The following is a 57,671-nucleotide window of genomic DNA, read 5'->3' as shown; positions in this document are numbered from 1 at the left end:
GCAACGGCCTTGGCGGCATCCAGGGTCTTACCGCCGCCGACACCCACTATTACGTTGGAATGAGCCTGCTCAGCCAGGGCGGCAAGCCGCTGGATCTCGGCTTCACTGCATTCGTAGTTGAATTTTTCCAGTTGGTTGCTGATGCCATTTTGCTCAAGACCCGTCAGGGCTTCATCCTCAAGCCTGCCGAGAATAAACTCATCGGCAATAATAAAAGCATTGTCGCCGAAGTCATGCACATATTCGTGCATTTGCGACAATAAACCTTTGCCAATAATGAACTTTTTGGGAGATGTGACGGTACGTGGAACTGCTGTGCTCATATGGCCTCCATTACATTCAGACTCGGATCCTTGTTCAAAGAGACTCTATCACAGCCAAGATTTAAAGCTATGGCGCAACTGTCTGGTTTTTGTTGTGTTGGTGGCAATAAAAACTGGCTTTTGGTTTGAATGGCTAATTGAATAACTGGGATTTTTCTTTTATCTGGTGAGTCTGTGGCGCCAGTGGTCAAGTCCTTGGCGGGCAAGGGGAGAGCGGCGGCAAGTTGTTTGCAGCCACCGTCTTTTGCAGGAATGACGTTCGGCCGCTATCCATTTCCTTTAGGAGGGGATTGACGGCATTGGTTCAGCAGGGTTTGCAAGTGGCCACCGAGCTGCTGATCCTTGATATCAGTGCCGTTTTTCAGTAGCTGTTCGACATCTGCCAAAGCCTTGTCTATTCCCTGGGATTCGATAAGTGTGCTGACATAGGCGGCGAGATCCGCTCCCTTATTCAGCAGTGCGGCTGCGTTTTCAAAACTAAAGCCCTGCTCAAGTAATTGCTGAATTTGGCCGAGCAGCTCGCTGACCCTGGCGGGCTCGGCCAATACGCCATCGACCTGGATCAGCTCACCAAGCGGATCGCGGCTGAGCTTTTCAGCGACGCAGGCGGTTACCGAGCTGACCTCGGCGCTGCGATTGATGGCCTCCAGACCTTGAGAGCGGATCTGCTCAATGGCTTGTTGCAACTCTTGATCTTTGGCGAGCCACTGCTGCTCCAGTTGCGCCTTTTCATCTGCGGCAAACCAGCCGCAGCCGGAGAGTGTGCCAAGGGCCAGGGCCGAAAACATCCAGAGAGCGGTTTTGGGGTTAGGGAAATACTTGCCTAAGGTGTTGGCTAGCTTCATTCACAGGACTCCTGCAAAGATTCTCAGAGTTCACAGTATCCGCCATCAGCCTTAAGCCGGGCTGAACAGCTTTGAGTCCTTGATACGGTTTGCGCGAACGCAGGCTCGGCAGTGAGGTCAAAAAGATAGACAGGGAGCCTTGGCTCCCTGCCTTAAAGATTAAAGCCCGGCGAACGTAAAGGGCTTGGCCGTGACAAAGTCCGACAGCGCGTTACCTGAGTAAATGCTGTTGTTGTTGATGGTCAGCTTTTTCACATCTTGCTGTTTATTGAAGTCGATGCCCTTCATATCGACCCAGAAGGTGTTGGGGGTTAAGGCGGTTTCAAAGTAATACACCCGATTTTTATGATCCGAGACCGAGCGCCAACGGGTCGAAGAGATATTCGGTTCAGTCTCGGAAGCTATACCGAAAGGCACAGAGGCGTTACGAATGACGCTGAAGGCGCCGGCAACCGCCACCCGGGTATTGGCTGTCTTGGGAATGGCATCCATATAGAAAGAGGCCCTGACAAACCGGTCGGCGGCGCGGTTGGTTCCCGGCAACATGGTAAAGCCGCCAATCTGTTGCCAATACTGGTTCAGTGCCAGTTGCTGCTCGAAGATGGGGGAGTTGGTCATGACCCGGTACTTTTGGTCGTGATGGATCACCAGCTTGCCGTCTATGTACTCGAATATGGCACTGTCACCGGCGGCATCGGAAATCGACAGATGCAGGGTGGCAAAACGTTGGGTACCGGGAATATTGGCGGAAACCACTACAAAAGGCTCGGCTCTCAGTGCATCGACGGCTTCGGCGACAGTGGCAAAGTTATCCAGCACATATTGCACCCAGGCAGCGACCGACAAGCCTTTTCGTTTACCCTGGTACTCGGGATAACTCGACTCTGCCAGCCATAACAGATTGGCCACCAGGCCCTTCTCGTTCATGCCGTCGGTGCTGGAGATATCAAAGGCGCTGGTGACCAGGCTGCCGTAGCGTGAAGTCCAGGTGACTGAGTTGTCGCCGACTGCCCCATGGCGCTGCATGCCGCGGGGAAACAGCCACAGGCTCGCCGGGATTTCGTCGCGCCAGTCCATGGAGCGGGCGGTGATCACCAACTGCTCTTCGCCGTGATAGACGGCGCGGGTGCAGGCCTGCGCCGTAGTGCCGATAACCAGCATGAAGGCGCTGCTGATTAAGGTGATGAGTTTCCGATTCATAGTGACTTCCCTGTTTGATTGCTAAAGAGAGTTAAAGGTGTTGAACGCGTAATGGCAAGCCGGGTTGTTAATCCTGGCAATTATCTCAAGTGAAACAGCGCCTCCAAACCTGGGTTTTCTGTGTCTTCCCCCGGATGATACAGGTAGCAGCTGATGCGGGCATAGTTATCCAGATCGCCGCGCCACAGGCAGCTGGCTTCAATATCCCGCTCTTGTTGCTGAAAACGGATCCTAAGCACCTTGGCATCGCCGTTCAGCACCGGCTCTATGGCTGCTGTTCCTTGAATGCTTAAGCCTTCTATCTCCCGGCGCACCTTAAGTTCGCCGTCCTGCTCATAAATGCTCATCTTGCCCGTGTAGCTGGCATCTGAGTCAATGGCTTTGCCAACCAGCTGATAATGGCCCTGCAGATACTGCATAAAAAGCTCATCTACTTCGGCAAATGCCGCAGGCGCCAGGCAGAGGGAAAACAAGGGGAAAAACAATAGTGCCAAACGGCGAATAAACGGGTTATTCATTGACCTTCCTTAGATTTGTATATCTATAGCTATAGCTTGGTGCATCTTTGCTGCCGCTCTAGCAGCCCACTTACCGCTTTGATTGTTTCAGGGCCTTGTTGTGGTTGAAGTCGGCAGCGGCGCTTATCAGTGCCTTGAAAGCCGTTTCATCCAAGGATTGGCCCTCGGTAATATCTATGGCTCTACGCTGTTTGCCCTCAAGACCTGCATTAAACAGCTTGTGGGGATCCGGCAGCGAAGCGCCATTGGCAAATGTCAGTTTCAATTTGGCTTTGTATGACTCGCCGGTACAGAGTATGCCTTGGCTTGACCATACAGGTACGCCGGACGGGTTCGTTGGCTTTACCCATTTGCACTCTTCAACTACCTCGGGAATAGCTGCCTTGATAAGTTCGCGGATATGGCCAAGCATCTCGGCGCGCCAGCCGCCCAGGGCGGCAATCTTGTGGTCGATAGAAACACTACCGTCGGTTTGCTGCAATTTTTTGTCCATTTGTGTTCTCCCTGGCTCGCTTGCGAGTGCGAGCCTGACTCTGTGTTATCTGGCAGCAGGATAGACCAAGATGGACAAAGCTGCTCCAGCGAACGTCGATTCAATGGTCGCCAAGCAGTCTTGCAATCGCCTGCTGCGCCGCCGGTGCACACTTGATGATACCCACCATGTCTATCCAGTCCAGGCTTTCTATCTCGGCGGCGGTAATGATGTCGCCACTAAAGCCCGCGCTGAAACAATGCATGGTCAGCTCAGTGTTCTCGAAGCCGAAGGCCTTATCCGTAATGCTGAACCTGTGGCAAATGGTGTCTTGCTGCAGATTTATGCTGAGCTCTTCCTTCAACTCCCGAGTCAGGGCTTGTTCAAGGGTTTCACCCGGTTCAGGTTTGCCGCCGGGAATAAAGTACTTATCTTTGCCCTTGGATTTGACACACAAGACTTTACCGTCTTTTTCATGTAGCCAGGCTACACTTTGCAATTGTTTCATGGGGTTCCTTGTTTACAACTAAAACCAAATCAATAACTGCCAGACTTTCCTCAGCAGACTCGGGAATAGTCGCGGCAGCAACAGCGCCGTCAGGGCAAATACTGCCAGTGTCAGCCACCAACCCTGGCTGCCGATAAAGGCTTGGCCGTTGCTCCACAGAGCCAGATGTTTATTGGTTGCCAACCAAAGCAGCACCGCGGTCGGCACGGCAAACACCAGAGCGGCCAGTTGCCCCATGAGCAGGCCAACAAGCCAACCGGAGTGGGTCTTGCTGCGCGCAGTTGATGACCCTCTGCCGCAGTTTCTATTTCGTGAGCTATGTTTCATGGGCGATGCTTTATTGATCGTGTGTTTTGGACAGTTCATGCTCTCTATCTTTGTTCTTTATCTTTGCTCTTTATATGAGAACAAGTGCTGTGGTGATTGCCCCTTTGATGTCTTTGGGGCGGCAAAATACTGCTGCGGTTGGATTAGTTTAACCCCCAACATATTGGCCAAATACTGCTCCAGAAACACCTTGTGACTGGCACCGACTATCACCAGCACCCGGCCTCCAGGGTTAGCTGCCACCACGCGCATGATGTGGGAGCTCATGTTGAGATTGCGTATCTCCCAAAGGGCAACCCGGGAGAGCGCTGCATCCTGGGTTAAATCTTTATCGATAAACAGGTTCCACTCCTGGTCAATGACGGCCCTCTGGTACTCCTGGCTGTTTAACCAGGAAAAGAGCGGCAACCAGTTGCCTGTCTCAAGCGCCTCTGTCTTTAGCCTTTGTGGCTTGTTGATATAGTCGCTTTTGGCCAGAGCGGCGGCATGAGGCGACTGATTGTAAGACTCCAGCAGCCGTGCTTCGATGGGGCGGTAGAGATCTTTATCCAGATGATCATCTATCGGATAAATGCGCTTGAGCTTCAGTGCCATGGCCAGGTTGTTGCCAAGGGTGTTTTTCTCGTTATTGCTCGCGGCAAGTTGCTCCAGATAGTGCTGCAACTCGGTGGAAATCGTTGGGCTCGCCGCGGTTTTGTCCAAATAATGCCAGTGCAGCAGGGCTATCTCTTTGTGATAGGCGGCAGCGGCCAACTTGATGAGCCTTGCTCGCTGCACAGGTTCAAGGCTGGTCTCGTCCAATAAGGGCTCCAGACTCTCAAGCGCCTTTTGCGCCGAGAGCCGCAACTCCTGCTGCTCCTTTATCGCCAGCGCAAGAAATCTTTGTCCCACAAAATGATCCAACACAGTTTGATACTCGCCTGAGCCGTTGATCATGGTGGCGATATCCTGTGGCCGCAGTGACTCTACCGCTATGGCCGTAGGCTGGTAACGGGAGAGTGGCTCAAGGATCGAGGACAGAGAGCAGCTGTCCAATTGCTGTTTGATATTGCTCAGGTGCAGGCTGCCAAGCACCATCACCTGGGTTTGCAGCTTACTCTTGGCACTGAGTTGTTGCAGTGCACTCTTTGTACTCTCTGTGCCTAAAGCGGCAGCTTCTGTGGCGGTTGCATGAACTTGGGCAATACTCGATGCCGCCAGGCAGGCAAGAAGAAGCAGTACTTTGGTGGCCAAATTGAGTCTCCAAATTATGATTGTTTTTTTACCCTATATCCGTGTTGGATACGAGCGGCGCCGGACTAAGGGGGCTTTGCAACATCGGCTGGGCAGTATTTTGGGGTTTCACTAAGAGGGGAGAGAGCCCGACTTTCCCTGTCGCATGCAGCTGCCTGATGTAACAGGCAGAGAATTGAGCCTTAGTCGTAGCATCCAAGCTCTAAAGTATAAAAGCGTTAGCCGCTCTTGACTGGCGTCAGATTCGCGTCAAGCCATCCATTGCCAATGCCGTTTCAGGTTAATGGATAGCCACTGTGTATACAAGAGGGGATACAAGAGGGGGAATACAAGAGGATATAAAAACTGTGGATGCTGGTGGGACAGAACAGTGAAGCTATAAGACTCAGTTAGTGCATTTATTTTCTAAGCGCAGGTGGAACTTTGCCCCTCCGAGGCATGGAGAGTAACGCATCGCGTTGGCTACGAGCTAGAGGCATGGACGCCGAACTGGCTCATACTCAGGGAAGTGTATGGCCGAGACATAGCCTCGAGGGATAATGAGCCAGCTCACCCTCCTTGGTTCGTGCTCGAAAGCACCTTGCTCTAGCTACGCAACTAGCTATGTAACTAGCTATGCAACTCGCGCCATGTCACAGATGTGCCTGTGCGAAAATTTGCGGCAGGTAATAGGAAAATCCACCGCCGTAAGCCCTGCAAGTGTTGGTGGGGGGAATTGTCCCTGTTGACTGAATACAAAAACACCCGCAACGGCGGGTGTTTGGGATATCACTTCTCTGTGAGGGCAAAGGGTCTGATTTACAGTGCCATCTCTGGCACATGTTCGGGGACGATAAGCTTGCCGGCGGTTTTGGCAACTATCTCCTCGACACTCACACCAGGTGCCCGCTCCAGCAGGTGGAAGGCGCCGTCCTTGATTTCGATAAAGGCCAGGTCTGTCAGTACCCGCTTGATGCAGCCGTAACCCGTGAGCGGTAACTCACATTTGCTCAGCAGTTTGGAGTTGCCGTGTTTGTCGGCGTGCATCATGGTGACTATGATATTGTCGGCGCCGGTCACCAAGTCCATGGCGCCGCCCATGCCTTTAACCAGCTTGCCGGGGATCATCCATGAGGCGATAGAGCCTTCGACATCCACCTCGAACGCGCCCAGTACCGTGAGATCCACATGCCCGCCACGGATCATGGCGAAGCTCTCGGCGCTGGAGAAGAAAGACGCGCCCTTGACGGCGGTAACGGTTTGCTTGCCGGCGTTGATCAGATCCGGATCGATAGTGTCTTCGGTGGGGAATTCACCCATCCCCAAGAGGCCGTTTTCCGATTGCAGCATCACCTGCATGCCCTCGGGGATATAGTTGGCCACCAGAGTCGGGATACCTATCCCCAGGTTGACGTAGTAACCGTCTTTGAGTTCCTTGGCGACGCGTTGGGCCAGTTGTTCTCTTGAAAGTGCCATTTTGCTCTCCTGCCCTTATGCCTGTTTGACTGTGCGCTGTTCGATACGCTTCTCGAACACACCCTTGATGACGCGATCCACATAGATGCCCGGGGTGTGGATATGATCCGGGTCCAGCTCACCCGGCTCGACTATCTCTTCCACTTCCACCACTGTTATCTTGCCGGCGGTGGCCATCATGGGGTTGAAGTTGGCGGCTGTCTTGCGAAATACCAGGTTACCCATGGTATCGGCCTTCCAGGCGCGGATCAGCGCGAAGTCGGCGGTCAGTGCCTCTTCCAGCACATAGTGGCGGCCATTGATTTCGCGGGTCTCTTTGCCATCGGCCACCGGGGTGCCGTAGCCAGTGGCGGTAAAGAAGGCGGGGATCCCGGCGCCGCCGGCACGGATCTTCTCCGCCAGAGTGCCTTGCGGAGTGAGGATCACATTGAGCTCGCCGCTAAGCATCTGCCGCTCAAAGGTGGCGTTTTCACCCACATAGGAGGCGATCATTGTGCTTATCTGCTTATGTTGCAGCAGCAGCCCCAGCCCGAAGTCGTCTACCCCAGCGTTGTTGGAGATGGCGGTCAGGCCGCTGACACCCAGCTTGACCATTTGATTGATAAGGCCTTCGGGAATGCCGCAAAGGCCAAAACCACCCACCATGACTGTCATATCATTGGTGAGACCTGTGAGCGCTTCGTCGTAGCTGCCGACGACTTTATTGAGTCCTGCCATAGTGATGTCCTTGCTGTTTATTATCTGTCGTTTTACTGCTTATCTGTTGTGCCACCTGGAGGCCTTAAGCTCCCAGGGCTCTGGCCACTTTTGAACTGGTTTTCCGGCCAAGCTGCTGGCTTATCTGCCGTCCGGCCTGGGCCAGTTTGTTGAGATCTATGCCAGTGTCTATACCCATACCATGCAGCATGTAGACAAGATCTTCACTGGCCAGATTACCGGATGCGCCTTTGGCATAGGGGCAGCCACCGAGTCCGGCGACCGAGGTATCTATTACACTGACGCCGGTTTCCAGGCAGGCGAGAATGTTGGCCAGCGCCTGACCGTAGGTGTCATGGAAATGTAGCGCCAAGCGCTCTACCGGTACGCGCTCGGCCACGGTTTCCACCATTTTTCGGGCCTTGAGCGGTGTACCTACACCTATGGTGTCGCCGAGGGATATTTCATAGCAGCCCAATTGATGCAGAATGTCGGCGACCCGAGCCACTTCTGCCGGGGCGATTTCACCATCATAGGGGCAACCCAGTACGCAGGAAACATAGCCGCGAACCCGAATGCCTTGCTCCTTGGCCCGGCTCAGCAGGGGCTCGAAGCGGGCGATGGACTCTTCGATGGAGCAGTTGATGTTCTTCTGGCTGAAGCCTTCGGAGGCGGCGGCAAATACCGCCACTTCATCGGCGCCGGCATCCAGCGCCAACTCCAGGCCCTTGAGATTGGGAGTCAGGGCGCTGTAGCAGACGCCGGCGCGGCGTGAAATGCCGCGCAGCACCTCGCCCGAGTCTGCCATTTGCGGCACCCACTTGGGCGACACAAAGCTGGCGGCTTCGATGCGCTTCACCCCGGCATCGGCCAAGGCTTCAATCAAGGTTATCTTGGCCTGAGTGCTGACCGAGGTTTCATTTTGCAGACCGTCTCTTGGGCCCACTTCAAACAGGCTTACCTTGGGAGGCAGCATTTTTAAGCCTCCTTAAGTTGTTCGCTGAGCTCCAGCAACTGGGCGCCATCGCTGACCAGTTCGCCGGGCTGGAAGAAAAACTCACTCACAGTGCCATCGAAAGGCGCGGCTATGGTGTATTCCATCTTCATCGCTTCCATCACCATCAGCCCTTGGCCGGCCTTAACGCTGTCGCCCACAGCCACCAGATGGGTGACTATGGTGCCGTTCATCGGCGCCTTGAGCAGATCGGCGTGGTTGGCCTGCTCCTCTTCCAGCTCATTCTGAATGGCGCGGAAATGACAGGCACTAAGCTCGCCGGAGCGGCCAAGCAGGGTAAAGTCCATGCCCTGGCGGCTGATTCGCTGGCTGCTGATATGCCCATCGACCACACAGCGAAGCGTGTCACCACCGGCCTCATCTGTGCTCAGCTCGCCTTCGATAACCAGGGTTTGGCCATCCAGTGTCAGTTGCCAGCTATCGGCCTTGGCCAGCTCAGTCAACTGCAGGTGATGAATATGGTGTTCATCGTCCATCAGGGCGATATCGTGGCGCTTGGCGCTGTTGAGTCTAAAGCCACTGGCGCTGCCCCAGGGCGAGGAAGGGTCCTGACTGTTTGCCTGTTTGGCCCGGGAGTCGCGTTTGCGCCACAGCATTTCATACAGTGCGGCTTTGGCCAGCAGCTGCAAGGGCAGAGTGCTGTCTTTCGCTTGAGGCAGCAGCTGTGCTTGATAGCGCTCAATAAAATCTGTGCTGAAGTCGGCGCCGGCAAAGGCCGGGTGAGCGGCGATTTTTCCCAGGAAACCGATATTGTGTTTCAGGCCGGTGAGCTGGAAGTCATCCAAAGCCCTTTGCAGGCGCTGCAGCGCTCTTGGGCGTGATTCATCCCAGACAATCAGCTTGGCTATCATGGGGTCGTAGAAGTTGGAGATTTCATCACCTTCACGAACCCCCGAGTCGATACGCACATGGCGCGATGGCTTGGGCTCGCGCAGGAAGTTGAGCTGGCCGCTGGCGGGCAGGAAGTCGTTATCCGGATCTTCGGCATAAATTCGCACTTCAAAGGCATGGCCATTAATGGCAACTTGCTCCTGAGTGAGGGGCAGAGGCTCTCCGGCGGCGACCAGCAGCTGCCAGTGCACCAGATCTGTCTCTGTCACCAGCTCGGTAACCGGGTGCTCTACCTGCAAACGGGTATTCATCTCCATAAAGAAGAAGCTGCCGTCTTCCTCTGTGGCATGGGTGTCCAGCAGAAATTCGACCGTGCCTGCACCCACATAGTCGATGGCGCGGGCGGCCGCCACGGCGGCTTCACCCATGCGGCGGCGCAGGGCGTCGCTGAGGCCGGGGGCCGGCGCTTCTTCCACCACTTTCTGGTGGCGGCGCTGAATCGAGCAGTCCCTGTCTGACAGATAAATGGCATTGCCCTGGGTGTCGGCAAATACCTGCACTTCCACATGGCGCGGCTGCTCCAGGTAACGCTCCATCAACAGCTTGTCATTGCCAAAACTGGAGGCGGCTTCACGGCGGGCCGAGTCGATGGCCGACTTGACTTCCGTCAGGCTGCGGACAATCCGCATTCCCTTGCCGCCGCCACCGAAGGCGGCCTTGATCAGCAGCGGGAAACCGATTTTTTCGGCTTCACTGAGCAGCACTTCATCGCTCTGGTCATCACCGTGATAGCCGGGCACCAGCGGCACTCCGGCGCGGCCCATGATGAGTTTGGCGGCGCTCTTGCTGCCCATGGCTTCTATGGAATCGGCCTTGGGACCGATAAAGGCGATATTGGCCCGTTCACAGGCGGCGGCAAAAGCGGCGTTTTCCGACAGAAAACCATAACCCGGGTGGATCGCCTCGGCGCCACAGGCCTTGGCGATATCGATAATGGCATCGCCCTTGAGGTAGGAGTCGGCCGGCGCCGAGCCCCCCAGATAAAAGGCTTCATCGGCCATGGCCACGTGGGCGGCATGGCGATCGGCATCCGAGAACAGTGCAACAGTGCGTACACCCAATGACCTGGCGGTACGTATGATGCGACAGGCAATTTCGCCGCGGTTGGCAATCAGAATCTTGTTGAACATCTTACATCCTTCCTTAGTCACGGCGCTCTGGCGGGTTCGAGCTATTGCCTGGATTGCAACTGGAGTTGCTGCCCGGATTGTTACTTGTGCCTTGCCAGTTCGGCGGGCGTTTTTCGAAAAAGGCGTTCAGCCCTTCCTGGCCTTCAGCAGACACCCGGATCCGGGCGATGGCCTCGCCGGTGAGCGCCAGCGTCTGTTCATCTATCAGTCCGTGGCGGATATCGCTTATCAGCTGTTTGCACCAGTTGAGCGCCTGCGGGCTGTTGCCCAGCAGTGACTCGATAAGGGGCGCTGCGGCGGCCTCGAGATCGTCTGCCAGCTGATGCACCAGTTGCAAAGTCTTGGCGGCTTCGGCATCGAAACGCTCTGCGGTCAACATATAGCGTCTCGCCTGACGCTCGCCCATGGCGCGGCGCACATAGGGGCTGATGACCGCCGGGATCAGGCCAAGCTTCACCTCGGACAGGCAAAAGCTGGCCTTGGGCGTCGCTATGGCGATATCGCAGCAACACACCAGCCCAAGCGCCCCGCCAAAGGCCGCACCCTGTACCAGTGCCAACGACGGCTTGGGGAATTGATCCAGAGTGGCCATCAACCGGGCCAACTCGGCGGCGTCTTTGAGGTTGTCGTCAAAGTCCATCGCCGCTTGTTTGCGCATCCAGTTCAGGTCGGCACCGGCGCTGAAATGTTTGCCGTTGGCTTTCAGCAGCAGCACCCGGCAGGCGGGATCCCGGGCCAGGGACTCCAGCGCATGAATGAGCTCGGCAATCATCACTTCATCGAAGGCGTTGGCCAACTGCGGGCGATTCATCACCAGGGATGAAACGCCGCGGGAGTCGGTGGTTAAGGTCAGATATTGATAATCCATACCGGCCTCCATTACATGCGGAACACGCCGAAACGTGTGTCCTCTATGGGCGCATTCAGCGCCGCCGACAATGCCAGGCCGACTACATCCCGGGTCTGGGCCGGGTCGATAATGCCGTCGTCCCACAAACGGGCGCTGGCATGGTAGGGGTGACCCTCTTTATCGTACTGGGCTATCACCGGAGCCTTGAAGGCGGCTTCTTCCTCGGCGCTCATGGTCTGGCCCTTGCGGGCCAGGCCGTCTTTACGCACTGTGGCCAGCACTCCGGCGGCCTGTTCGCCCCCCATGACTGAGATGCGGGCGTTGGGCCACATCCACATCATGGTGGGTTCAAAGGCGCGACCGCACATACCGTAGTTACCGGCGCCGTAGGAGCCGCCGATGATCACGGTAAACTTGGGCACAGTGGCGCAGGATACTGCGGTCACCATTTTGGCGCCGTGTTTGGCTATGCCTTCATGCTCATATTTCTTGCCGACCATAAAGCCGGTAATGTTTTGTAAAAACAGCAGCGGGATCTTGCGCTGGCAGCAAAGCTCGATGAAGTGAGCGCCTTTTTGCGCCGACTCGGAAAACAGAATGCCGTTGTTGGCCACTATGCCTACCGGGTAGCCATGAATACGGGCAAAACCGCACACCAGAGTGGCACCGTAACCGGCCTTGAACTCGTCGAAGTCCGAGTCATCGACGATGCGGGCAATCACTTCTTTGACATCGAAGGGCTTTTTCAAGTCGGTGCCGACTATGCCGTAGAGCTCATGAATATCGTACTTGGGCGGCTTTACCTGGCTCAGAGTCTGGGCAATCTGTTTTTGGTGATTGAGGCGGGAGACGGCATTGCGGGCCAACTCCAGCGCGTGGTCGTCGTTTTGCGCCAGATGATCGGCCACACCGCTTATCTTGGTGTGTACCTCGGCGCCGCCGAGTTCTTCGGCACTGACCTCTTCTCCCGTGGCGGCTTTCACCAGCGGCGGGCCGGCCAAAAAGATGGTGCCCTGTTCACGGACAATAATCGATTCATCCGCCATCGCCGGCACATAGGCGCCACCTGCGGTACACAGGCCCATGACCACGGCGATTTGCGGGATCCCTTTGGAAGACATGCGGGCCTGATTGAAGAAGATACGGCCGAAGTGATCCCTGTCCGGGAACACTTCATCCTGGCGCGGCAGGTTGGCACCGCCCGAGTCCACCAGATAGATGCAGGGCAGGTGACAGCGCTCGGCTATCTCCTGAGCCCGCAGGTGTTTTTTCACCGTTAGCGGATAATAAGTGCCGCCTTTGACTGTGGCGTCGTTGGCGATAATCATGCACTCGACTCCGCTGACCCGGCCGATTCCGGCTATGATGCCGGCGGCGGGCACTTCTTCGTCATAGACTTCGAAGGCAGCGAACTGGCTCAGTTCCAGAAATGGCGAGCCGGGATCCAGAAGTTTCTCTACCCGGGTGCGCGGCGCCAGTTTACCGCGAGACAGATGGCGCTCCATGGCCACAGGGCCACCGCCTTCGACTATCTTGTTGAGCTTTTGTTGGACATCGGCCACCAGGTGGGACATGGCGGCTTGTTTTTCCCTGAATTCATCGCTGCGGGCGTTGATTCTACTGCTGATTTGAGGCACGGCTTGTCATCCTTTTCGACTGAATGGGGGAGCGTGAAGGGCCGCTTGAACGGCCCCGGCATTCGCCATTACTTGGTTTCGTTGAACAGCTCGCGGCCGATGAGCATGCGGCGGATTTCCGAAGTACCGGCGCCGATTTCATAGAGCTTGGCATCGCGCAGCAGACGACCTGTAGCGTATTCGTTGATATAGCCGTTGCCGCCCAGCAACTGAATGGCGTCCAGTGCCATCTTGGTGGCGAGCTCGGCGCTGTAGAGAATGGCACCGGCGGCATCTTTACGTGTGGTTTCGCCGCGATCGCAGGACTTGGCGACGTTATAGATATAGGACTTGGCGGCATTCATGCCTGTGTACATGTCGGCCAGTTTGCCCTGCACCAGTTGGAATTCGCCGATGGATTTGCCGAACTGCACCCGCTCGTGCATATAGGGCATCACTATGTCCATGCAGGCGGTCATTATCCCAAGAGGGCCGCCGCTGAGCACCACCCGCTCGTAGTCGAGGCCGCTCATCAGTACCTTCACCCCCTGGTTGAGGCCGCCGAGAATATTTTCTTCCGGGACTTCGCAGTCTTCGAATACCAGTTCACAGGTGTTGGAGCCGCGCATTCCCAGCTTGTCGAGCTTCTGTGCCTGGGAGAAGCCTTTGAAGCCGCGCTCGACGATAAAGGCAGTAATCCCGTGCGGGCCCTTGTCCAAGTCGGTTTTGGCGTAAATCACATAGGTGTGGGCATCCGGGCCATTGGTGATCCACATCTTGTTGCCGTTGAGAATGTAACGGTCGCCTTCCTTGCGGGCATGCAGCTTCATGGAAACCACGTCCGAACCTGCGTTGGGTTCACTCATCGCCAGTGCGCCTATATGCTCGCCGCTGACCAGTTTGGGCAGGTATTTTTCCTTCTGGGCCTGATTGCCGTTGCGGTTGATCTGGTTGACGCACAGGTTTGAGTGGGCGCCGTAGGACAAACCTATGGACGCCGAAGCACGGGAGATCTCTTCCATGGCGACGACGTGCGCCAGATACCCCATGTTGGCACCGCCGAACTCTTCTGGGACTGTTATCCCAAGCAGCCCCATGTCGCCGAACTGAGGCCAAAGCTCGTTGGGGAAGGCGTTGTCCTGATCCACCTTGGCGGCAATGGGGGCGATTTCATTGGCGGCGAAACCGTTGACTGCATCCCGCAGCATATCGATTTCTTCACCGAGTCCAAAGTTGAGGCTTGAGTAGAGAGAGTTCATTGGCTTGATGTCCTGTAAGTTAATATTTTTATTTTATTATTATGGTGTTTGGTCAATGGCTCAGGCTTTTTCCTGCTCCATGTCATCCAGCGCCTGACGGCACTGAAGTTCGGCAGAATTGAGTTCCATCAACACCACCTTGATATCGTCCATCTGCTGTTGCAGTGAGGTTTTTTTCTCTTCGATCAGGGCCAACATGGTATTGAGCTGTGCATGGCTGCTCTTGTCGGCATCGTAGAGTTCAAACAGTCGGCGGGTTTCCGCCAGGGAAAAGCCCAGACGCTTGCCGCGCAGAATAAGTTTCAGTCTGACTCTGTCCTTGAGACTGTAGATACGGGTCTGACCACGACGCCTGGGTTTGAGCAGCCCTTGATCTTCATAGAAGCGGATGCTGCGGGTGGTGATATCAAATTCCTTTGACAGATCACTGATGGAGTAAGTGGTTTGTGGATTGTGGTTTGCGCTCATCGATAACACCATAAAATGGAACTTGTTTGGCAAGATATATGAAGTTTACGTAAAGGTAAAGTTTGTTGTGGCATTTTGCGAACTGTGAGGTGTCAATCCCTGCTGCCATCGGCCTTTGCCCGTATTGAAACACTCGTTTCAGTTGGCTGTTCATTTATCTCACAGCAGCAGATAGCAATGCATGTCGCCCTTCGCTATGCCTATGTTTGCATTCCAATCATTTTGAAGGCAGGAGCGGGTGAACAGCAAAATGCCCTGAAGCCAAAAGGCGCAAGTCGAGCAGGGTTTTAGGCTAACGTCTAATTGGGGACAGGGCCAAAAAAGACTATTAATTGTCCCAGGAAGGAAGGGAACGCAGTGCCGTCGCAGAACGGCGTCCTTTGGGAGGACAGATAATGATAGATCCGGGTTTAGCCCTGCATAAGGCGTCACTCGAGGACAAGACACAGTTTTGGGGCGAGTGTGCTCGTGCCATAGATTGGCAACAGCCCTGGGAGCAGGTGCTGGATGAGAGTGAGGCGCCATTTTACCGCTGGTTTAGCGGTGGCATGCTCAACACCTGCTATAACGCGGTGGACCGGCATGTGGCCGCAGGGCGCGGCGAACAGACCGCCATTCAATATGTCAGCCCGGTAACAGATACCGAGTACGGCATCAGCTATAACGAATTACAGCAGCAGGTGAGCCGCCTGGCGGGCTGGATGCAATCTGTCGGTATCAACAAGGGCGATAGAGTCGTTATCTATATGCCCATGGTGCCGGAAACCGTGTTTGCCATGCTGGCCTGTGCCCGCATAGGCGCCATACATTCAGTGGTGTTCGGCGGTTTTGCAGCCAATGAGTTGGCAACCCGGATCAACGATGCCAAACCCAGACTGGTGTTGTCTGCCTCCTGCGGTATAGAACCCTCAGGCGTTGTGCCTTATAAGCCATTGCTGGACAAGGCGCTGGAACTGTCCGAGCACAAGGTGGAAAATTGCCTTATTCTCGGCCGCAGCCAATATCAGGCCGAGTTACAGCCCGGGCGGGATCATGACTGGCAGAATGCCATCTGTCAGGCGACTCCTGTCGATTGTGTGGCGGTCGAAGCCACTCATCCCCTGTACATTCTCTACACCTCCGGCACCACAGGGCAGCCAAAAGGTGTGGTGCGCGACAATGGCGGCCACGCCGTGGCACTGGCCTGGTCGATGAAGGCTATTTACGACATAGACGCAGGCGATGTCTTCTGGGCAGCCTCGGATGTGGGGTGGGTAGTGGGTCACTCCTATATTGTCTACGCACCGCTGCTGGTAGGCGCCACCACCTTGCTGTTTGAAGGCAAACCTGTGGGCACCCCGGATCCCGGCACTTTCTGGCGCACCATAGCCAAGTACAAGGTCAAGAGTTTCTTCACCGCACCGACTGCGATTCGTGCCATCAAACGTGAGGATCCTGAGGCAAGCTATGTGGCTCAAAGCGATCTCTCTTGCCTGAAAAACGTGTTTCTGGCCGGCGAGCGTTGTGACCCGGATACTCTCAACTGGGCGGCCGAGAAGCTGGCCAAGCCAGTAATAGATCACTGGTGGCAAACCGAAACAGGATGGGCGATTGCCGCCAACCTGATGGGGGTTGCCCCTATTCAGGTCAAAGCCGGGTCACCGGCCAGAGCCGTGCCCGGTTATCAGGTGGAAGTATTGGACGAAATGGGTGAGCAGGTGGCTCCCGGGCAGTCGGGCAATGTGGTGATCAAATTGCCTCTGCCGCCCGGAACCCTGACCACGCTGTGGCAAAACGATAAGCGCTACCATGACAGCTATCTGGCCATGTATCCCGGCTATTATCTCACCGGAGATGCCGGCTATATGGATGAAGAGGGCTATCTTTACATCATGAGTCGCATCGATGACATCATTAATGTGGCCGGTCACAGATTATCGACCGGACGTTTTGAAGAGGTGCTTTGTCAGCATCCGGCAGTGGCTGAAGCTGCGGTTATCGGTGTGGAAGATAAGCTCAAGGGCCAGGTGCCGCTGGGGTTGGTGGTGCTCAAGATGGGTAATACCCTGAGCGAAGAGCAGCTACACAAGGAGCTGGTGGCTCTGGTGCGCCAGGAAATAGGCCCGGTGGCGGCATTCCGTTTGGTGAGCGCCGTGCCCAAGTTGCCCAAGACCCGCTCCGGCAAGATACTGCGTGGCACCATGCGTAAAATTGCCGACAACCAGGAGTTCAAGGCGCCGGCAACCATAGAGGATCCCGCTACTCTGGATCTGGTACGCACCGCGCTGACCCGCATGGGCTATGCCGATTCTCTGGTGAAAGAGCACGCCTGAGGTTGACTTTCTCCTTTTGCGCCTGCCGTCGGCAGGCGTTTTTTTAGCTGTTTTTCATGTTGCAAAGGCGCACCTCTTGCACTTTGCCCTTTTAGTTGGCCTTTGCTAAGATGCCGTTGCTCCGTTCGGGGCAACAACAAGTAGTTACATACAAAGTAGTTGCATCCAAGTATTGCATTCAGGCTTGTAACTTAAGCTACATATGTAGCCTTATCATTCAGGCCGCAGGGACGACCCTGCAAGCGCCTTATCTATTACCGGGGACGACCCCTTTTAAAAAGGGACGAGTCCATGAACTGGATACTCTTAATCCTCGCAGGTTTGTTCGAAATCGGTTGGGCCATAGGCCTTAAATATACTCAGGGCTTTACCAAGTTAACTCCGAGTCTGTTGACCTTGGGCGCCATGGCCATCAGTGTCGGTTTGCTTGGGCTGGCGACCAAGTCATTGCCCATAGGCACGGCTTACGGTGTTTGGGTTGGCATAGGTGCCATGGGCACGGCATTGGTGGGTATCTGGCTGTTCGGCGAGAGCGCCAGCTTGATGAAAATCGGCAGTTTACTGTTGATTTTTATTGGTGTCTTGGGGCTGAAACTGGCCAGCTGAACCCGGAGGTTTGCCTGTTAATCGTGTTTTTCAAACAAGGTTATCGCCAAGGGCGACTGGTAATTAACTTTCGTTAATCAGTATAATTAATCCACTCAAGGCCGGCTGTTTGCTCACAAAATGGCCGGCTCCTCTGCTACCCGTGGAATTAATAACAATGCAAACCCACAAGCATCTTTCTGACATCGGGGTCATAGGCCTGGGTGTTATGGGCAAGAATCTCGCTCTCAATATCATAGATAACGGCTATCGGGTCGCGGGGTTCGATCTGGACAGTCGCAAAGTGACAGCTGCCGAAAACCAGGCCAAGGTGGAAGTGACCGAGAGGGAACAATTGCTGTTTGGCTGTAATAATCTTACTGATTTGATGGCAAATTTAGCAACACCGCGCATCCTGCTGTTGTCCATTCCGGCCGGTACGGCGGTTGACACCGTATGCCAATCCCTGCTCGATGCCGGGATTGAGCACGAGGATATAGTCATAGACACGGGCAATAGCCTGTGGACAGACACCATAGCGCGGGAGCAGCGCTATCGCGATCAGTTTATCTTCTTCAGCTCAGCCGTATCCGGCGGTGAGGTGGGGGCCAGATTCGGGCCCTCGCTGATGCCAAGTGGTGACATCAAGGCCTGGGAGCGGGTTGCTCCCATTTGGCGGGCGATAGCTGCCAAGGTAGATGGTGACACCGGATTGCCGCTGGAGCGATTCGAGCCAGGCAACCCGGTTACCCAAGGGGATCCCTGCACGGCTTACATAGGCCCGGCCGGTAGCGGTCACTATGTGAAGATGGTGCACAACGGCATTGAATATGCCGACATGCAGTTGATTTGCGAGGCTTATCATTTGCTAAGCCAAGTGCTGGGCCTTGATGCCTACGCCATTGCCCGGGTGTTCGAGCGCTGGAATACAGGTGTGCTCTCCAGTTATCTGATGGAAATCAGCGCCGAGGTCTTGCGGCAACAGGACCCATTGAGCGACAAGCCTCTGGTAGAGATGATCCTCGATAAGGCGGGGCAGAAGGGCACTGGCCTGTGGACGGCTGTCAGCAGCCTGCAGATAGGTTGCCCAGCGCCCACTATCGCGGAAGCGGTTTATGCCCGCGCCATCAGCACTCAAAAGGTTCTGCGCCAGAGTTTGGCCAACAAGTTGGCCGGTCCCGAAGCGCGAGACACTCAATCGGCGGCCTCGGACGAGCAACAAAGCTTTATCGATGGCCTGGAGAGTGCACTCTATTGCGCCAAGGTGAGCTGTTATGCCCAGGGGTTCCAGTTGATGGCGATGCAGGCTCAGGAGCAGGGATGGCAACTGGATTTTGCCGCCATCGCCAGGATCTGGCGCGCCGGCTGTATTATTCGCGCCAGATTCCTGCAATCCATAGCCGCAGCCTACGACAGCGAGCCGGAATTGGCCAATTTGCTGTTGGCCGATGGCTTTGCTTCAACGCTTTCGGCGCGCCAGCAGGCATGGCGGCAAACGGTTGCCAAGGCGGTACTTGCTGGTGTGCCTGTGCCCTGCATCTCATCGGCGCTTTCTTACTACGACAGTTATCGCAGTGAGACGCTGCCGGCCAATCTGTTGCAGGGACAACGGGACTTTTTCGGAGCGCATAGTTTTGAGCGCATAGACCAAGCTGCCAACGAGCATTATCACCTGGATTGGAGTGACCCCAAGCGGCCGCTGATTAAGCTGGATTGAGGGAAAACCGGGTCGGGCAGAACATAATCGCCGGGCAACAAAAAGGCTTCCAACTGCATGGCAGTGGAAGCCTTTGTTATTGCTTCCCTGGGTTAAATGGTAAACACCAAGCCTAAGCTGAACAGGGCACTGAACATCATGGTCAGTTTGGCTGTACGTCCCAGCAGGGGATTCAGCGCCGCGCCCGATACTTGCGTGAAATCGCTGGACAGCCTGCGGGCCATCAGCAGCGCGAGGCCTGTCAGCAGCACAGGCAGCCCAGGCAGCAAGCCCAGCAGGAAGCCTGCGATAATCAGGCCGAAGGGTAAGTAAACCAACGCCTGGTACAGCACCTTGGACTGGGCCTCACCTATGCGTACCGCCAAAGTGCGCTTGCCGGCTTTCTCGTCGGTATAGATATCGCGGGTGTTGTTAACCAGACAGATGGCGGCATTGAGCAGGCCCACAGCGCTACCCAAAATCCAGGCTGCGGTGCTGGTATCACCGGCCTGCAGGTAGTAACTGCCGACAACGGCTACCAAGCCAAAGAAGATAAAAGCCGCCACTTCGCCAAGACCGTGTGAGGCCAGCGGGTATGGGCCGCCGCTGTAACCCAGGGCGCCCATAATGGAAGCCGCCGCCAGAATGGCGATCGGCCAGCCTCCGTGCCAAATGAGGAAAGACCCCACTACCAATGCCAGCAAGAGGCAAAAAATCATCGCGTTGCGTACTTTCTGCGGATCGAGCAAGCCACTCTGGGTGACCCTTATCGGCCCCAGTCGCTCCTCGGTATCTATACCGTTTTTAAAATCAAAATAGTCATTGGCCAGATTAACTGCAATCTGCAGCAACAGGGCACAGACCATGGACGCCACTGCAATGGCCCAACTGAAGCTCTCCAGTTGCAGAGCCAGTATGTTACCTATCAGCAAGGGTCCTATCGCCGCAGGCAAGGTGCGCGGCCGTGAGGCTAAAATCCAGGGGTTCATCTTGTCCTTTCTTAAGAGTTAAAGACGGAAAAACAAGCTAAGGATACCAATTTTCCACTTGAAAGTTAGCACAATCGGATAAATGCATTTAACAGAGTTTGAGTCAGCGCACATTTGTACCCGTGCGGATTAAAAAAATGCAGCCATAATCAAATTACCCTTGGGTTTTATGTGTTCTTATTGTTAAAGAATACCCGGTATTTCATGGGCTTAATGCTAATGCAGAGGTTAATATGATGGGGTTTGGGGGCAGGACAGCCCTTATCAGCGGTGCCGCCTCGGGCTTGGGGCGGGCTTTTGCCATAGGATTGGCACAAAGGGGCGCCAGCCTGGCGCTGCTGGATATCGACAGCTGTAAAGATACCTTGAATGCGCTTTCTGCTTTGGGGGCCGATGCCAAAGCCTGGCAATGTGATGTTGCCGACGAACAGCGGGTCGCCAAGGTGTTGCAGGAAGCCTGCGACCACTTTGGTACCATAGAGCTGCTGGTGGCCTGCGCCGGGATCCACCATCCCTTCTCATTTGAAAAGTTGACTGCCAAACAGTGGCGACGGCAGTTGCAGGTGGATCTCGATGGCAGTTTCTTCCTTTGTCACGGCCTCTGGTCACGAATGAAGGCACAGGAGTATGGCCGGATCCTGCTGCTCGGCGGTGTCAGCGGTGTTTTCGGCGATCTGTTCGAAAGTGCCTGGGCCAGTGCCAAGATGGCTTTGCTTGGATTAACCAATAGTCTCAGTCGTGAAGGCAGTATTCACAATATCCGCGTGAACAGCCTCTGCCCCATGGTCACCACTCCCATGACGGAAAAACATCTGGCACTGCCGGTGCAACCCCTGTTTGGGGTGAATGCACCTTTGGCAGCCGGGTTGTTTCTGCTCAGTGAACAGGCACCTAATGGCCAGCATCTTTTGGCGGCGGCCGGCAGTATCAGCCGAGTGAGAATGGCTGAAACCGAGCCGGGTTATTTTCATGCCGGCGCCTGTACGCCTGAGCTTTTGGCCAGAGCATGGCCGGAGCTGAGTGTGGCCACTCCATTGGGATTCAGCGACAGCGGAGAGGCACAAATCGTCAAATGGGCCAGGCAGGCCGCTGCCGAGCATGATATAGAGATAGAATAAAGGCTTCTGGTCACGAAGGGCGGTTCTGGGTTAATCTTTGCGGTATATGTCAGCCAGTTAACAGAATTTTATGAGCCAGGTTTTAGATGATCTCTTGTCACTGCTCGCGCTTGAACAGATAGAAATTGGACTTTATCGGGGCCAGAGCCAGGATCTGGGTTTTGGTCATGTGTTTGGCGGTCAGGTCATGGGCCAGGCCCTCAGCGCTGCCCGTCGCACTGTGCCGCAAGAGCGCCAGGTGCATTCACTGCATTCCTATTTTTTACGGGCAGGCGATGAAAAGTTGCCGATAGTCTACGAAGTCGAAAACATGCGTGACGGCGGCAGTTTCAGCGCCCGTCAGGTGAAGGCGATTCAGAAAGGGCGGCCGATTTTCTACATGACCTGTTCCTTCCAGGAGCCGGAGGAGGGTTTCAGCCACCAGGCAGAAATGCCGGAGGTTCCCGGCCCTGAAGGGATACTCAATCAGCAGGAATTGGCGATGACCATGAGGGACAAGGTGCCCGCCAGAATGCTGGAGAAATTCATGGCCGATGCCCCCATAGAGATGCGCCTGGTCAATCCGCTCAACCCTGTGGCACCTGCGGCGACTGAACCTGTACGCCATGTTTGGTTGCGGGCCAATGGCGCCTTGCCGCCTGAGCATGAAATGCACGATTACCTGCTGGCGTACGCTTCGGATTTTAACTTTTTGGTGACGGCAGCTCAGCCTCATGGGGTGTCATTTCTGACCCCAGGGATGCGGATGGCCACCATAGATCATTCACTCTGGTTCCATCGTCCGGTCAATATGGGCGAGTGGTTGCTGTATGCCATAGAGAGCCCCAATGCCAGTGGTGGCCGGGGTTATGTGAGAGGGCAGTTCTTCAACCAACAGGGAGAACTGGTGGCTTCGGCCACTCAGGAAGGCCTGATACGTATGACTGCCAAATAAGGGAATGAAAGATGATTAAATATGTAAAAGGGCTGGTCGTTGCCGCCGGGATAGTCTTTCTCGGTGCCTGTGTTACGGTTGACCCCAAGGCACCGGTTATCGTCAACGGGGCGGCGGGCTACCTGGAAAGAGTGGCCTTGCCTCAAGGCTCAAGTATCACAATTGCCATCATAGATTTGGATACCCCAGGGGTAATCGTGGCGCAAAAGAGCTTTGATATTGCCAGGGCGCCGGTGCCGTTCAAATTCATTTTGCCGGCGGAAACCGTTGAGTCCAATGTCAACTATGGTGTGGTGGCCATGATCCAGTATCAGGGGCGAGTGATATTCCAGACCTATGACAGATACCCTGTGATCAACAATGACAAATTTACCACCGAAGTGCTGATGAAGGCGGTGCCTTTACCGCAATTGGATCAGCGTTAAGCGTTGCCGCAGGATATGAAAAGGCGCCACTTGGGCGCCTTTTTACTTGTTACACTCTGAAAATACTTATCTGTTTCTTCAAGGCGGCGGCCAGCTCGGTCAACTCTCTGGCGGAGTTGACGGTTTCTGTGGCGCGGATATCGCCTTCGCGGGCCAGATCTGTTATCTGGTGCAGATTACGGGTGACTTCATCGGCCACCGCGCTTTGCTGCTCTGTGGCACTGGCAATACTGCTGACAGATACCGCCAGATCGGCAATCCGCTGGGCAATGGCGGTCAACTGATTGTTGGCTTCCTCTCCCTGCTCGGCGGAGCGATTACCCAACTGATGACTCTGATCCATGCGTGTAGCCGTGTCCTTGACCTTGGCCTGCAGTGAGGTGATGGTCTGGCCGATTTCCGAAATCGATGCCTGAGTGCGGCTTGCCAGAGTGCGCACTTCATCGGCCACCACGGCAAAACCGCGCCCTTGTTCGCCGGCGCGGGCGGCTTCGATGGCGGCGTTCAGTGCCAGCAGGTTGGTTTGCTCGGCGATGCCATTGATAACTTCAGTGATGGTGTTGATGGCTTCACTCTCTTTGGCCACCCCTTCGACGGCGGTATGGCTCTCGCTCAACTGTCTGCTGAGGGTTTCCAGCCCTTGCACCACCTGGGTCAGTTGCTGGTGTCCGGCGCGGGAGGCTTCATCTACCTGTTGGCTCTGGTTGGCGCTTTCACCGGCGTGGTTGGCCACATCGCGTATCGAAGTGGACATCTCCTCAATGGCAGTCGCTATCTGATCGGTTTGAGCCATTAGAGCCTGAGCTTCGTCGCCGTTGAGACGGGCAACTTCCTGGGCCTGTTCGGCCTGGTATTCCAGAGTTTGTACTGAGCCTTGCAATGCCTGGATCAGCTGTTTTAGTCCCTGGGTCATTTCGGTGACGCTGTTGCTTATCCGTACCACTTCGTTTTCGCTGCGGCTGTCGAGCTTGGGCAGGTCATGGCTGAAGTCGCCTTTGCCCAGGTTTTCCATGTGGTGCTGCAAGGTTTGCAGTGGTCTGACAGTGCGTACCAGCACGACAGAGAGCAGGGCGGTGATCACCAGAATACCAATCACGGCAACCAGGGCGTTGATCAGTAAAAGAGTCTGGCTTTCCTCATTTAACTCGGCGGCTTTGACCTGACCGATAAGCTCCCAGTTCCAGCCGGGAATGGTAGCGCTGTAGGCAATCATCTCCACGCCTTTGCTGTTGTGATAGCTCTTGACCCCTTCACTGTTCATCAGCTCATCGAGTGGCAAGCCATCGAGCTCTGCCTCTGTCACGGTTTGTCCCTGAGCCAGGCTGGGATGAGCCACTACCACCTTGTCGGCGCGGCGCAGCAGCAGGTAGTTGCCGCTTTCTTCCAGGCGCAGCTGTTTGACCGACTGCTGCAACTGCACCAGAGAGTCACTGATGTCGAAGCCTATATAGAGAATACCTATCACTGAGCCCTGAACATCCTTGACCGGACGGTAAACCGTCATATAGTCGCGGCCGAACAACTTGGCATAGCCCTCATAGACCTGGCCCTGAATAAGTTTTTGATAGCCCGGGTGTTTTGTTCCCAAATAAGTCCCCAGAGCGCGGCTGCCATCGGCCTTTTTCAGTGAGGTGGCAATACGTAGAAAGTCATCGCCGTCACGAACGAACACAGTGGCATTCCCGCCTGTGAGGTTGGCATATCTGTCGACTTTACTGCGGGAGGAGTTGAGCTGTTCCTTTTCATGCATCAATGCCGGGGTATCTATCCCCAGGACTCTGACAGTTTTGTTTTCCGGTTTATGGAATTGGCCTGGATACATGGCCCTGAATACATCGGCATTGCGACGGGCCAGGGACAACAGGCTCTCGTATTGCAATGCCAGCAGATCATCGACCCCGTGGATCTGTTGCTCCATGGCGGTTATCGCTTTCTCTTTTAAGGTCGATGAGGCTGTCAGGTAGGAGATGCTACTCAGGATGCCAAACACCAAAATCGTCAGCACAAAAGCCAGTGTGCCGATCTGTTTGGCGATAGGCCAGTTGCGGTAATTCATTATCGTTATTCCTGTATGACCGGTTTGTTGAACTTTATCTCATTCACGTTAAACAAGTTTTGACCTGAATCTAACTATGGGCTCGCCCCTTTATTTTAGAGGAAGCTTGATTACAGCAGTACAGTTTGGGCAAGTTTTTAGTTCTTTATATTGTATACAAAATAAAGTATGTGATATAAAAGTTGCGGTTTTGTTACCGCTACGGGTTAAAACAAAAGTGGGGCAAGCCAGGGAGTAGAAAGATAAATAGAGCTAACTGATTGATTAATATTAGAGGAAGGGAGAACGAGTATGAGAATGCAGCCATTGGCTATCGCCATTTCCTGCCTGTTGGGGGCTTCGGCATCGGCTTGGGCCGAACAGAGCGCGGCAGAACAGGTGGAACGGATTGAAGTCACAGGGTCGAGGATTAAGCGTGTCGATATGGAAGGCGCGACCCCGATCACCACTATTATCGCCGATGAGCTGGTCAAGTCCGGGTTTGCCACGGTCGGCGATGCCTTGCGTTCCTCCAACCTCAACGCCTTCGGTTCCTGGGGCGGTGGTTCCAACAATGGTTGGGGTTCCCAGGCTACGGTACAACTCAAAGGGGCTTCGGCCTTCAATACGTTGACGCTGCTGGATGGCAAACGTATGGCCAAGTCCCCTGTGCTGGATGGCGGTGCGGCCAATATCAATACTATTCCCATGGCGGCGGTCGAGCGAATTGAGATACTGACAGACGGCGCCTCGGCGATTTACGGTACAGACGCCATTGCCGGTGTGGTCAATATTATTCTCAAAAAGGACTTCGAGGGTATCCAGCTCGACGGTCGGATGGACAGGCCCAGCAATGAAGGCGGTGATTCCTCCAATCTGTCGTTCACCGGTGGACTCAATTCCGATAAGGGCCATCTGGTGTTCACCTTTGAACACTATGAGCAGAAACCCATCATGCAGTCGCAGCGCTGGTTTACCCAACCCTTTGTGGTACCGGGTGGCGATGCATCCGACTATCAGGATTGGGTCAATGTTTCGCCCACCGGCAGGGTGCTGACCCAAGGGGCGGCAGGAAACTGGGTTTATTCGGCTCCCTTTGCCAACAGTGACAGAGACTGCGCCGATGTTTATGGTGATAAGTTTGTCGGTGTGCTGAACGACAGCGATTATCCCGGCGATACCCTGTGCGCCTATGACTATACCAAGGCTGCAGCCACTACAGTGGATCAGAGCCGCAACAATACCCTGTTGCACTATACCTATGAGCTGAGTGATTCGCTGCAACTGACTGCCAGAGCCTATTGGGCAGCCAATGAAACCCGGGATATTTCGGCGCCGGTTCCGGCTTGGATCAGCATTCCCAACGGTTTACCCGCCTATACCACGGCCGAGGGGCTCGAGTTGGTTGAGCTGATGGCCGACCCTTCTGCCGGAATGAACTTTCGCTTCGATACCGCGGGTGACAGGGTCGCCGAGCATCATGACAACATCTTTGACTATCTGCTGGCGCTCAACGGCACTGCCGACTTTATCAGTTGGGATCTTGCATTCAACTATAATAAATACAGCAACTTCACTTGGGGGACTGGCTATCAACTCAAGGGCGCCAGCTCAGATCTTATCGGTCATTGGGACACAAACAGCAACAGCTTTGTCGGCTGGGATCCCAGAGACCCGAATTCCCCCATGCCCGGTGGCGCTACCGCCAACTATGATAAGCGCATGACGGCCACCTATCTGGATATCAATGGCGGCGCTTCCATGGATTTGTTTGAGTTGCCCGGTGGCTTCAGTGCCTTGTATGTCGGCGCTTCCTATCGTGAAGAATCACTGGATTCCAAGGTGGATGCCTTGGCCGAGGCCGGCATGATAACCGGCGGCAACGGTGGCAGTGGCGGCGAGGGCGAGCGTGAAGTTTGGGCTACCTACTTCGAGTTTATGCTGCCACTGTTTGACTCGCTGGAGTTGAATCTGGCCGGGCGCTACGATGACTACTCGGATTTCGGCGGTACCTTCAACCCCCAGTTGTCGCTGCGTTATCGGCCGCTGGAGTCCTTGATGTTGAGGGCATCCTGGGGCACAGGATTCAGAGCGCCGACTCTGTCGGATCTCTATCAGGGCACCAGCGAAAGCTATGGCGATATTACCAACTACCTGAGTTGTTACGATAATCAGGAAGATATCGACTCTTGCAGCCGCACCGACAATGCACCGACCCTGACCGGCGGCAATCTGGAACTCGAAGCCGAAGAGTCTGAATCCTACAATCTGGGGCTGGTATGGGATATCAATGACAATTTCAATGTCTCGGTAGATTATTGGTCGCTGGAGATCACCAATATGATCGAAGAGTTGTCGGCCAGTGAAATCGTCCGCACCCAGGCAAGACTCTGGCAGGCGGCAGATGCCCTGGGGCAGCCAAGACCCGATGTCAGCGATATCTATCCTGGCACTGCGATTTCCCGCTTGGGTAATGGCCGTATCGATTATGTGCAGAGTCAGAAACTCAATCTCGGCCGCAGTGAGCGTGAGGGGCTGGATCTTAGCTTCAGTGGCACTCTGGAAACAGAGTTTGGTGACTGGAAGTTGGGCCTCGGCTGGTCACACTACTTCAAGTATACCTATACCTATGCCAGCGCCGGTGAACAGGTGCTGGGGGATGATGTCGCCGGGCGAGAGGGCACCCCGGAGGACAGATTGAATCTGACGCTGGACTGGAACTATGGCGACCATGCCGTCAGCTATTTCAGTAATTTTATCGGTAGTCAAACCAGCTGGGATGTTCTTGATGACAGTTGGGAACCGGCGACGGGGCAAACTATTGATGACGGCAAGCTCTATGAACTCGACAGTATCTGGTATCACAACCTCAGTTACACCTATACCTTACCCTGGAACAACAGCTTGTCGCTGGGGGTAACCAACCTCACCGATGAGGACCCAGTGCTGGCCTACGACGGCAGCTATAACTCCAACCTGTACGATATCCGGGGTCGAACCTACTGGGCCGGCTTCCGTCAGGCGTTTTAACGCCGCTCCTTTGATCCTCGTAGGATCTTCAGGCACACCCGTTTGGGTGTGCCTTTTTTGATCAAAATTGGTTCGCCATTGCCAAATCGCGGGAGCATTCGGGCCGAGGTTTCAGCCATAGAGAGTAGACCACAGGTACCCAAACCAAAGACAAAAGGGTGGTCAGTGCCGTGCCTCCGGCAATGGCTATGGCAAAGGGGGGCCAAAAACCGCCGCCACCCAGAATAAGTGGCAGAAAGCCACCTACTGTAGTGATGGTGGTTGAACCTATATGACGACTGCAACTCATCACCCCGGCGAGAATGACTTCGGTGTCGCCGGCACGTGCCATAGGCTCGGACTCGAGTTCGGCCAGGATCACTATGGCGGCATTGATAGCCAGGCCCATCAAGCCCAGCAGACCTATTATCACGGTAAAGCCAAAGGGATAACCCAGAGCCCAGACCGCCAGCAGCCCGAGCCCCGCCGATTGCAGGGCGCTGAGCAGAATGATTCCCGTCAGCCTGAAGGAGTTGAAAGAGAGTACCAGCACTGTCAGCAATGCGGCGATCACCAAGACGATATTGGAGAGCAGATTACCCACGGCTTCATCACGTTTGGCACTCTCACCGCCTATCTCTATTCGGTAGGAGGCGGGCAGTTTAAGCTCGGCCAGTTTGGGTTTGACTTGCTCCAGCACTTTTTGCGGCAGCACGCCGGAGGCGATATAGGCTTCGAGAATATTGACCCGCTGGCCATTATAGTGAGGAATGGCGCCGCGACTGGCATTGACATGGCTTTGACTCACGGCCGAAAGTGGAATCGACTCACCATTGGGCGACAGCAGACTTATCTGTGACAGCCTGGATTGCTGCTCGCCGACACCGGCACCCAGCTTGACTCTCACCGGCAGCGATTCGGTTTGCTCCAGCAGGCTGCCGCCTGTGATGCCCGTGGTGGACATCTGAATCTGCGAGGCGATTTCTCCCAGACTCAGGCCGGCCATCAGGCTGGCATCTTCATCTAGCTGCAGCCACACCTTGGGCGCCCCCGGGCTCAGGGTTGCCCGGGTGTGGATCACATCCCGGGTCTCGGCCAACATTCGCCGCACTTCATCCCCAAGCTCGGCCAACCTATCGAGGTTGGGGCCATAAAGCCTCAACTCCACAGGGGCGTTGAAGGGAGGGCCCTGCTCCAGTTTACGCACCAGGATCTGCGCATCCGGATAGTCCTTATCCAGCCGCTGCTGCAACTCGGGGATTAAGCGGTTGGCGGTGCGAAAGTCGCGGGTCCTTACCATTGCCTGGGCGTATTGGCTGGCGCCTTGCTGCTTTTGAGTCAGGTTGTAGTAAAAGGAGGGCACGTTCCCGCCTATGACCCAATTGACGCTTTCTATGCCGTCAGTACTGCGCAGCTCACTATCGAGCTGTTTGACTCTCTGCTCCGTTCTCGCCAGGCTGGCATGGGGCGAGAGGTAGAGCTCCAGCTGGAACATGTTTCTGTCCGATGGCGGGAAAAACTGCTCTGTCATCTGCCCGGAGGCCACAAAGCCTGTCAGCGGCAAGATACCGATCAGCAGCGCCGCAGTTTTCGGGTAGTCAAGCGCCAGTTGCAGAGTCTGGCGATAGGCTCTGGCAAGCCTTGGCAGATTCACTCCGTGGTGGTACCAGCTGTTGTTGTCCCTGGCGCGGCTAAAGCGTCCGGCGAGACCGGCTATCAGGGTGTGGGATATGAGGTAGGAGCCGAGCAGGGCAAAGATCACCGAAATGGCAATGCCACCGACAAACTCGCCGGCGGCGCCCGGCATCAGCACTATCGGCGCGAATGCCAGCATGGTGGTGATGGTGGAGCCGGCAAGCGGCAGCCACAGGTGCCTGATGGTGGCATTGACCGCTTGCAGCTTGCTCATGCCTTCGCGGCGACGCTGGGCAATGGCATCGACAATCACAATGGCGTTATCCACCATGATCCCCAGGGCCACCACCAGGCCGGTGACCGACATCTGATGAATGGGCAGGCCGGTAAACTTCATGCAGGCCAGGGTAAACAGCGCCGTCAGTGGCAGCGACAAGGCGACGATAAGCGCATTGCGCATGCCGACAGTCACCAGTAGCACCAGGAGAATGAGCACAAACCCTTGCAGCAGGTTGACGAGCAACTCCTGCAGACGCTCATTGGTATACCCCTCTTGCTCAAACAGCCATTGCATGCGGATATTGGCGGGGAAGCCCTGTTCCAGCTCGGCCGCAACCTGGCGGACTTGTTCACTCCAGATATCCACCCGAGTGTTGTTGAGCATGCGGGCGGCCACCATGATGCCGGGCTCACCGTCCAGCAGCGCCAGATTATCCGGCGGATCCTTGGGCTGGCGGCTGATAACGGCGATATCGCCAAGGCGGATCAGTTGCCCGAAACTGTCGGTCTTCAGCGGCACCTGGCGGATACGCTCCAGCGAGTCCAGTTCACCGGAAACTTCCACCAACGCCCGGAAGCTCTGGTTGTTGATTTCACCGGCCGACACCTTGGTATCGGCCTGATTGAGAATTCCGGCAACGGCTCCCGGTGTCAGTCCTAGACGATTGATACGCTCGCCATCCAGCGTTACCAGAATTTCCTCCGTCGGCGCGCCATAGAGTTTGACAAAGTCTGTGCCGCTCAAGAGCCGCAGTTTGCTTTGCAACTCTTTGGCGTAACGGCTGAGAATGTCGGGGCGCGCTTCTCCGCCGCCGTGCCATCCCAGGCCTATGATGGCGGTGTAGGCGTAACCCAGTTGATCGTCCAGTACCGGCGGATTGACACTCTGTGGCAGGCGGCCGCTGCTGTCGGCCAGCAGATCTCTGGCTCTCGACCAGACCGGCTCGGTTTCTATGACGTTATCTTTGAGCTCGAGTTGAATCACTGAGACCCCGGGTCTTGAGGTAGACTGGATAAGCTTGAGTTCCTCAAGTCGCCTAAGCTCATTTTCCAGTACTTCAGTCACCAGTGCCTCGACCCGCTCGGCGGAAGCGCCCGGATAGCTGGTGATCACAGAGGCAAAGCGGTTGGTGATATGGGGGTCTTCGGTGCGTGGCAGGCTGGAAATGGCGCCGAGCCCGGCAACCAGCAACAGGGCTATCAACAGGCTGGCGAGGCGGCCATTCTCGACAAAAGCCTTGATAACAGCGTTCATTGCCCACCTCTTGCGGTCAATGCCGCTCCCGGTGAGACCCTTTGCCCGGCAACCAGTTTATGCAGGCCTGTGGTGACAAACTGCTCTCCCGGGCTGATGGCACCGGTAATAAAGGCGTTGTCGCCTTCGGTATAGAGAATTTCCACATCGCGGCGCTGCAGTTTAAACCCTTCGACATCTTGCTTGAGCACGTACAGATTCCACAGACCACGAATACCGTCGGTGAGTGCCGATACCGGAACCCAGTAGCCTTCACGGGGAACTTCACGGCGGTACTGCAAATAAGCCAGTTCGCCATTGATAGGTGTCGTTTCCGGTGTGGGGGTGATGCTGAACCTGAGCTGCACTGTGCGGGTGACGGGATTGATCTGGCCGCTGATCCCTTGCAGTTGGGCCTGATAGTAGTGTTCGGCGACTCTGAGGCTGAGAATGGCTCCCGGTTGCAACTGCTCGGCAATATTCAGCGGCACACCTATCAGTGCCTGCAGATTGTCGCTCTGCACCAGGGTAAATACCGGGCTGCCCAGGGCGATGACTTCGCCGAGATTATGCTCTCTTGCGGCTATCACACCGGCAAAGGGGGCGATGAGAAGCGATTTCTGCCGCTTAAGCTCATTGGCCTTCAGTGAGGCTTCCAGCCTGGCGTGCCCGGCTTCCAGGCTGGCCAGCTTGCCTTTGAGCTCGTCGAGTTGCTGCTCGGAAAGATATTGTTTGGCACTGAGCTCCAGTGAGCGTTTCAAGGTTGCCCGGGCCAGCGAGATATCGGCCTGGTTCTGATCCAGTGCCGCCTGTAATTCGGTCTGCTCGGCTTCCAGCAAGCTGGTATCCAACTGTGCCAACAGTTGTCCGGGTTTAACTCTGTCACCTGTATCTACCAGGAGTTTTTGCAACTTGCCGGCGAGTTCGAAGCCTATGCCTGTGGTATTGCCGGCTCGCACGCTGCCACTGAATTGCTGCAGCTTGGTGTAACCTGGCTTTAACACAAGATTGGCGCTGTTGACCACTGGGGGTTTGGTTTCACTGTGCTCAGATGGCTGCGGTTGGCAGGCGGATAGGGATAATAACAAAGTGAGGGTGGCAACCAGCGCACCGCTGCCCAGGCTCCTGTGGCTGACGTATTTGGTTTCAGGCCGGGGTACCTTGGGTTTTCCGGCGTCCTTGATGGTCTGTTGCAACGTCCTCTCCCTGCTTTGACTGATAATTGTTATTGATAGGTTAAACTGGACTTACTAGTCTAGTTTGGTGGAACTGGACTGTCTAGTCTATTTTGTGGTCTAATGCATGCCAAGGCGTTGCCGAATTAGGTACTAGTTATAACGATATGAATACTCAGCAATTAAGTCGTAGTGAACAGAAGAGGGCTCAGATACTGGAAGCCGCAATCGAGCTCTTCTGCGCTCAAGGGTTTCCCAATACCAGCATGGATGAAGTGGCTAAAACCGCCGGGGTGTCGAAGCAAACGGTTTACGCTCATTTTGGTTGTAAGGATGAGCTGTTTGTGGCGGCCATTGAATCCAAGTGCGTGGTTCGCCAGATTGCTGAAGTGCTGTTGGCCGACGCTGCCCGGCCGGAGCAGGCGCTGGCAGTGTTTGCTGAGTATTTCGGCGAGCTGATCGTCAGCGAGGATGCCATTACGGTTTATCGCGCCTGTGTTTCCCAGGTGGATACTCATCCAGAACCGGCGCAGCTTTATTTCGATGCCGGACCCGAGTACATGTTGGGTCTGTTGGTGGATTTCTTTACCCAGGTTGAGCGTCATGGCGGGTATCACTTCGGCAACAAGCGTCAGGCCGCGGTGAGGCTGAGCCTAATGTTGTTTGGTGAGCTGCGGCTCAGAAAAGAGTTGGGGCTGGATACAGGGCAACTCGAGGCGCAACACAGGGATTATTGCATTGAAACGGCGGGATTGTTTCTCAAAGCGCATAGGTTGGAATAGCGTACTGTTATAATTGGGCTTTTCTCTGAACGGCAAAAGGACATGAAATGAAAAAAACGGCCGCATTTATCTTACTGGGCGCTATCAGTGCCAGCACCGGCTTATTGGCGGCAGAGGCACCAACCTCCCGCTATACCCTGAGCCTGGCGGCCATTGAAAATGCCGATACGGATATTGATGGTGGTGGAGAGCTGGGACGCCGCAGCTATCTTCTGGGTGCGCGCGGAGATTGGCAACTGGATCAACGTTGGGGGCTGGGTGTCAGCCTTGGCTATGACAAACTGGATTGGGATTTCTCTGCTTTGCCAACCAATGGCGCCAGTGATATGGCTTTTGCTGCCAGTCAGTTTGACTCGGCCCAGCGTTACTCGGCTTCTGTCAGCCTGAGATATACCCTGAACCGGCATTGGAGTCTGATGCTGGCGCCTCAGTTGCAGTATGCTTACAGTGATGATGTTTCCTCTTCTGATGCCAGAAGCTATGGTGTCATCGCCGGCGCGGTTCACAGGTTTGATTCGGGTAACATGTTGGGTTTTGGGGTTGCTTATCTCAATGATATCAGTGAGGTAAGAACAGTTCCTTACTTGCTTATCGATTGGCAACTCAGTGACAGATGGCGGGTGGGCAACCCCTTTCAGGCAGGTTTTACCGGTCCGGCCGGGATAGAGTTCAGTTATCGGATTTCGCCTGAGATGGAACTGGGGTTGGGGTCATCTCATCGGACTGAGCGGATTTTGGTGGGGGAAAACGAACAGACACTGGAGCTGACGGAAATAAGCAGCTTCGCCCGTTTGGGCTGGCAGCTGGGACAAGGGTTCAATCTCAACGCCTATGTGGGTTACTTCATCAACCCCGAGCTTGAGTTGAGCGAGCCTGAGATCAAGCGGGAGCTGGATAACTATCTGGCCGGCGCAGTTCATCTCAGCTATCGTTTTTGATTGACTTGCCCGCAGGAGCGGGCAAGTTTCATCGATTAAACCGGGTCATTCGCTAAGCTATTGGCCCGGGAAATTCATTCAGAGGCTCAGTTAGCCAGCATCGCCTTTTTCAGGCTGCTCTGGGCCGGTTCATCGCCGAGCCAGATGTTCAGCAGCGCGCGGCGAAAGTTTTCTCCGGCGATGGTGTCCTGCAATTCACCGTTCTTATAGGCACTGACACCACTTTCCTGGCTGGTATACAGGAGAAAGGTATCGCCTTCTATGATCTCTTCCTGAAACAGGCTCATGAAACGGTCGATATCGGCTTGTATGGCCTCAGTTTTACCGCCTGTTGCGTCATCGAAACCTTCAGTAATCGCCGAGCGCATCTTATCTGCGGTGATAAGACCAGAGACTATCTTTAAGCTGACTGCTGCCTGTGGCTGCTCCAATACATCGGCTGTGGTAGTCGCTCGGGAAGGCAGATAGAGCCCGCCAATGTAGAGATCCATAAAGAACTTGCTGCGTACCCCGGCACCATTGAGCTTAAGCGGGGTTACTGCCTGAATGCTGAGGGTTTCCGGGATATTTTCACCGGCAATTTCGCGGGCATTGATTGTGGTGGATAGAGACAATCCCAACAGCAGGGCAGTTAAGGCTATTTTTTTCATTTTGTTCTCTTGCTCTCTTGGTCGCTTGTATCTTAATGAACTGACAAGGGTTTTATTGTTGATTGAATGCTTGTCAAAACTATCCGCGCAGGCCCATTTTGAAGTTGCCATCTTGACTGAACCAGACGGCTTGCTTGTGTTTGGGGCTTATCAGTAAGGGACCATCGTCGAAAAACAGAAAGCATTTCCAGTTCCGGGCGAAGACTTCCCAGCATGTTTGGATCACCTGATACTTTTCATAACAGAAATATACAGGGGCATCCGCCGGCCAGTCGATAAATGCGGCCAGAGGTTCCGGCAGGCTGTTGTCTTCACTGTCCCAATGGCTTTGCCAGTATTCCGTTTGATGCCAGGTGGAACTGCGGCTGGCCCAGTCGCCCTTGGTAAAATCCTCGGCGCAGCTGCTCTTATTGCTTATCCAGCGATTCCACACTTCCATGGCACTCTTCTGATCCAGCGGCAATATGGCCGCCTTGTCCTGGTCACTGACCGGTAGATCCTTATGGTTGAAGATCCATTTGCGGCGATACTGATCGAGTGGAATATAGCTGTGATTCAAGTTTTGTTCTCCGGAACTGCGCTTATTTGCCGGGGCATTATAACGGTGGCGAAAGGGGAAAAGAAAGGCCGCATGAAACGGCCTTTGGCGTTTAGTTTCTGTTTTGCAGTTCGGTTAATCCCTGCTTGGCGCTGAGATTATCCGGGTCAAGCTCCAGTACTTTATGAAACGCCGTGACTGCGGCTTCATCCTGCTGCACTGCCTGCATGAACTGCGCTAACTTCAGCCATACCTGCAGATCCTGCGGATATTTACCTAGATAATCCAGATAGGTTTCCAGTGCCTGTTGCCCTTTACCACCCAGACGTAAAACGTGGGCATATTGCGGCAGAAAACTGTCATTCAAGTGGCTTAATTCCGCCAGAGTGGTTTCGGCCAGAGGCAGCATGTTGAGCTGCAGCGCCAGCACTGAAATCATTCTGAGCTCGGTTTCGGTTGTTTGTTGCTGATCTATCTGTTGCAGCGCATGCAGTGCTTGTTCAGGGGCTTGTTTAAGCACCTCCAAATTGGCTTTGGCCAGCCAATAGAGGCGTTTGAGCTCGGGTTTTTCCGGCAGTACGAATTCGAGGTTATTCACCATTTGCTGCAGACCGTGTTGATGCCGTTGACTCTTAAACAGCATTATCTTGTCAAATATTCTGTCCTGAGTATTACTGTCGGCCAAGACGTCGCGATAAACTTGGCGTGCAGTAGTCAACATCCTGTGGAAGTTCTTATCGAGTTCATCGGCCAGAGTTTGTTCCTGAGGCTGTATTTGATGGTTTTGCCGCCAAATATGCACTCTGCCCGGGGTGTTATCCTGCTGCCACTGCTTGGCCAGTGACTCGAGTTTGGCATCCGGGCTGAGTTCTTCTTGGCGGGATTTCACTCGGGTTAAGGCGCTGTCAACAAGCCCGCCCAAGTGCTTGGCAATGACACAATAAGCCTGGTAGTAATCCAGGTTCATCTGCTGCATTTGGGTTTGAGTCCACTCGTCGCTGCTGCGAGCGGTTAGAAATGCTGAAAATTCCCGGTAACCATAAAACTTGATCAGTTGAGCCATGTCACCGAAGTCTTTGTTGAGTTTGGCCTCTGTGGTCTGCAGTTGCTTTAACAGTTTGTTCGAAGGGGCTTTTGAATTGATTTCAGCCTGACAGGCTTTGAATGCCTTATGGGTAAGGTTTTCAATTCGGGTCAACTTTTGCTTTGCCTGTTCGAGTTGTTGAAAACACAGTTTCAGATCGGCTTTCTTATTTACTTGTTTTAAGTTTGAGCTTGAAAACCGCTCTGACAATGGTTTTTTGCGCTGTGGTAGTTTTATGTTCTCGCGAGAGCAAAAACCAATGCCCGCTATTCTGGCGGCGTCCTCGGAAAGGTTTATATATTCATGCTGGGGATGGGCGGCGATTTCATCTTCAATCGCCTGCCTGGCATGGAGTAACTGAAGAGGGGTCTCTGCCAGATAGCCGCTGTAGGTCTCCACCCATTCACACATATGCCCAAGGCTGGGACCCAATTTCGCTTCCTGGGTGCCGGATGCGTGAGAAACGCCATGCCTTGAGTAACACAGATCCATGCCGGTAAACAGTATTTGGCTAAAGCCCATCTCTATTGCCAGCAATAATGAACTGTTGGTGACAGTTGGGCCTTTGGTGATGATATTGCTGTGATGGGTTTGCCAGGGGAAGCGGTCACCCAGATAGAGATTTTCCCCGGCCCATTGGCCCACTATCCAAGGGTGGGCGTGGTAAGAATGAACCAGGAGAAAATTTTCGGGGTATTGCATCATCTCTCTACTGACATCAAAGCTGAATGCCTGTGGATCCACTGTCACGACTATGTCAGGTTTTATCCCGTGATTGATGAGCTTGGCTGCAATGCGGGAAACCGCGAATATGGTCATTCTCTGTTGATTGGCCTTGAGCCAATCGAGCTGTAAGTCCATTGAAGGGCCGCCCGCGACTATAATGGCGGTTTCCCCTTCAAAATGCCCTTGCAGTATTTCTGCCGGAGAGTGATTATCGCAGACATTTTCCAGTTGCCGCTGTACAAACTCTTTCTGGTTGTAGTTGACGCCTTGATTGAAGCGTTCGTGATCCAATGCCTGTGCAATAGCACTTTTTAGCAAAATATATTCGGGAAGCGTCTCGGCTGCTGCGGCCATAGAGTGATAATGGCGGTATTGGCCTTTGGCGATACAAATATCATTACCGGCTTGTTTGAGTATCTCGGGTAATTCGGCTTCTGAGGTGATCCATAACTTACACTTGAGTGAATCTGGAAGGTCAATATTGAGTAGGCTCAACACTTCCGGCAGTTCGACGAAGATAAAGCGGCTTCCGGCTGGAAGCTCCATAGACAGTATATAGTTGGCCAACAAGCCAGAATCCATGCCGGTGAAGATGTAAAGGGTGTCTTCAGCCGTTAATTGCTTGGCGAATTTATTGCGATATTGGCTTGCCGAGTCGAATTGTTCAAACATCTGCCGGTTGATCGCCGGCAGATAGGTTTCGTTGAAACGGCTAACGGCAAAGGTATTGAGCATGGCTGATGGAGTGCTTTGCATCTGGGCCCCTGATGGCTTGGACGCCAATTGTCTGACGTTTTACTGTGCTTGAGTCCATAATCTCAAGATATGTGCCAGTTTTCAAAGAGGTGAAGTGATCTCTGTATTGAAAATCGGCTTTTGACTTTGTCTCCTAAGTTTTTGTTATACAATGAAACCTATACTGTGCATACTTTAAGTTGTTGGTTAATAGCCTGGTTTGGCTCAGATTTTGTATATTGACCGGGATAAGAGGATGACGTAAAGCCATTCAGGTTTATCGTCAGCGTAAAAGCAGAGGGCTGGATAATATATGTTCAACAACCAAACAATACTCATTACTGGTGGGACAGGTTCCTTCGGACAGAAATACACCAGAACTCTGCTGGCTCGCTACAAACCCAAGCGTTTAATTATCTTTTCCCGTGATGAGCTCAAGCAGTTCGAGATGCAGCAGCAGTTTAATGATCCCTGCATGCGATACTTTATCGGCGATGTGCGCGATAGTGACCGTTTGATGCAGGCGATGCAGGATGTGGACTATGTGATTCATGCAGCTGCGATGAAACAGGTTCCGGCTGCTGAATACAATCCGATGGAATGTATCAAGACCAATATCCATGGCGCAGAGAATGTAATTAAGGCGGCGATCAGCAATAAAGTGAAGAAAGTGATCGCGCTCTCGACCGATAAGGCGGCCAGTCCAATCAACCTCTATGGTGCCACCAAATTGGCCTCCGATAAGCTGTTTATTGCTGCCAATAACATAGTCGGCAGCAGCAAAACACGTTTTGCAGCGGTGCGTTATGGCAATGTGGTGGGGTCCCGGGGCTCTGTGGTGCCGTTTTTCAAGAAGCTTGTTGCCGATGGCGCCGAGTCCTTGCCGATAACCCATCCGGAGATGACCCGCTTTTGGATCACCCTGCAGCAAGGGGTGGATTTTGTGCTGAAGAACTTTGCGCGGATGCAGGGCGGGGAGATCTTTGTGCCCAAAATTCCTTCTGTGCGTATTACCGATCTGGCCAAGGCTTATGCTCCACACCTGGAGCATGATGTTATCGGTATCCGTCCAGGCGAGAAAATGCACGAAATCATGTGCCCTGCAGATGACTCTCACCATACCCTGGAGTTTGACGATCACTTTGTTATCACGCCGAGCATCCGGTTTTTTGGCCGGGAAACCGATTTCTGTACCAATGCGCTTGGGGAGATAGGGCAGCCGGTAGCAATGGGATTTGAATATAACTCGGGAACCAACCCTCATTTTCTGGTCGGCGATGAAATAGTCAAGCTGGATGCCGATGTATGATCCCATATGGCAAACAGAATATCAGCCAAGACGATATTGACGCTGTCGTTGAAGTTTTGCAATCCGATTGGCTGACTCAGGGCCCCAAGGTGCCGGCGTTTGAACAGGCGATATGTGACTATACTGGTGGCAAATTTGCCGTTGCGGTAAACAGCGCCACCTCGGCTTTGCATATTGCTTGCCTGGCACTCGATGTCAGGCCAGGCGACAGGGTGTGGACATCCCCCATTACCTTTGTGGCTTCTGCCAATTGTGCCTTGTACTGTGGCGCGAAAGTGGACTTTGTTGATGTCAATCCCGAATCCGGGAACATGTGCCCTGAAGCGTTAAAGGCCAAGCTGGATCAGGCTAAACGAGAAGGTACTCTACCCAAGGTGGTTATTCCGGTTCATCTTTGTGGTCACAGCTGTGATATGGCTGCTATCGCCGAGCTGGGTAAAGCGTATGGGTTCAAGATCATCGAAGATGCGTCCCATGGTATCGGTGGCAGTTATCGGGGGCAGAAGCTTGGTAGCTGTGAGTTTTCGGACATCACGGTTTTCAGCTTTCATCCGGTCAAGATAATTACCAGCGCCGAGGGGGGAATGGCACAGACGAATGATCCCGAATTGGCGTTTAGGCTTGGATTATATCGAAGTCATGGGATTACTAAAGATCCGCTCAAAATGCTGCGTTCAGACGAAGGCGACTGGTACTACGAGCAGCATACCTTAGGCTTCAATTACCGTATGACAGATCTGCAGTCGGCGCTGGGGCTTTCGCAACTTAAGCGCTTGGATGAATTTGTCTGCAAGCGCAACCAACTGGCCACTTATTACAGCCAAGCACTGGTCAAGTTGCCGGTTGTGAGCGTGGAGCCTTTACCCGGTAGTATGAGTGCCCGTCATCTTTATATGATACGTCTCAAGGAGGCCGGGCGGCGCCGGGCGGTGTTCGATACCATGCGAGAGCGAGGCGTTCAGGTGCACGTGCATTACTTCCCGGTGCACTTGCAACCCTATTACCTCTCTCTTGGCTTCAAAGAAGGCGATTTCCCGGCAGCAGAGCAGTTTTATCATGAGATATTGACTCTGCCTTTATATCCGGCTCTGGATGAAACCGCTCAGCAAAAGGTGCTTGATGAGTTGACCGCCAGCCTAAATACCAGGGCGGCATCTTAAGCTCGAGAATGTAAACTCGAAAATGTCAGCTTGGGACCGTCGTGCTGTCGTTTGCTTTACTCTTTGCGACTAGCTTTGTCGCTCTCTTTGCCGCTCTCTTTACAACTAGCTTTGCCACTAGCTTTGTCGCTATTTTAGTAGCGAGCTGATTTCAGCCATCAGCTGCTTGATGCCGCCATGGTTGGCAAAGACCCTGGCGGCCTCTGTTTGCAAATTTTCGCGCACTTTGGCATCACTGAGCAACAGTTCCAGTTTGTGAATGGCATCAGAGAGCGAGTCGCTGATAAGGCAAGATTGCGTTTTCTCCAACAGTGCCAGCTCGGCGTCATCGCACAGATGCCTTGGCGGCAGCAGCAAAGTCGCCGCCCTTGCATAGATGGATTCAAACAGCGACAAGCCATAACAGCTCAGCACCACTTCGGATTCGGCAATCAATTGCTTGAGATTTTCCGGATTTTTAAGCACTTGGATATTACACCCGGCGGGCAATCGTGGCCTCGGCGCCAATGGCCCCTGGATCCAGACTATCGGCCAATCGGTATGCAGTTGACTCAGTAACCCTGGCAACGCTTGGCCATACCCCAGGGCATCGCTGCCGCCGGTCAATACCAAAATTTGAGGCTTCTTCGGCCTTTGGGGAAGGGGACTGAACAGGTAGTTTTGCCAGCCGGAAGATACCTTGGGATGTTGCAGTGAGGTATTGAAGCTGGGAATGAACAGCCAATCCAACTCAGGTAACAGCGGCGCCAGTTTGTCTATGCCGACAAGTTTGCATCCCTTGTGTCTTAGGTTTTGCAGCGCCTGCTTGATGGCAGGTAGAGCGATAAAATCCGGGTGGAGATCCAGTATGATCAGCGGGCTGGCATCGGCCTTCAACGCAGTAAGCCATTCCGCTTCTGTTTGATACCAAGTGACTTTTGCTGATGATGTCTGGGCGAGTGAGTTAGGTGTCGAGCCTTCGTAGAGCGCATGAACTTGGGCACCTATGGCCAGATACTCCTGCAAGGCATCGGCGATTAACTCGGCGCGCTTGAAGTGTCCCAGGCCGATCTCCGCTCCCAAGTGACAATAGATGCCGGCCTTGGCGTATTGACGATCAGCGGCCTTTTGCTGCACATGGGCGTTGATGGCACTCAAGGCCGGGTCACTGAGCAGTTGCTCCTGAACCCAGACGAGGCTAACGATAGAGTCTGCAGGATGCTCGGCGTACCAGCGGCGGTAGACCTCAGTCATGAAGCGGTAATCGGCCTGGGTATCGACAGAGATTCGCTGGTGGACTTTTGAATAGTCGCCGCTGTCGGGAATGCTCAAACGTTCGAGTATCGGGGTTAACTTATCCCCATAGCCTACGTGTTCTCTGGACATGGCACATTGACTGACCGACATCAATTTGTCCCAGCCCCGGCGGCTATAGAAGGCCATCCCTTCATGCATAGAAACAACGCCTGGGTTCAGTTCAATGCTGTCTTTCCCCGATGCCTTGAGCGCTTTCAGCCCATGGTCGATAAAGCCGGGATCTATCAGTGGACAATCACCGCAGACGTAGAGAATATAATCCGGATCTTGCCTTTGGATTATGCAATCAAGCCTTGCCATCAGGTCGTTGACATCGCCTTCATAGGGATGACATTCGACGCTATGTTCAGCAGCCCAATCTTGCAGTGGGCGGTTAAAGTCATCTGCGGTTGTGGCCAGTTCACAGTCATTTACTTCTTGGCATTGCATCAGTCTGCGCCAAATATGGCTAATCATGGGGTCGCCGGCCAGTGGCAATAAGTGTTTTCCCGCCAGACGACTGGAGTTGAGCCTGGCCCCGACAATGGCAAGTGTCTTGGTCATAGCGACTGTTCCTCTGTTTTGGGTGTTTCTGTTGCCGAAGGGGGAGAGGTTTGGCTAACTGGACTGATGCACAGCTCAAGGCTCAACAGTTGCCCGCCGGGTTTGAGGGTTTCATCGGCCTCAGCCAGCGAAAACCACAGCCGATTCAGATATTGTTCATCGATTTTTTTGCTGGAAATCATCGGCAAGGTGGCACAAAGCGCAGGGTTCCAGTCAATGCGAATGCCTCTTGCCCGGGTGCCAAAACAGATGGAGCCCGAGGTTGCCCCCAAGGCGCTGGATGAGGAGACTATCGAGGAGATTGGCGCGCCCTGATCCATGTCACTGGTTATCTGGAAATATTCATCCCTGTGGCCACCGAGACGGGTCTGATACCAGGCCCGCTGCTCACAATCGAGCAGGGTCATAAAGCCCAAGCGTACCGAGGCTTCCGGGCGGCTGCTCTCTTCGAAATGAAAGCCGCTAAAGAGGCGCTCACCTTCGAGCCGATACCATTTTAATATCGCGCCGCTTTTGAGCGCTTGGCGGCAATAGATGACCAGGCAGCCGTCTTGCTCCCCTAGCTGGTATTCCACCCGATTGAGATCGGCCACTCTGTCGCGGTCGCGAAAACGCTCCAGCAGGAGGTGATTGCTGTAAAAATCGACGCCATAGCTGATATGGTCGAAGTAGCCGTGTGACAGGGTACCGACAACGGCTTCAAAGTCATGGCTGGCAAAGGCCAGCGTATCAATTGCCAGACCGCGGTTGCCGTTGAGTGTCAGCCTGATGTCCGGGGTTTGCACCTCCAGCCTGCGTCTGGCCTCATCATAATGAATGTGGATGTCTTTACGGGTTTGCCAGGGCGTAAATGTTGGCGCGGCCGAAGCCATCTTGGTCAATGTCAGCGCCTCGTAGCGCGCTTGGGTCAGGTGGGTTCTGAGATCGCTGGCCCAGAGGCGGCACAAGTCTCGCCAACTCGCATCGTCTGTATTGGGCTGCGCCTTGAGCTCAGCCAGCCTTTGGTAACAAAGGCTATTGAGGTGGAGATCATTGCGGCCGCTCAGCCCCCAACGGGTAATGTTGTATTTGGCCTGTTTTTTGACCGAAACCGGGTGCTGGGCATTGGTGAGTGCCAGGGGTTCTAAGCCTTGCCAATGTTGCAGCAGCTTGGAGGGGAGGCTCCACTGGTAGCCGTCCAGGTCATTGAGGGCCATGAACAACTGCGCTATGCGCTGCCATTCGCCGCTTATTGGCTCTGCTTCGGTATGGTAGCGCCCTGGACGGAAGTCAAACACTTCGGCGTCGCTGCCATAAACCGGAAATGCCAGAGTGCCGGGTTTCAACACCTTGCGCAGATATTGCAGATAATCTTCCAGAGTTAGCTCGCCGTGAACATAGCGCTGAAATTTTTGAAAGGCGATGGCATGGTTCCAGATGACCTTGATCTGTCGGCCGCTGGCGCTCTTTAACGATTGTGGCCGCATTAATCGCTCTCGTTGCCACTCTGGGTTATGGGAAAAGGGATTGTCCCACTCCACCACCACGGCTTCGAAGCCTTCATCTATGTAGATATCAAGCAAACCGGCTGAAACCGCTTGTTCATTGAGATAGGCGAGTCTGGGGCTTATGCCCAACAGGCGCTGATAAGCCTCTTGACCCAGCCTCAGGTTGGCACAGTTGACCTCGGCCGGGATCAGCGGCCCAATGATTTGGCTGTCGCCGCTGGCAACCAGCTCGCATTTTTGTTGCTCCAACAGTTCTTTGAAGCGAATGACCCAGGCTGGGTCTACCGCGTTGATACACTCGAGTGTATAAGCGGTTAGCTCAAGACCAACAGGTATGCTCCCCTCAGCCAACTGCAGCAATGGCCAGTAGCAGCGTTTTACCACCTCAGAGTGCTGCTCTGTTTCAACGGAGGAAAACGCCAGGTTGAGGTGAAAAACCGTGTATAGGGCTACCCGTATGTTTGAAGCTGGCATGGATGCTTGGCTGGTCATTTGTCGATGTCAAAGCTGTATATGTTTGAATAATAACAAATGCGATGGAGATGACCAGTAACAACTTGATAAGCCCATCCGAGGTTAGTAGTCGCTTTTACCCGCTTTAACTCGCTAAACTAGATACAGATTATTCAATTCCGGGTGAATGAGGCCGATAACCAGGAATATATAAGTCCTGGCTTATAACTTGCATTCAATACGGACAGCGTTGGATTAGTGACACATATTGCATTGAGGAAAGCACATGGTATCAATTGGTTGTGATAAGCACTCTGGCCCATTACTCGATGAGGTTGGCGGGTTTCAGGTCATAGACTGCCAAGTGTGTGGTTTTAAACATGTGCACCCGCTACCCACAGCAGCCGAGCTGGAAACCGTATACCGGCACGAATACTATGTCAGTGATAAACCATTGTTTATCAAGGAAGGTACCGCAGATAGCCAATGGTGGCAGCAAGTGTATTCTGATAGATTTGATACTTTGGAAGATTGCTTGCCGGAGAATGAGCGCAGAATACTGGATGTGGGTTCCGGTCCGGGTTTTTTCATCCAACACGGCCAGCAACGCGGTTGGTCAGCCATCGGCATAGAACCCTCTGTTAGGGCTTGTGAACATGCCCGCAGCTTGGGTACTGAGGTTGTTGAGGACTTCTTCACCGAAAGTAGCGCTGCCAAACTGGGTAAGTTTAACGCTATCCACGCGAACGCCGTGCTGGAACACATTCCCAATCCCATCGAAATGTTAGCCTTAATGAGGGAGTCTTTGGTTTCCGGGGGAGTGCTATGCGTTGTTGTTCCCAACGACTATAACCCCTTTCAAGAGACACTGAGAGAGATTGAGGGATATCGCCCCTGGTGGGTTGCTCCGCCTCATCATCTGAATTTCTTTGATTTTGACTCACTCGGTAACTTACTTGAAAAGATGGGGTTCGACGTCTTCCTGAAAGAAACCACATTTCCGATGGATATGTTTTTACTCATGGGTGACAACTATGTTGATGACGGCCAGTTGGGGCGGGCGTGTCATCAAAAACGGATCAGATTCGATACACAATTGAATAAAGCAGGTCGTAACTCGAGTAAACGGGCCTTCTATCAAGCCTTGGCCAATGCCGGCTTGGGAAGAGAAGTAGTTTTATTTGCCAGAAAGGTCTAGTCAGACGCGACAAAACAAGGAGATAACAATGAATAAGGTCAGAGTACTGATTCAGGCCAGCTCCCGCTCTTGGGCCGGGGGAACCGATATATGTATGGGACTGGTTGATGGCGAAATCGCCGTTGTCAGAACCGTTAAGCGTGCCCTGAGTGCTTTCCCTGAGTATGAGGTACGTCTTGCCGCGCCGGAATTTGATCGAAGTGGCGCCTTGGATCAGATTGTCAGTGACTTGAATGATCCCAGATTAACTGCATTTTATGGCTATGATGAAAGCCCGCTAAAGCGAATGCTGGCGGCCGCAGAAGATCTCAATGATGAGGATTACATTTTAAGGGCCGATGGCATCCACTTCTGTTTTGATACGGATCTCAGCAAGGAAATGTTGGCGCTGGCTCAAAGCCGTCAGTTGGATTGCGTTAAGTTACCCGATGATTTCCCGGTCCACTTCAGTTCCGAAGTGTTTAGAGTCGGCGCGCTGAGAAAACTTGTCACTCAATTGCAGGCTCCGGAAGATGCCAAGTTTCACGTCCATCCCAAATGTTATTTTGCCCTCAACAGGCATGAATTCAGTTTTGAGTACCTGCTTTCAACCCCGAGTTATTCGGATGAATACCTGTCTGAATGTCGACGTCTGGCCAATGCTATTTACGAGATCCCCCGTCAGGAGGTCAATGGTAAGCGGATAGCCTCGGGAGACAGGTTGGGCTTTCATTACGAACTGGCGCTCCGTTATTTGAAACCCAATATGAAAGTATTGGATATCGCCTGTGCCGATGGGTATGGCGTGAGGATGATGTCCGAGAGTCTGGCGCAAGTTCACGGAGCCGATTTGGATCCGGAAAGTGTTGCCTTTGCCAAAGCACACTCACCACAAAAGAACGTGGATTTCTTTGTTGAAGATATCACCGCCATGTCTTTTGCGGATAACAGCTATGATGCAGTCACCAGCTTTGAAACACTGGAACATGTACCTGAACGTGAGTGTCTCAGTGAGCTCAAGCGTATTATTCGCCCCGGGGGCATGCTGGTGTTGAGTACGCCTCAAAATAGTCTGGGACATATTCCCGTTAATGCCTGTCATTTGGTGGAATATGACTTGGACTATCTCCTGAAGCTAGTCGGCGAATATTTTCATGTCGTCAAGGTTATAGGGATCAAGGCCGGGATTATCTACGATAATGCCGATCCTTACGGCACAAACACTGTGTTGGTCTGTATCAATCCTATTCGATAATTGCTGAGGATTAACTTCTATGGCAAATAATGCCTTCAAACCGTTTGCAACCTCTCCAACCGAACTCAAGGCGTTACCTGTAGCTGCCTTGGCCTCTCAGGCTGACGCTATTCGCCATTTTCTTATCGAGAAAATATCTGCCACTGGTGGGCATATTGGCGCCAACCTCTCTGTGGTGGAAATGACGCTGGCTATTCACTATGTGTTTGATTCACCAAGAGACAAAATCATATTCGATACCGGCCACCAAGGATATACCCATAAGCTGGTGACCGGCCGAATGCCGGCTTTTGACTCCTTGAATACCTATCGTGGCATGAGCCGATTTATTGCCAGAGAAGAGAGTGAACACGACACCATAGATGCGTCTCATGCCGGTACATCCATCTCATTATCAAGCGGTATCGCCTCGGCGCTGCGCTCTCGGGATGAAACGGCTTCCACGGTTGCGGTTATTGGCGATGGCTCCCTTGTGGAAGGGATGGCATTTGAAGCATTGAACTTCGCGGGAAGCGCACAAGACCTCAAACTGGTTTTGGTGCTGAATGATAATGAAATGGCGATAGCTCCCTCGGTCGGTGGCGTGAGAAACGTCACCACGGGAAAAGATTGGCAGCAAAAGTCGCGGCATTTCTTTGAAGGCTTGGGTTATCAGTATATTGCTGTGGCTGACGGCCATGATGTTGAAGCCGTAGTGAAAGCTCTTGAGGCCGCCAAGCAATTGGCTCGACCTTGTGTCGTTCATCTGAAAACCGAAAAAGGCCGCGGTCTGGCATGTGCTGCCGGGCATCCATACAAGTTGCACTTTTCCATGCCGTTTGATCCTGTTACAGGGCAGGGGGCTGCGCCTACCGTTGCGGGCAAAACTTATGCCGTAGTGCTTGCTGAAAAGCTTGAGAGCTTGATGCAAAAAGATGGTGATATTGAGGTCATCACGCCGGCAACGCCCTATGCATCGTCTTTGGACAAATTATTTTTAACCTATCCGGACCGAGTCATAGATGTGGGGATGGCAGAGCAGCATGCCGTGGGTATGGCCTGTGGCCTGGCCCTGGAGGGGAAAAAGCCGGTTGTGTGTATGCAAACCACATTTATGCAAAGAGCATTTGACCAATTGTTGCACGATGCCTGTTACATGGACCTGCCGGTCACAGTGTTGGGGGTCAGAGCCGGGTTCGCAGGTTACGATGGTTCAACCCACCATGGTCTATATGATATTCCCTATCTGCGCTCTTTCCCCAATATGCAGATTATCTATCCGGCCAACTCTGCTGAAGCGGAGCAGGTACTGGCGCAGAGGCTTGCGGCGCCCAAAGGGCCTATGGTGATCCTGCATCCTTATGAACCCATCTTGGCAACCGAACCCGCTATCGGGCAGATGGAGCCTTGTGGTCTGTCGGTGGCCGCCGAAGGGCGGGATGGCTATTTGATCGCTTTAGGCAACACCCTGGCCAGTGCCTGGGAGTTGAAATCCAAGCTGCAACAGTCTGGTAAAGACTTCGGCATCATTTGCATTCAGAGTATCAAGCCTTTCCCTGAGGCAAGGCTCAAAGAGCTGCTGTTGCCGGGCATGGATATAGTGACATTGGAGGAGAGTGTTCTGGCGGGCGGATTGGGCACCGCGGTACTGGAAACGCTCAGCGATGCAGATATTCGAGTCAGAATATTGCGTACCGGGGTCAATGATGCCTTTATTCGCCCTGGCAGTAAACAGGAATGCAGCCAGGAAGCAGGGATCAGTGTGGCACAAATTTATGAGCAAATTGGGCAACGCTGGCCTGAGTATCTGGAGACGACTCATGGGTAGATTGGCGGGAAAAGTGGCTCTGATAACCGGAGCCTCCAGAGGCATTGGAGCCGGGCTAGCCCTGGCGTTTGCCCGCGAGGGGGCCGATATTATTCTTAACTATCGTGCCAATGATGCTGCTGCCAATTCTGTTGCGGAACAGATCCAGGCTATGGGCCGCAAGGTATTGAAGGTCAAGGCCGATGTTTCGCAGCGTGATGATATCAAGGCGATGCTTGAAGAGAGCAAAAAGGTTTTCGGTCGAGTAGATATCCTGGTCAACAATGCCGGTATTAATCAAAGGGGCTGGTTTGAAGAAGTTACAGATGAGGCCTGGGATCTTATTTTGGGAACCAACCTCAAAGGGCCTTTTATCTGTTGCCAGGAAATCTTTCCCCTGATGAAGGCAAACGGTGGTGGCCGCATCATCAATATCTCCTCGGTGGCCGGACAGTATCACGGGCCTAAAACCGTGCATTACGCGGTATCCAAGGCCGGACTGAATAGCCTGACCAAAATCCTGGCCCGGTACGGCGCCGAGCACAATATCCTGGTGAATGCCGTAGCGCCAGGTTTGGTTAGAACAGATCAAACTGCAGATGAAATTGACTCTCCGGCAGGCGCCCGGGTGTTGGATATGACGCTGTTGAAAAAGGCCGGGCGGATTGAAGATATCGCCAGCGCTTGCATTATGCTCGCATCGGACGAGCAACAGTATATGACCGGTCAGATCCTTGCGGTGAGTGGAGGAGCCATTCTTGATAACTGAGCGCAAAACTATCTTGTTGCTCGGCGGCAGTGCAGATCAGCTGTATGCAATCAAAACCGCCAAGAGCATGGGGCTCAAGGTCGTTGTTGTGGATGGCAATCCCAGCTCCCCCGGCTTTGCGTTAGCCGATGAATATGCGGTTGTCAGTACCAGAGACTTGCCGGCGTTAAAGCAATTTGTGGATGGGTTGACCTATCCTGTCCACGGTGTCGCCGTGATGGGCAGTGATATTTCCCAATATGTGTCGGCCATGGCTGAACATCTGTCTTTGCCCTGTATTCCCTTGCAGGCGGCAGAGATAGCAACAGATAAATTGAAAATGAAGCAGTGTTTCGCTGCTCATGGATTGCCTATACCCTGGTTCAGTGCCGTAGATAGCCTGAAACAGCTATTGGAAGTGATTGCTGAACGTGGCCTTCCGCTGATCATTAAGCCGGTTGACCGCTCGGGTGCGAGAGGGGTTTTCCTTCTTAAAGAGGGAATGGATATCGAGATGCTCTATGAGCGTTCGGTCAATGAATCCTTTAGCGGTCAAGTCATGGTTGAGGAGTATTTGCCGGGTCCACAAATCAGCACCGAAACTTTGTTTTATCAGGGAAAAAGCGTTACTCCCGGGTTTGTGGATCGCAATTACGAAATGCTGCAGAGGTTCTCGCCCTACATCATTGAAAATGGCGGTTGGCAACCCAGCCGATTGTCGCAAAGCCAAAGGAACAAAGTTGAGACTTTGATAGATCAGGTTGCTGATGCCTTGGGTGTAACATCCGGGGTGATTAAAGGCGATATCGTCTATACCCAGAATGGTCCCAAGGTGATAGAAGTGGCCACCCGCCTCAGCGGGGGAGATTTTTCCGAGAGTCTGGTACCACTCGGGCTGGGGATCAACTATGTCAAAACGGCACTGGAAATCGCCTTGGGGCAGAAACCTGACTTCGAGGCGTTAACCCCCAGGGTTAACCAGATGGTTGCCAATCGATACTTCTTTCCTGAGCCTGGAAAATTGTTGGCCATTGAAGGTGTTGCTGAAGTTAGCAAACAAGACTTTGTCAAAAAGCTGGAGTTTTTTGTCAAGCCAGGAGAGCAGATTAAACCTGTTACCAGTCATGCTGATCGCGCCGGGGTGTTTATTGTCGTGGCCGATAATATGCAAGAGCTGGAACAGAGGGTTACTTGGGTTTATGAGCAGATCCGTTTTATAACGGCATGCTGAAACGCGACTTGGCATGAATAGACAGGGGGCTTATGCCCCCCGTTTTTTATCAATTGCCTTGATAGCTTTGCCGCATATGCTTCAGCGGCCGCAAACCATCGCTGGGGTCGGCACGCCAGTCGCGATCCGGCGCTTCGCTGGGGGCCAGCAATTTGTCGCTCTGACCGTCGATAAGCTCGGCTTCGCGGCATTCGGCGATCACCGGCTGCATCTGCTGGGGTAGCCAGCAGTGCCCTGCGGCGTATTCGGCGCCCTGTTCATCCAGGTCGATATGAAATTCCACGCAATCGGCCTGCCAGCGGCCAACGGCGCGGCGAATCACTGCCGCTGATACGCTGTGATCAGACCAACCTACTTTAACTCCATAGCGCTCGCGAAAAGCGCCAATTACCGCCAGGTTGCAGTCGGATTTAGGCGTCGGGTAGGCCGATACGCAGTGCAGCAGGGTGATATCGCGGCAACCTGAGTCTTTCAACACAGAGATAGCGTGATCAACTTCGTCGAAGTTGGCCATGCCGGCAGAAATTACCACGGGTTTTCCTGTCTTAGCACAGGCGATCAGCAGTTCATCCCACAGTAGCTCGTAAGAGGCGATTTTGTAGAAATCGACATAGGGTTCAAGTTCTTTGACGGCATCGAGATAAAAAGGCGTGCAGGAAAACGCAATGCCGTGGCTATCGCAGCAGCGTTTCAACTGTGGCAGAAAACTGACCGGCAGTTCCCAATCCTTGCGCTTTCTGTGCATTTCGCTCTTTTCGAGGATCTCGGGGGCGAACAACTGATCAATTTTAAAGAGCTGAAACTTGACGGCATCACAGCCGATGGCTGCCGCAGACGCGATAAAATCAAAACAGCGTTCCAGATCCCTGTGATGATTGCTGGAGACTTCGGCAATAAAAAGCGTATGTTTCATCAGTTTCTTCCGCTTGGGTGATTCAAGTGCTTTATCGGCACTGAGAGAGTATTCCTGAGTGCTTAGGCCAATAAAGGCACGAGTTCATATTCCAGGGTGTCGGCCAGCCCCAGCCAGTCATGGCGTTGTTGCGAGGCCAACATGCCGGGGACCAGTTGCAACGCTTCACTTGGCAGCTGTTGCTGTTCCAGTCGTGCTTGCATCTGCTCTATGCAATCTTTCAACCGCCCGGAGGCCTCTGCTTCTTTGCCAAGCCTGAACGCGGTGGCCGTGTCGAGCAGCTGTTGTGCCAATGAATCTTGGATCATGGTTTCAACTCCTTGTATTGGCAACCTTTAATTCGGGCGCCTGAGAGGCTGGTTTGATAAAACCTGACATGAGGCCGCTTGGCTATGTAGGTTTCCAGGTTTCGCAGGTAAGCCCTGAGGTTGAGGTCGGTTGCCACCCTTTGGCCATGGCCATCCAGCACCCAGTGGCTGGCATTTTGCACTTTTTGGGTGGTGCATTTTACCCAGGTTTGGGTCATTTTATCCTGAGTGGTTTTGGCAAAGTCATCCCAAAAGGCGTGGCTCTTGTTGTGGCAATAGCAAAAGTCGCAGCCCAGCAGGCTAATTTCACGTCCGCCCAGTAGTACTGCCAGATCTATCGCCGGGTGGATCACGCTGCCGTTGGTGTAAAGGCGAGTCTTGGGTATCTCTTTGCCCAGCGCATCATAAAGTGGACTATTGCCATAGGCGTTAAACCTGGGGCCTCTCCAACCATTGAGGATTTCGGGAGCGACCCTGGGATAATAAGCCAGTGCTATTCCTTCGCTGAGTGCCAGGGGCAGGTGGTATTCGCCGATAAGTCCATCGATGCAAACCACTATGTCGGGGCGGATATTGTGGTGCAGCAAGCCCTTCATGGCGGTGTCGGCGCAGATAATCAGCGGCCTTTGCGGTTGCGTTTGCAACTTGCCCAGGTAATCGTAATGTTCTTCCAGCGAAGGCCCGGCGCCTATGACCAGGGCCTTATGGCTGTGAACCTGCCGCTTAAGCTCAATCACATCTGGGTCGTGCTGCAGAAAAGGGCGATTGTCCTGCAGGCGCTTGATTATCGCAGGGTCGGTCGCCTGATGGCGGCGGTTGATATAAGGAAGATTTTGCTCGAGCACCAAGAGATCCCTGAGCCTGGCATTTTCATCACTGCAGAGTTCAAGGTCGGCTATCAGAGCGATATAAGGCTGGGTCACTTTAAGTTGTCCCGGTTGCAACTCCAGAGTGACGGCCGGATGGCTCAACCACTCTGATTGATCTGTGTAGCTGAGTACCAGAGCGAAAATGGCCGGGTTGAGAATGTTCACGGTTAGTTTGCAGATGGCCGGATTATCCAACAATACGCTGGGTACATCGCCCATTCCTACGCCATAGAGACTGACCTCAGTCGCGCCGGCTGGCAGGGTATCAATATACAGTCTGGCTTCTGCCAAACGGTTGTGACGGCTGCTGAGCTGAATGCCATCGACACTGATAGTCTGATTTTGCCCTGTCACCAAGGCCGCATCCAGGCTGCCGGGCGTTTGTTGTTTGAGTATCGCTCCCGCCAGTGGCCATCTGGACTGGATGATTTGCAAATTGGCTGCAAACAGCTCTGTCATGGAGGTTTCCTCGTTGAAGATGGGCGGTGTTAAAACCCAGATTGTAACCCCCGCCTGGCAGACGATAGGATTTTGACTCTAAAATTTAAATAATACAGTACCTTGGAACTTAGCATTTGCCAAAGTCTTAATCTGTACCAGAGAGCATAGCTTTAAATACCCGACTCATTTTAGAGCGGTAAGCACCTTGTTGTATGCCAAGAAGCTGGAAGCTTAATGGCCCTGGCCAAACGGGATTTCCCCTCAATCAGCCTATTAGGGCACATAACACAGCATCTGGCGGGTCAATGCTCAGGCCTTCAAGTGCCGACAGGTGTATACCGGCTACAATTTTTTGCGCTTTACCCACCTGGCAACCGCTTGTCAAAAAAATGGCTCTGATGACTCCATGGCGTTTCAGTGCAGCAAATCGCGTTCCAGTTTGTAAACCTTTTACGAGTTTAAGTCTTACTGGGGCGCTGAGCGGCTCTGTTGAATCGACCTAATAACTTAATCGTCGAGATACTTGGTCTGCTCGGTGTAATTCGGGGTCAGCAAGTTTTGATACAGCTTGGGGTTCATGTTGAAACCGTTGAATTTGCTTATGGTGTAGCAAAGGACTTTCAGCTTGAGCTTTCTGAAGCTGGGAGGGATAGGTTTAAGGAATTTGCAGCAATCGATACTCAAGCGTTCCAGCTTTTCAAGCGCCAACATGGATTCGGGTAGAGACTCAGTGACAAAGTCCTCCAGAGATAAGGTGTCCAACTCGGTAAACTCACCGATAAAATGAGGGATAACCTTGATATCGCCGCCTCTCAGAGAAAGCCGTTTTAACGGTAGTGCTTTCAGCTCCATGGGGAAATGATCCAGGCTCTTGTGCATTCCCATCAGTTTAAGGTGATGCAAGTGGGTATATTTCACCAGGGCCTTGGTGGCCTCCAGACCAAACTCATAACACAGGGCCAGTTTCAAGGTTTCCAATGCCGGCGCATCGAGTGAGGCCAGGGTTTTAAGATCACTGCGTGAAATCAACAGGGTTTTCAGCCGTGGCAGCGAAACATTGGCAGGGAAATTGTCGAATTTGTTGAGTTTAACTCTCTCAAGCTTGGGGCTACTCGTTAGCAATGGGTCAAGAGTAACGACGTTGGTATTGTGCAGCTCCAGCGAGGTCAACTGGGTAACGGCGGGGCAATTCAAACCAGGTAAAGTCTCCCTTGGGTTCGCGCATCCATCCTCAAGCTCAGTCTCAACTTGGGCGGGGTCAATATTGAGCGACGCTAGATTGTGACAATGCATTAATAGATCGGCGATTTTAGCTGTCGCCAGTCTAGTGGTGAAGGAGGTGAGTCGCTCTGGCTGAGACAGGTATTGAGACAGCTCTTCCTCCGTGTCCGGCGTGTCATCGTCAGGGTAGTATTTCATCACAGCTGTAGAAATATTGCTGAACAGCTGCCGTTCGTTGTCCACCGGGCAATGGCTTAGAATGAGTTCATCCAGGGTTAGTAGCCTGGTCGGTGCAATAAGGCGATGACAGCGGTCGATTTCCAACTTTTTGATGTTTCGTGGCAACAATGACGCATCTATGGTGAGTTTTTGGCCGTTTATTATGCTGAGGCTGTCCAGCGCCGCTATCTCTTTAAACGACTCGGGTATGGTTTCCGAGCTGGTCGAATTAAAACTAAGATTTTTAAGGCTTTGACATAGAGGCAGTTCATCCCAGAAGCCGTCGTCGCCGAAATCTGCCCCCCAGATGCTCTCCAGTTGCGAAAACGCCTCAAAAGGGAAGCGAATGCCGGTTAAGTCTCTGGTATAACCCAGGTGCAACTCTTTGAGATTAGGAAAACATGCAGCATGCTCACAGACCAATGCCAGCAGTTTCTTTTCTTGGATTTTAAGCCGGGTTATATCTTCATATACCTTTGGGGCAAAGCGGATATCTATGCCATTAGTGAAAGATGTTTTTTGATTGCCAAGCACCGTATTGGCATGGATTGAACTCAATAACGGGTTTTTCCATAGTGTCAGCTTATTGAGGTTGGCTAAGGTCAGTTGCTCATCAATAGATGCAAGTTGGGGACAGCATGAGATTTTTAAGTGTTGCAGCTGTGGCAGCTTATCCAAGTTAGTGCCAAGGCGTTGTAAATCCGGGACTAACGCCAAATCAATCTTGGTCAATCCGGCCGGTAAATCAAACAGCTCGGCGCCGCAGATAGGGGTATCGTACCAGGTTAGGCTGCTGAGGTTTGTCAGTTGGCGAAAATCAAGATCCAGACTTTCCAGCGGCACTGAGTCAATTTTAAACTCTTGTAGTTTCTTTAGCTTTTCAATGCTCTTGGGCAGTGTCTTGTAATCGCCTTCAATGTTGAGCTTTTCAAGCAATGGCAGACTACCGATACTTTCCGGCAACCGTTGTCCACAAAAGGGCACCTCTTCGATGGCCAGAAAAGTCACCGAGGGGAAACGCGCCAACAGCTCGGGGCGCTCGCAGAGTGCCTCCAGTGGCTGACCGGCTCGAATATCTATGATGGTATGTCCAAGCCTGGCATAGAGGTAATCGACATCCAGCTCGGCCGACAGGCTGGCATATTCGCAAAGGACACAGAAGACATCTCTCATATCAGGCTCTTTCTCGCCTTTAATCAGTTTCTTGCGGCACTTGAAGGCATTCTGAATATCCTGGCTCGCATGCTGTTTCAGCAGTTGGCGGATCTCTTTCACGCAGTCGGTATCGGCGCTGCATTTGCCAATCAAGAAAAGGTCGTTGATGAATTTCTCAGGAAAGCCGTCACTGTTTTTAACAGTATTAAAGTAGTCGGGAAGGGATTCTATAAACTGGGACATAATATAAACAACTTATTGTAGGGTATGGTTATTAGCCTGTTGGCCACTGCAGATGCTTAACGCTGTAGTTTTATCCTTCTGATTACGTTGGGCTTAGGGGGGACACAGGCCCTGGATTTGGCTAGATTCGCTGTCGATAGTGCGCCGGAAGGTGTGGAACTAGATGGATTGCAAGATGCCCGGTAAAGTGCATCGAAAAGTGCACCGAATATGACATCGACAATTACAGATGGAGTAGCAGCATAAGATGCTGCGCAATGCGAAGAGCTGATTAATTCCATTTACCGATTTTCCTTCCAATGACCACAAAAGTGGCCCGCACTCAAGCTTGCTACCGGATTTTACAAGAGTTGAAGGCCCTGTACAATCAATGGGATAGATATAGGCCAGTAATACTGGAATGATGTTTATGCTTCCAGGCGGTGTGACCGAAAAATCCAGTCAGGGCAGCTTCTAGGACCGGATAACCGACAGGGTGGGGCTTAGGGGGAAGGTAAGGGCGAAAGCGTCACCATTCATGATCTGCGTCGGTCGATCACCAGTTGTAGCATGATGCGCGGCGGCTGATGTTGAAACCACGGGCAAACCACCAGTAAGCTGCTAGGCCACAGTGACATTAGCATTACCGCCAGCACCTATGCCCACTTGGAAATAGAGCAGGTCAGGCGAGAGTTTGGTATATCAACTGCTCAACTTTTAGGTACGATGATTCTGGAGTCGAATGTTGAGCGTTTAGTAAGAGAAATACAGTCTTTAAGTTTGGAAGAAAAGAAAGAGCTTTTCGAGTACTTATCTATTTGATTCCAATATTGCCTTTAGTTCATCAACAGTCATTGCAGGTGTTCTTCGATGTAGCATCGCATGGCAATTGGGGCAGACTGGGATTAAATCTTCAATTGGATTGACCTCATATTCCTGATTGATATGGGCTAACTCTACTATGTGATGAACATGGATAAAATTCTCTCCAATTTCCCCGTATGTTTTTGAAAAGTCAAAACTGCATACTCTACATATCGCTTGATAATGTTGTATGCAGGCATTTCGAGCTTTAATGTTTCGTTCAAATCTATTTACGTTTATTTTTTTGATTTTCCTTCAAAAAAGTCCATGATAATTTTGCATTAATTCATATTCTGATATTTCATCTGGGAATTCGTTGAAGTTCGGGGGGTTAGATGCACCAGAATTTATCAGGTTTATATGAGATATCGTGCCATCTATATAATTGTATAGGTGGTCTTCAATAGACGATTCTATAGTTAATTGGTCGCAATCATAAATACAGTATTCAATACCGCAGATTGGATTTGCTTGATGAGATTGTTCATAGGATTTATTTTCGGCTCTATAGCATTTTACAATCGTTCCTTGTATAGATGTTGATTTACAGCTTACAAGCTTGTCAATGAGAGGGATATCCGATTCATAAAACCAGACTCTTATTTTTAGTCGAGAAAAAGGAATTGGAGGTGTGAATTGTGCTGATATCAATTTTACTTTAGTTGATGGAGATTCAATTAATAGCCAGAAGGTTTTGGTTTTCTTTTCAAATTTCAGAGTGATAGTTGATTTTTTTCTTTTTCAAAATGCTTGTTTATTATCCTTTCCCCAGCAAGCTTGCCATACTTTCTCCAAGTCTTGAGGTATTGTTTATGGTTGTCAAATGGAAAGTTAATATCCATATCTATAAATCCTTTTTATGTGACATCTGATTTTTAGTGGTCAACGGATTTGGGCGGAAAAGAATTTAGCCCCAATCTAATCTGACAACGGCACCCAAAATCGGGTAATTGTCAGATCAGGTCTGAGCTAGTACACCAAAAATAAAGGGTTGACGCCATAGTCGTTTGTTATAAAGCACTTTCACTTAACTTTTTGATATCTTTTGTAAGTTGATCAGGTGTCTCTGACACAATTTCAATCTCTTTCAAACTAAAACGGTTGGAAATATCGTTATACCTTAGCTCAAACTCATTAAGTATTTGCTTCCAAGTTTTTACGATAATTCTATAGTTACCTGTTTTTTGGACGAGGCCTGGCTCTCCATGAATTTTGTTTGATTCTAGATCTGAGCGTAAGTCTGCAGCAGTAATTTTACTATCTGAAATTTCATTACCAATAAGCACAAAGTCCCAAAGAGAGTTTTCATCTTGGAACTGAGGCTCGTTT

Annotated in this window: 47 protein-coding genes (1 of these 47 running past the window's edge); 16 read left to right on the top strand and 31 right to left on the bottom strand. The window is 53.0% G+C overall.

All coding sequences use genetic code 11. The annotated features are described in order from the left end of the window. The 16 genes from ON072_RS04950 to ON072_RS04875 form a co-directional block, all read right to left on the bottom strand. Nucleotides 1-323, bottom strand: the 5' portion of a protein-coding gene (locus tag ON072_RS04950) for a glycerol dehydrogenase (protein WP_045282513.1). It extends 790 nt beyond the left edge of the window; 323 of the gene's 1,113 nt are visible here — the first part of the coding sequence; its start codon is at nt 321-323; the stop codon falls past the left edge of the window. A 266-nt stretch (nt 324-589) separates the two neighbouring features. Then, nucleotides 590-1,168, bottom strand: a complete 579-nt coding sequence (locus tag ON072_RS04945) for a hypothetical protein (protein ID WP_306822439.1) — start codon at nt 1,166-1,168, stop codon at nt 590-592. 159 nt (nt 1,169-1,327) lie between these two features. Beyond that, the gene (locus ON072_RS04940; protein WP_028779082.1) at nt 1,328-2,368 is read right to left on the bottom strand and encodes a linear amide C-N hydrolase; all 1,041 of its coding nucleotides are present in this window, start codon (nt 2,366-2,368) and stop codon (nt 1,328-1,330) included. 80 nt (nt 2,369-2,448) lie between these two features. Beyond that, complete coding sequence (locus tag ON072_RS04935; RefSeq protein ID WP_045282512.1) at nt 2,449-2,886, bottom strand: hypothetical protein; 438 nt, start codon at nt 2,884-2,886, stop codon at nt 2,449-2,451. A 70-nt stretch (nt 2,887-2,956) separates the two neighbouring features. Beyond that, nucleotides 2,957-3,379 carry a DUF1801 domain-containing protein gene (locus tag ON072_RS04930; protein WP_101059733.1) on the bottom strand — a complete coding sequence of 141 codons (423 nt, stop codon included), beginning with the start codon at nt 3,377-3,379 and terminating at the stop codon, nt 2,957-2,959. Between the two features lie 100 nt (nt 3,380-3,479). Then, a complete protein-coding gene (locus ON072_RS04925) occupies nt 3,480-3,866 on the bottom strand; it encodes an NUDIX hydrolase (RefSeq protein ID WP_101059732.1) in 387 nt (128 codons plus the stop codon). A gap of 18 nt (nt 3,867-3,884) precedes the next feature. Further along, on the bottom strand, nt 3,885-4,193 hold the full coding sequence (locus ON072_RS04920; RefSeq protein ID WP_144379798.1) for a hypothetical protein: 309 nt from the start codon (nt 4,191-4,193) through the stop codon (nt 3,885-3,887). Between the two features lie 57 nt (nt 4,194-4,250). Beyond that, complete coding sequence (locus ON072_RS04915; protein ID WP_144379797.1) at nt 4,251-5,426, bottom strand: DUF5694 domain-containing protein; 1,176 nt, start codon at nt 5,424-5,426, stop codon at nt 4,251-4,253. A gap of 798 nt (nt 5,427-6,224) precedes the next feature. Continuing rightward, a complete protein-coding gene (locus ON072_RS04910; protein WP_144379796.1) occupies nt 6,225-6,881 on the bottom strand; it encodes a CoA transferase subunit B in 657 nt (218 codons plus the stop codon). Nucleotides 6,882-6,896: 15 nt separating this feature from the next. Then, nucleotides 6,897-7,598 (bottom strand): CoA transferase subunit A, encoded by a 702-nt coding sequence (locus tag ON072_RS04905; RefSeq protein WP_144379795.1) that lies wholly within the window; start codon nt 7,596-7,598, stop codon nt 6,897-6,899. Between the two features lie 64 nt (nt 7,599-7,662). Beyond that, nucleotides 7,663-8,553, bottom strand: coding sequence for a hydroxymethylglutaryl-CoA lyase (locus tag ON072_RS04900; RefSeq protein ID WP_274625983.1), 891 nt, complete (start codon nt 8,551-8,553; stop codon nt 7,663-7,665). 2 nt (nt 8,554-8,555) lie between these two features. Continuing rightward, nucleotides 8,556-10,613, bottom strand: coding sequence for an acetyl/propionyl/methylcrotonyl-CoA carboxylase subunit alpha (locus tag ON072_RS04895; protein ID WP_274625982.1), 2,058 nt, complete (start codon nt 10,611-10,613; stop codon nt 8,556-8,558). Nucleotides 10,614-10,626: 13 nt separating this feature from the next. Continuing rightward, complete coding sequence (locus tag ON072_RS04890; RefSeq protein ID WP_261752904.1) at nt 10,627-11,481, bottom strand: enoyl-CoA hydratase-related protein; 855 nt, start codon at nt 11,479-11,481, stop codon at nt 10,627-10,629. A gap of 11 nt (nt 11,482-11,492) precedes the next feature. Beyond that, nucleotides 11,493-13,100: a carboxyl transferase domain-containing protein gene (locus tag ON072_RS04885; RefSeq protein ID WP_025009397.1), complete on the bottom strand. Its 1,608-nt coding sequence runs from the start codon at nt 13,098-13,100 to the stop codon at nt 11,493-11,495. A gap of 68 nt (nt 13,101-13,168) precedes the next feature. Continuing rightward, nucleotides 13,169-14,338 (bottom strand): isovaleryl-CoA dehydrogenase, encoded by a 1,170-nt coding sequence (locus ON072_RS04880; protein WP_025889846.1) that lies wholly within the window; start codon nt 14,336-14,338, stop codon nt 13,169-13,171. A 60-nt stretch (nt 14,339-14,398) separates the two neighbouring features. Next, nucleotides 14,399-14,806, bottom strand: coding sequence for a MerR family transcriptional regulator (locus tag ON072_RS04875; protein WP_025009395.1), 408 nt, complete (start codon nt 14,804-14,806; stop codon nt 14,399-14,401). 395 nt (nt 14,807-15,201) lie between these two features. Between ON072_RS04875 and ON072_RS04870 the strand changes: the two genes are divergently transcribed. The 3 genes from ON072_RS04870 (at nt 15,202) to gndA (ending at nt 19,420) form a co-directional block, all read left to right on the top strand. Next, a complete protein-coding gene (locus tag ON072_RS04870) occupies nt 15,202-17,118 on the top strand; it encodes a propionyl-CoA synthetase (RefSeq protein ID WP_261752905.1) in 1,917 nt (638 codons plus the stop codon). Between the two features lie 291 nt (nt 17,119-17,409). Then, nucleotides 17,410-17,724 (top strand): quaternary ammonium compound efflux SMR transporter SugE, encoded by a 315-nt coding sequence (sugE, locus tag ON072_RS04865; RefSeq protein ID WP_025889847.1) that lies wholly within the window; start codon nt 17,410-17,412, stop codon nt 17,722-17,724. 157 nt (nt 17,725-17,881) lie between these two features. Beyond that, the gene (gndA, locus tag ON072_RS04860) at nt 17,882-19,420 is read left to right on the top strand and encodes an NADP-dependent phosphogluconate dehydrogenase (RefSeq protein ID WP_261752906.1); all 1,539 of its coding nucleotides are present in this window, start codon (nt 17,882-17,884) and stop codon (nt 19,418-19,420) included. A gap of 92 nt (nt 19,421-19,512) precedes the next feature. On the opposite strand, the gene ON072_RS04855 is transcribed toward gndA, so the two are convergent. Next, nucleotides 19,513-20,388, bottom strand: a complete 876-nt coding sequence (locus ON072_RS04855) for a 1,4-dihydroxy-2-naphthoate polyprenyltransferase (RefSeq protein ID WP_025009392.1) — start codon at nt 20,386-20,388, stop codon at nt 19,513-19,515. A 233-nt stretch (nt 20,389-20,621) separates the two neighbouring features. Between ON072_RS04855 and ON072_RS04850 the strand changes: the two genes are divergently transcribed. The 3 genes from ON072_RS04850 to ON072_RS04840 all read left to right on the top strand — a co-directional run bounded on the left by ON072_RS04850 (nt 20,622) and on the right by ON072_RS04840 (nt 22,865). Next, nucleotides 20,622-21,506, top strand: a complete 885-nt coding sequence (locus ON072_RS04850; RefSeq protein ID WP_261752907.1) for an SDR family NAD(P)-dependent oxidoreductase — start codon at nt 20,622-20,624, stop codon at nt 21,504-21,506. 70 nt (nt 21,507-21,576) lie between these two features. Further along, a complete protein-coding gene (tesB, locus tag ON072_RS04845; RefSeq protein WP_025889848.1) occupies nt 21,577-22,440 on the top strand; it encodes an acyl-CoA thioesterase II in 864 nt (287 codons plus the stop codon). An 11-nt stretch (nt 22,441-22,451) separates the two neighbouring features. After that, nucleotides 22,452-22,865 (top strand): YbaY family lipoprotein, encoded by a 414-nt coding sequence (locus ON072_RS04840; protein ID WP_025889849.1) that lies wholly within the window; start codon nt 22,452-22,454, stop codon nt 22,863-22,865. Nucleotides 22,866-22,914: 49 nt separating this feature from the next. Here the strand turns inward: ON072_RS04840 and ON072_RS04835 are convergent, their stop codons facing one another. Next, complete coding sequence (locus ON072_RS04835) at nt 22,915-24,921, bottom strand: methyl-accepting chemotaxis protein (protein ID WP_144379789.1); 2,007 nt, start codon at nt 24,919-24,921, stop codon at nt 22,915-22,917. Between the two features lie 291 nt (nt 24,922-25,212). Between ON072_RS04835 and ON072_RS04830 the strand changes: the two genes are divergently transcribed. Next, entirely contained in the window at nt 25,213-27,930 is a 2,718-nt protein-coding gene (locus tag ON072_RS04830) for a TonB-dependent receptor domain-containing protein (RefSeq protein WP_261752908.1), read from the top strand. Nucleotides 27,931-27,991: 61 nt separating this feature from the next. On the opposite strand, the gene ON072_RS04825 is transcribed toward ON072_RS04830, so the two are convergent. After that, complete coding sequence (locus ON072_RS04825) at nt 27,992-31,078, bottom strand: efflux RND transporter permease subunit (RefSeq protein ID WP_144379787.1); 3,087 nt, start codon at nt 31,076-31,078, stop codon at nt 27,992-27,994. Next, complete coding sequence (locus ON072_RS04820; protein ID WP_375336936.1) at nt 31,075-32,163, bottom strand: efflux RND transporter periplasmic adaptor subunit; 1,089 nt, start codon at nt 32,161-32,163, stop codon at nt 31,075-31,077. Before ON072_RS04820 ends, ON072_RS04825 begins: the two co-directional genes overlap by 4 nt. Before the next feature lie 236 nt (nt 32,164-32,399). On the opposite strand from ON072_RS04820, the gene ON072_RS04815 reads away from it, so the two are divergent. Next, on the top strand, nt 32,400-33,014 hold the full coding sequence (locus ON072_RS04815) for a TetR/AcrR family transcriptional regulator (protein ID WP_025009386.1): 615 nt from the start codon (nt 32,400-32,402) through the stop codon (nt 33,012-33,014). 47 nt (nt 33,015-33,061) lie between these two features. Continuing rightward, nucleotides 33,062-33,952 carry a DUF6268 family outer membrane beta-barrel protein gene (locus ON072_RS04810; protein WP_115388951.1) on the top strand — a complete coding sequence of 297 codons (891 nt, stop codon included), beginning with the start codon at nt 33,062-33,064 and terminating at the stop codon, nt 33,950-33,952. Between the two features lie 86 nt (nt 33,953-34,038). Here the strand turns inward: ON072_RS04810 and ON072_RS04805 are convergent, their stop codons facing one another. The 3 genes from ON072_RS04805 to ON072_RS04795 form a co-directional block, all read right to left on the bottom strand. Next, the gene (locus tag ON072_RS04805) at nt 34,039-34,602 is read right to left on the bottom strand and encodes a chalcone isomerase family protein (RefSeq protein ID WP_144379785.1); all 564 of its coding nucleotides are present in this window, start codon (nt 34,600-34,602) and stop codon (nt 34,039-34,041) included. A 79-nt stretch (nt 34,603-34,681) separates the two neighbouring features. Beyond that, nucleotides 34,682-35,161: a DUF2947 domain-containing protein gene (locus ON072_RS04800; RefSeq protein ID WP_144379784.1), complete on the bottom strand. Its 480-nt coding sequence runs from the start codon at nt 35,159-35,161 to the stop codon at nt 34,682-34,684. A 91-nt stretch (nt 35,162-35,252) separates the two neighbouring features. Further along, nucleotides 35,253-37,706, bottom strand: a complete 2,454-nt coding sequence (locus ON072_RS04795; RefSeq protein ID WP_261752909.1) for a 6-hydroxymethylpterin diphosphokinase MptE-like protein — start codon at nt 37,704-37,706, stop codon at nt 35,253-35,255. 292 nt (nt 37,707-37,998) lie between these two features. Between ON072_RS04795 and pseB the strand changes: the two genes are divergently transcribed. Both pseB and pseC read left to right on the top strand, forming a co-directional pair. Beyond that, nucleotides 37,999-38,994 (top strand): UDP-N-acetylglucosamine 4,6-dehydratase (inverting), encoded by a 996-nt coding sequence (gene pseB / locus ON072_RS04790; RefSeq protein WP_261752910.1) that lies wholly within the window; start codon nt 37,999-38,001, stop codon nt 38,992-38,994. After that, nucleotides 38,991-40,154 (top strand): UDP-4-amino-4,6-dideoxy-N-acetyl-beta-L-altrosamine transaminase, encoded by a 1,164-nt coding sequence (gene pseC / locus ON072_RS04785; RefSeq protein WP_261752911.1) that lies wholly within the window; start codon nt 38,991-38,993, stop codon nt 40,152-40,154. The genes pseB and pseC overlap by 4 nt, the downstream gene beginning before the upstream one ends. 129 nt (nt 40,155-40,283) lie before the next feature. On the opposite strand, the gene ON072_RS04780 is transcribed toward pseC, so the two are convergent. Together ON072_RS04780 and ON072_RS04775 are read right to left on the bottom strand one after the other, a co-directional pair. Further along, nucleotides 40,284-41,993 carry a cytidylyltransferase domain-containing protein gene (locus ON072_RS04780; RefSeq protein ID WP_096141458.1) on the bottom strand — a complete coding sequence of 570 codons (1,710 nt, stop codon included), beginning with the start codon at nt 41,991-41,993 and terminating at the stop codon, nt 40,284-40,286. Beyond that, nucleotides 41,990-43,954, bottom strand: coding sequence for a glycoside hydrolase (locus tag ON072_RS04775; RefSeq protein ID WP_261752912.1), 1,965 nt, complete (start codon nt 43,952-43,954; stop codon nt 41,990-41,992). The genes ON072_RS04780 and ON072_RS04775 overlap by 4 nt, the downstream gene beginning before the upstream one ends. Nucleotides 43,955-44,219: 265 nt before the next feature. On the opposite strand from ON072_RS04775, the gene ON072_RS04770 reads away from it, so the two are divergent. Genes ON072_RS04770 through ON072_RS04750 form a run of 5 tightly spaced genes read left to right on the top strand, consistent with a single transcriptional unit; the run spans nt 44,220 to nt 50,130 of the window. Next, entirely contained in the window at nt 44,220-45,131 is a 912-nt protein-coding gene (locus ON072_RS04770; RefSeq protein ID WP_144191108.1) for a class I SAM-dependent methyltransferase, read from the top strand. Between the two features lie 28 nt (nt 45,132-45,159). Then, the gene (locus ON072_RS04765; RefSeq protein WP_107005727.1) at nt 45,160-46,365 is read left to right on the top strand and encodes a class I SAM-dependent methyltransferase; all 1,206 of its coding nucleotides are present in this window, start codon (nt 45,160-45,162) and stop codon (nt 46,363-46,365) included. A 19-nt stretch (nt 46,366-46,384) separates the two neighbouring features. Further along, the gene (locus ON072_RS04760) at nt 46,385-48,172 is read left to right on the top strand and encodes a 1-deoxy-D-xylulose-5-phosphate synthase (protein WP_261752913.1); all 1,788 of its coding nucleotides are present in this window, start codon (nt 46,385-46,387) and stop codon (nt 48,170-48,172) included. Continuing rightward, nucleotides 48,165-48,920 carry an SDR family NAD(P)-dependent oxidoreductase gene (locus ON072_RS04755; RefSeq protein WP_025009379.1) on the top strand — a complete coding sequence of 252 codons (756 nt, stop codon included), beginning with the start codon at nt 48,165-48,167 and terminating at the stop codon, nt 48,918-48,920. The genes ON072_RS04760 and ON072_RS04755 overlap by 8 nt, the downstream gene beginning before the upstream one ends. Next, a complete protein-coding gene (locus ON072_RS04750; RefSeq protein ID WP_243757030.1) occupies nt 48,910-50,130 on the top strand; it encodes an ATP-grasp domain-containing protein in 1,221 nt (406 codons plus the stop codon). Before ON072_RS04755 ends, ON072_RS04750 begins: the two co-directional genes overlap by 11 nt. Nucleotides 50,131-50,179: 49 nt before the next feature. Here the strand turns inward: ON072_RS04750 and ON072_RS04745 are convergent, their stop codons facing one another. The 6 genes from ON072_RS04745 to ON072_RS04720 form a co-directional block, all read right to left on the bottom strand. Then, nucleotides 50,180-51,043, bottom strand: a complete 864-nt coding sequence (locus tag ON072_RS04745) for an N-acetylneuraminate synthase family protein (protein ID WP_054744045.1) — start codon at nt 51,041-51,043, stop codon at nt 50,180-50,182. Nucleotides 51,044-51,105: 62 nt separating this feature from the next. Then, nucleotides 51,106-51,351, bottom strand: a complete 246-nt coding sequence (locus tag ON072_RS04740) for a hypothetical protein (RefSeq protein ID WP_025009376.1) — start codon at nt 51,349-51,351, stop codon at nt 51,106-51,108. After that, a complete protein-coding gene (locus tag ON072_RS04735; RefSeq protein ID WP_208221510.1) occupies nt 51,348-52,679 on the bottom strand; it encodes a motility associated factor glycosyltransferase family protein in 1,332 nt (443 codons plus the stop codon). Before ON072_RS04735 ends, ON072_RS04740 begins: the two co-directional genes overlap by 4 nt. Before the next feature lie 489 nt (nt 52,680-53,168). Then, complete coding sequence (locus tag ON072_RS04730; protein WP_261752914.1) at nt 53,169-55,499, bottom strand: hypothetical protein; 2,331 nt, start codon at nt 55,497-55,499, stop codon at nt 53,169-53,171. 789 nt (nt 55,500-56,288) lie between these two features. Next, nucleotides 56,289-56,516: an HNH endonuclease gene (locus ON072_RS04725; RefSeq protein WP_274625986.1), complete on the bottom strand. Its 228-nt coding sequence runs from the start codon at nt 56,514-56,516 to the stop codon at nt 56,289-56,291. Nucleotides 56,517-57,352: 836 nt separating this feature from the next. Then, nucleotides 57,353-57,671, bottom strand: a 319-nt coding sequence (locus ON072_RS04720) for a hypothetical protein (RefSeq protein WP_274625981.1), incomplete at its 5' end; no start/stop codon positions are given.

The sequence above is a fragment of the Shewanella sp. K8 genome, from assembly GCF_028823715.1.
GTDB lineage: Bacteria > Pseudomonadota > Gammaproteobacteria > Enterobacterales > Shewanellaceae > Shewanella > Shewanella algae.
This window is presented reverse-complemented; position numbering and strand designations above follow the sequence as displayed.

Coding starts and splice junctions, on each gene's coding strand:
- ON072_RS04945 (WP_306822439.1), bottom strand. CDS start 1,168: ATGAAGCTAGCCAACACCTTAGGCAAGTATTTCCCTAACCCCAAAACC.
- ON072_RS04940 (WP_028779082.1), bottom strand. CDS start 2,368: ATGAATCGGAAACTCATCACCTTAATCAGCAGCGCCTTCATGCTGGTT.
- ON072_RS04935 (WP_045282512.1), bottom strand. CDS start 2,886: ATGAATAACCCGTTTATTCGCCGTTTGGCACTATTGTTTTTCCCCTTG.
- ON072_RS04930 (WP_101059733.1), bottom strand. CDS start 3,379: ATGGACAAAAAATTGCAGCAAACCGACGGTAGTGTTTCTATCGACCAC.
- ON072_RS04925 (WP_101059732.1), bottom strand. CDS start 3,866: ATGAAACAATTGCAAAGTGTAGCCTGGCTACATGAAAAAGACGGTAAA.
- ON072_RS04920 (WP_144379798.1), bottom strand. CDS start 4,193: ATGAAACATAGCTCACGAAATAGAAACTGCGGCAGAGGGTCATCAACT.
- ON072_RS04910 (WP_144379796.1), bottom strand. CDS start 6,881: ATGGCACTTTCAAGAGAACAACTGGCCCAACGCGTCGCCAAGGAACTC.
- ON072_RS04905 (WP_144379795.1), bottom strand. CDS start 7,598: ATGGCAGGACTCAATAAAGTCGTCGGCAGCTACGACGAAGCGCTCACA.
- ON072_RS04900 (WP_274625983.1), bottom strand. CDS start 8,553: ATGCTGCCTCCCAAGGTAAGCCTGTTTGAAGTGGGCCCAAGAGACGGT.
- ON072_RS04895 (WP_274625982.1), bottom strand. CDS start 10,613: ATGTTCAACAAGATTCTGATTGCCAACCGCGGCGAAATTGCCTGTCGC.
- ON072_RS04890 (WP_261752904.1), bottom strand. CDS start 11,481: ATGGATTATCAATATCTGACCTTAACCACCGACTCCCGCGGCGTTTCA.
- ON072_RS04880 (WP_025889846.1), bottom strand. CDS start 14,338: ATGAACTCTCTCTACTCAAGCCTCAACTTTGGACTCGGTGAAGAAATC.
- ON072_RS04875 (WP_025009395.1), bottom strand. CDS start 14,806: ATGAGCGCAAACCACAATCCACAAACCACTTACTCCATCAGTGATCTG.
- ON072_RS04870 (WP_261752905.1), top strand. CDS start 15,202: ATGATAGATCCGGGTTTAGCCCTGCATAAGGCGTCACTCGAGGACAAG.
- sugE (WP_025889847.1), top strand. CDS start 17,410: ATGAACTGGATACTCTTAATCCTCGCAGGTTTGTTCGAAATCGGTTGG.
- gndA (WP_261752906.1), top strand. CDS start 17,882: ATGCAAACCCACAAGCATCTTTCTGACATCGGGGTCATAGGCCTGGGT.
- ON072_RS04855 (WP_025009392.1), bottom strand. CDS start 20,388: ATGAACCCCTGGATTTTAGCCTCACGGCCGCGCACCTTGCCTGCGGCG.
- ON072_RS04850 (WP_261752907.1), top strand. CDS start 20,622: ATGATGGGGTTTGGGGGCAGGACAGCCCTTATCAGCGGTGCCGCCTCG.
- tesB (WP_025889848.1), top strand. CDS start 21,577: ATGAGCCAGGTTTTAGATGATCTCTTGTCACTGCTCGCGCTTGAACAG.
- ON072_RS04840 (WP_025889849.1), top strand. CDS start 22,452: ATGATTAAATATGTAAAAGGGCTGGTCGTTGCCGCCGGGATAGTCTTT.
- ON072_RS04835 (WP_144379789.1), bottom strand. CDS start 24,921: ATGAATTACCGCAACTGGCCTATCGCCAAACAGATCGGCACACTGGCT.
- ON072_RS04830 (WP_261752908.1), top strand. CDS start 25,213: ATGAGAATGCAGCCATTGGCTATCGCCATTTCCTGCCTGTTGGGGGCT.
- ON072_RS04825 (WP_144379787.1), bottom strand. CDS start 31,078: ATGAACGCTGTTATCAAGGCTTTTGTCGAGAATGGCCGCCTCGCCAGC.
- ON072_RS04815 (WP_025009386.1), top strand. CDS start 32,400: ATGAATACTCAGCAATTAAGTCGTAGTGAACAGAAGAGGGCTCAGATA.
- ON072_RS04810 (WP_115388951.1), top strand. CDS start 33,062: ATGAAAAAAACGGCCGCATTTATCTTACTGGGCGCTATCAGTGCCAGC.
- ON072_RS04805 (WP_144379785.1), bottom strand. CDS start 34,602: ATGAAAAAAATAGCCTTAACTGCCCTGCTGTTGGGATTGTCTCTATCC.
- ON072_RS04795 (WP_261752909.1), bottom strand. CDS start 37,706: ATGCAAAGCACTCCATCAGCCATGCTCAATACCTTTGCCGTTAGCCGT.
- pseB (WP_261752910.1), top strand. CDS start 37,999: ATGTTCAACAACCAAACAATACTCATTACTGGTGGGACAGGTTCCTTC.
- pseC (WP_261752911.1), top strand. CDS start 38,991: ATGATCCCATATGGCAAACAGAATATCAGCCAAGACGATATTGACGCT.
- ON072_RS04780 (WP_096141458.1), bottom strand. CDS start 41,993: ATGACCAAGACACTTGCCATTGTCGGGGCCAGGCTCAACTCCAGTCGT.
- ON072_RS04775 (WP_261752912.1), bottom strand. CDS start 43,954: ATGCCAGCTTCAAACATACGGGTAGCCCTATACACGGTTTTTCACCTC.
- ON072_RS04770 (WP_144191108.1), top strand. CDS start 44,220: ATGGTATCAATTGGTTGTGATAAGCACTCTGGCCCATTACTCGATGAG.
- ON072_RS04765 (WP_107005727.1), top strand. CDS start 45,160: ATGAATAAGGTCAGAGTACTGATTCAGGCCAGCTCCCGCTCTTGGGCC.
- ON072_RS04760 (WP_261752913.1), top strand. CDS start 46,385: ATGGCAAATAATGCCTTCAAACCGTTTGCAACCTCTCCAACCGAACTC.
- ON072_RS04755 (WP_025009379.1), top strand. CDS start 48,165: ATGGGTAGATTGGCGGGAAAAGTGGCTCTGATAACCGGAGCCTCCAGA.
- ON072_RS04745 (WP_054744045.1), bottom strand. CDS start 51,043: ATGAAACATACGCTTTTTATTGCCGAAGTCTCCAGCAATCATCACAGG.
- ON072_RS04740 (WP_025009376.1), bottom strand. CDS start 51,351: ATGATCCAAGATTCATTGGCACAACAGCTGCTCGACACGGCCACCGCG.
- ON072_RS04735 (WP_208221510.1), bottom strand. CDS start 52,679: ATGACAGAGCTGTTTGCAGCCAATTTGCAAATCATCCAGTCCAGATGG.
- ON072_RS04730 (WP_261752914.1), bottom strand. CDS start 55,499: ATGTCCCAGTTTATAGAATCCCTTCCCGACTACTTTAATACTGTTAAA.